General features: G+C 38.0%; 46 protein-coding genes. 38 read left to right on the top strand and 8 right to left on the bottom strand.

Going from position 1 to position 57671, the window contains the following annotated elements; genetic code table 11:
* Positions 1–64 precede the first annotated feature (64 nt).
* The 28 genes from rpmE to JJN12_RS08470 all read left to right on the top strand — a co-directional run bounded on the left by rpmE (position 65) and on the right by JJN12_RS08470 (position 38693).
* Entirely contained in the window at positions 65–271 is a 207-nt protein-coding gene (gene rpmE, locus JJN12_RS08600) for a 50S ribosomal protein L31 (protein ID WP_208429296.1), read from the top strand.
* Between the two features lie 111 nt (positions 272–382).
* Positions 383–1624: a DUF1385 domain-containing protein gene (locus JJN12_RS08595; RefSeq protein ID WP_208429295.1), complete on the top strand. Its 1242-nt coding sequence runs from the start codon at positions 383–385 to the stop codon at positions 1622–1624.
* Entirely contained in the window at positions 1617–2471 is an 855-nt protein-coding gene (gene prmC, locus JJN12_RS08590) for a peptide chain release factor N(5)-glutamine methyltransferase (protein WP_208429294.1), read from the top strand. The genes JJN12_RS08595 and prmC overlap by 8 nt, the downstream gene beginning before the upstream one ends.
* A 9-nt stretch (positions 2472–2480) precedes the next feature.
* Positions 2481–3845: a class II fumarate hydratase gene (gene fumC, locus JJN12_RS08585; RefSeq protein WP_208429293.1), complete on the top strand. Its 1365-nt coding sequence runs from the start codon at positions 2481–2483 to the stop codon at positions 3843–3845.
* A 96-nt stretch (positions 3846–3941) separates the two neighbouring features.
* Positions 3942–5114 carry an NAD(P)-dependent malic enzyme gene (locus tag JJN12_RS08580; RefSeq protein ID WP_208429292.1) on the top strand — a complete coding sequence of 391 codons (1173 nt, stop codon included), beginning with the start codon at positions 3942–3944 and terminating at the stop codon, positions 5112–5114.
* Between the two features lie 65 nt (positions 5115–5179).
* Positions 5180–6253, top strand: a complete 1074-nt coding sequence (gene prfA / locus JJN12_RS08575) for a peptide chain release factor 1 (RefSeq protein ID WP_208429291.1) — start codon at positions 5180–5182, stop codon at positions 6251–6253.
* A 27-nt stretch (positions 6254–6280) separates the two neighbouring features.
* Positions 6281–9013, top strand: a complete 2733-nt coding sequence (locus JJN12_RS08570; protein ID WP_208429290.1) for an EAL domain-containing protein — start codon at positions 6281–6283, stop codon at positions 9011–9013.
* 243 nt (positions 9014–9256) lie between these two features.
* Complete coding sequence (locus JJN12_RS08565) at positions 9257–10615, top strand: ATP-binding protein (RefSeq protein ID WP_208429289.1); 1359 nt, start codon at positions 9257–9259, stop codon at positions 10613–10615.
* Positions 10616–10935: 320 nt separating this feature from the next.
* Entirely contained in the window at positions 10936–12375 is a 1440-nt protein-coding gene (locus tag JJN12_RS08560; RefSeq protein WP_208429288.1) for an ATP-binding protein, read from the top strand.
* Between the two features lie 41 nt (positions 12376–12416).
* Positions 12417–12719 carry a type II toxin-antitoxin system HicB family antitoxin gene (locus JJN12_RS08555; RefSeq protein WP_208429287.1) on the top strand — a complete coding sequence of 101 codons (303 nt, stop codon included), beginning with the start codon at positions 12417–12419 and terminating at the stop codon, positions 12717–12719.
* 686 nt (positions 12720–13405) lie between these two features.
* A complete protein-coding gene (locus JJN12_RS08550; RefSeq protein ID WP_208429286.1) occupies positions 13406–14527 on the top strand; it encodes a GntR family transcriptional regulator in 1122 nt (373 codons plus the stop codon).
* Positions 14528–14539: 12 nt separating this feature from the next.
* Positions 14540–14938, top strand: coding sequence for a hypothetical protein (locus JJN12_RS14770; RefSeq protein ID WP_456298505.1), 399 nt, complete (start codon positions 14540–14542; stop codon positions 14936–14938).
* Positions 14939–14943: 5 nt separating this feature from the next.
* Positions 14944–15981 (top strand): L-arabinose isomerase family protein, encoded by a 1038-nt coding sequence (locus JJN12_RS14765; protein WP_456298504.1) that lies wholly within the window; start codon positions 14944–14946, stop codon positions 15979–15981.
* 10 nt (positions 15982–15991) lie between these two features.
* Positions 15992–16687, top strand: a complete 696-nt coding sequence (locus JJN12_RS08540; RefSeq protein WP_208429285.1) for an L-ribulose-5-phosphate 4-epimerase — start codon at positions 15992–15994, stop codon at positions 16685–16687.
* A 14-nt stretch (positions 16688–16701) separates the two neighbouring features.
* Positions 16702–18303 (top strand): xylulokinase, encoded by a 1602-nt coding sequence (locus tag JJN12_RS08535; RefSeq protein WP_208429284.1) that lies wholly within the window; start codon positions 16702–16704, stop codon positions 18301–18303.
* Positions 18304–18548: 245 nt separating this feature from the next.
* Positions 18549–19202 carry a fructose-6-phosphate aldolase gene (gene fsa / locus JJN12_RS08530; RefSeq protein ID WP_208429283.1) on the top strand — a complete coding sequence of 218 codons (654 nt, stop codon included), beginning with the start codon at positions 18549–18551 and terminating at the stop codon, positions 19200–19202.
* 180 nt (positions 19203–19382) lie between these two features.
* Positions 19383–21347 carry a molecular chaperone HtpG gene (gene htpG / locus JJN12_RS08525; protein WP_208429282.1) on the top strand — a complete coding sequence of 655 codons (1965 nt, stop codon included), beginning with the start codon at positions 19383–19385 and terminating at the stop codon, positions 21345–21347.
* A gap of 445 nt (positions 21348–21792) precedes the next feature.
* Complete coding sequence (locus JJN12_RS08520) at positions 21793–22068, top strand: type II toxin-antitoxin system HicB family antitoxin (RefSeq protein ID WP_208429281.1); 276 nt, start codon at positions 21793–21795, stop codon at positions 22066–22068.
* Positions 22049–22333: a type II toxin-antitoxin system RelE family toxin gene (locus tag JJN12_RS08515; protein WP_208429280.1), complete on the top strand. Its 285-nt coding sequence runs from the start codon at positions 22049–22051 to the stop codon at positions 22331–22333. The genes JJN12_RS08520 and JJN12_RS08515 overlap by 20 nt, the downstream gene beginning before the upstream one ends.
* 449 nt (positions 22334–22782) lie before the next feature.
* Complete coding sequence (locus JJN12_RS08510; protein WP_208429279.1) at positions 22783–25617, top strand: WG repeat-containing protein; 2835 nt, start codon at positions 22783–22785, stop codon at positions 25615–25617.
* A gap of 82 nt (positions 25618–25699) precedes the next feature.
* Complete coding sequence (locus JJN12_RS08505; protein ID WP_208429278.1) at positions 25700–26929, top strand: hypothetical protein; 1230 nt, start codon at positions 25700–25702, stop codon at positions 26927–26929.
* Positions 26930–26982: 53 nt separating this feature from the next.
* Positions 26983–29403 carry a carboxypeptidase-like regulatory domain-containing protein gene (locus tag JJN12_RS08500; protein WP_208429277.1) on the top strand — a complete coding sequence of 807 codons (2421 nt, stop codon included), beginning with the start codon at positions 26983–26985 and terminating at the stop codon, positions 29401–29403.
* Positions 29404–29467: 64 nt separating this feature from the next.
* Positions 29468–30190: a hypothetical protein gene (locus JJN12_RS08495; RefSeq protein ID WP_208429276.1), complete on the top strand. Its 723-nt coding sequence runs from the start codon at positions 29468–29470 to the stop codon at positions 30188–30190.
* Positions 30191–30345: 155 nt separating this feature from the next.
* A complete protein-coding gene (locus JJN12_RS08490) occupies positions 30346–31065 on the top strand; it encodes a hypothetical protein (RefSeq protein WP_208429275.1) in 720 nt (239 codons plus the stop codon).
* Between the two features lie 119 nt (positions 31066–31184).
* Entirely contained in the window at positions 31185–32009 is an 825-nt protein-coding gene (locus JJN12_RS08485) for a hypothetical protein (RefSeq protein WP_208429274.1), read from the top strand.
* Positions 32010–32436: 427 nt separating this feature from the next.
* The gene (locus JJN12_RS08480; protein WP_208429273.1) at positions 32437–35361 is read left to right on the top strand and encodes a S8 family serine peptidase; all 2925 of its coding nucleotides are present in this window, start codon (positions 32437–32439) and stop codon (positions 35359–35361) included.
* A gap of 111 nt (positions 35362–35472) precedes the next feature.
* The gene (locus JJN12_RS08475) at positions 35473–36387 is read left to right on the top strand and encodes an alpha/beta fold hydrolase (protein ID WP_208429272.1); all 915 of its coding nucleotides are present in this window, start codon (positions 35473–35475) and stop codon (positions 36385–36387) included.
* A gap of 14 nt (positions 36388–36401) precedes the next feature.
* Complete coding sequence (locus JJN12_RS08470; protein ID WP_208429271.1) at positions 36402–38693, top strand: Crp/Fnr family transcriptional regulator; 2292 nt, start codon at positions 36402–36404, stop codon at positions 38691–38693.
* Positions 38694–38748: 55 nt separating this feature from the next.
* Here the strand turns inward: JJN12_RS08470 and JJN12_RS08465 are convergent, their stop codons facing one another.
* The 3 genes from JJN12_RS08465 to relB form a co-directional block, all read right to left on the bottom strand.
* Positions 38749–40305, bottom strand: a complete 1557-nt coding sequence (locus JJN12_RS08465) for an ABC-F family ATP-binding cassette domain-containing protein (protein ID WP_208429270.1) — start codon at positions 40303–40305, stop codon at positions 38749–38751.
* A gap of 65 nt (positions 40306–40370) precedes the next feature.
* Positions 40371–40634: a type II toxin-antitoxin system RelE family toxin gene (locus JJN12_RS08460; protein ID WP_208429269.1), complete on the bottom strand. Its 264-nt coding sequence runs from the start codon at positions 40632–40634 to the stop codon at positions 40371–40373.
* Complete coding sequence (gene relB / locus JJN12_RS08455; RefSeq protein ID WP_208429268.1) at positions 40631–40855, bottom strand: type II toxin-antitoxin system RelB family antitoxin; 225 nt, start codon at positions 40853–40855, stop codon at positions 40631–40633. The genes JJN12_RS08460 and relB overlap by 4 nt, the downstream gene beginning before the upstream one ends.
* Positions 40856–41019: 164 nt before the next feature.
* On the opposite strand from relB, the gene JJN12_RS08450 reads away from it, so the two are divergent.
* A complete protein-coding gene (locus JJN12_RS08450; RefSeq protein WP_208429267.1) occupies positions 41020–41520 on the top strand; it encodes a DUF6106 family protein in 501 nt (166 codons plus the stop codon).
* On the opposite strand, the gene JJN12_RS08445 is transcribed toward JJN12_RS08450, so the two are convergent.
* Positions 41507–42436 carry a LysR family transcriptional regulator gene (locus JJN12_RS08445; RefSeq protein WP_236013744.1) on the bottom strand — a complete coding sequence of 310 codons (930 nt, stop codon included), beginning with the start codon at positions 42434–42436 and terminating at the stop codon, positions 41507–41509. The two genes, JJN12_RS08450 and JJN12_RS08445, sit on opposite strands and share 14 nt — an antisense overlap.
* Positions 42437–42567: 131 nt before the next feature.
* On the opposite strand from JJN12_RS08445, the gene leuC reads away from it, so the two are divergent.
* The 7 genes from leuC to JJN12_RS08415 all read left to right on the top strand — a co-directional run bounded on the left by leuC (position 42568) and on the right by JJN12_RS08415 (position 50504).
* A complete protein-coding gene (leuC, locus tag JJN12_RS08440; RefSeq protein ID WP_208429266.1) occupies positions 42568–43833 on the top strand; it encodes a 3-isopropylmalate dehydratase large subunit in 1266 nt (421 codons plus the stop codon).
* A gap of 8 nt (positions 43834–43841) precedes the next feature.
* On the top strand, positions 43842–44330 hold the full coding sequence (gene leuD / locus JJN12_RS08435) for a 3-isopropylmalate dehydratase small subunit (RefSeq protein WP_208429265.1): 489 nt from the start codon (positions 43842–43844) through the stop codon (positions 44328–44330).
* A gap of 324 nt (positions 44331–44654) precedes the next feature.
* Positions 44655–47747, top strand: a complete 3093-nt coding sequence (locus JJN12_RS08430) for an InlB B-repeat-containing protein (RefSeq protein WP_208429264.1) — start codon at positions 44655–44657, stop codon at positions 47745–47747.
* A 171-nt stretch (positions 47748–47918) separates the two neighbouring features.
* Positions 47919–48530 carry an ABC transporter ATP-binding protein gene (locus JJN12_RS08425; RefSeq protein ID WP_236013742.1) on the top strand — a complete coding sequence of 204 codons (612 nt, stop codon included), beginning with the start codon at positions 47919–47921 and terminating at the stop codon, positions 48528–48530.
* A gap of 23 nt (positions 48531–48553) precedes the next feature.
* Positions 48554–48754 (top strand): hypothetical protein, encoded by a 201-nt coding sequence (locus tag JJN12_RS14195; RefSeq protein WP_236013740.1) that lies wholly within the window; start codon positions 48554–48556, stop codon positions 48752–48754.
* On the top strand, positions 48741–49454 hold the full coding sequence (locus tag JJN12_RS08420) for an ABC transporter permease (RefSeq protein ID WP_208429263.1): 714 nt from the start codon (positions 48741–48743) through the stop codon (positions 49452–49454). Before JJN12_RS14195 ends, JJN12_RS08420 begins: the two co-directional genes overlap by 14 nt.
* Before the next feature lie 165 nt (positions 49455–49619).
* Entirely contained in the window at positions 49620–50504 is an 885-nt protein-coding gene (locus tag JJN12_RS08415; protein WP_208429262.1) for a PD-(D/E)XK nuclease family transposase, read from the top strand.
* 250 nt (positions 50505–50754) lie between these two features.
* Here JJN12_RS08415 and JJN12_RS08410 read toward each other — a convergent pair whose 3' ends face one another.
* Complete coding sequence (locus JJN12_RS08410; protein ID WP_208429261.1) at positions 50755–51180, bottom strand: hypothetical protein; 426 nt, start codon at positions 51178–51180, stop codon at positions 50755–50757.
* A gap of 431 nt (positions 51181–51611) precedes the next feature.
* The gene (locus tag JJN12_RS08405) at positions 51612–51851 is read right to left on the bottom strand and encodes a helix-turn-helix domain-containing protein (protein ID WP_208429260.1); all 240 of its coding nucleotides are present in this window, start codon (positions 51849–51851) and stop codon (positions 51612–51614) included.
* Positions 51852–52521: 670 nt separating this feature from the next.
* Between JJN12_RS08405 and JJN12_RS08400 the strand changes: the two genes are divergently transcribed.
* Together JJN12_RS08400 and JJN12_RS08395 are read left to right on the top strand one after the other, a co-directional pair.
* On the top strand, positions 52522–54375 hold the full coding sequence (locus JJN12_RS08400; RefSeq protein ID WP_208429259.1) for a DNA-directed RNA polymerase subunit alpha C-terminal domain-containing protein: 1854 nt from the start codon (positions 52522–52524) through the stop codon (positions 54373–54375).
* Between the two features lie 122 nt (positions 54376–54497).
* A complete protein-coding gene (locus JJN12_RS08395; RefSeq protein ID WP_208429258.1) occupies positions 54498–55808 on the top strand; it encodes a transglutaminase domain-containing protein in 1311 nt (436 codons plus the stop codon).
* A 378-nt stretch (positions 55809–56186) separates the two neighbouring features.
* On the opposite strand, the gene JJN12_RS08390 is transcribed toward JJN12_RS08395, so the two are convergent.
* Both JJN12_RS08390 and JJN12_RS08385 read right to left on the bottom strand, forming a co-directional pair.
* Complete coding sequence (locus JJN12_RS08390; protein WP_328706816.1) at positions 56187–56996, bottom strand: IS30 family transposase; 810 nt, start codon at positions 56994–56996, stop codon at positions 56187–56189.
* Positions 56997–57004: 8 nt separating this feature from the next.
* Positions 57005–57463, bottom strand: a complete 459-nt coding sequence (locus JJN12_RS08385; protein WP_208429257.1) for a helix-turn-helix domain-containing protein — start codon at positions 57461–57463, stop codon at positions 57005–57007.
* Positions 57464–57671: the final 208 nt, after the last annotated feature.

The raw sequence follows: 57671 nt of genomic DNA, 5'->3' as shown, positions 1-57671 counted from the left end.
CATAGAGTTGTTTATATTAATAGATTGGCAAAATCCAATCAACAAAGTGAGGAAGGTGAATAATATGAGAGAAGGTATCCATCCAGAATACCATGAGTGTAAGGTAACATGCAACTGTGGAAATGAGTTCACTACAGGTTCAACAAAGGATTCTATCCACGTTGAAGTTTGTTCAAAGTGTCATCCGTTCTACACAGGACAGCAGAGAGCTGCAGCTGCCCGTGGAGCTATTGATAAGTTCAATCGTAGATACGGAATTAAGCAGGACTAATAAAAACAGAATAAGAACGAGACTGTCGCAGAGACGAAGGCGTCAACATAACATATCGTTATGGAAGGACGGAATCACAAATGCGATGGTCTTATTTTTTTAGGAGGAAGTATGAAGGGTTCGGGGATGAGCGGATTAGCTGTTCTTGAGGGTATATTGGTAAAGAACAGAAGCAAATATGCACTTGCAGTCCGTAAGCCTGATGATGATATTGAGGTTCTGACCGGTAGGGTTGATGATATAACAGAGAAAAATACTGCCTTTTCGCTGCCTTTTATTAGAGGGATAGTAAGCCTTGTGGAGATGATATGGCTGATAGTTAAGAATTTCTCGGTATCAGAGAAATTCTATGACAAAGAAGAAGGTGGAAAGATTGACAGTAGGGAAACTAAGGAGCTTTTAACAGTCATTGCTGTTATTTCGCTTGCTATAGGGCTTTTCTTTGCACTGCCTTACGGCATTTCACTTTCATTTTATAATGTCATAAACTCAGATATTGCCCTTACCTTTATTGAGGGAATAATGAGGCTTGTACTCCTGGTACTATATATATTTGGAATATCGATGCTTCCGGAGATTAAAAGGGTGTATATGTACCTTGGAGCCTTGCATAAAGCAATGAACTGCGTAGATAAGGGGCTGCCTCTTACTCTCAGTAATGTAAAGAAAATGAACAGAAGAAACTATAGGTGTGCAGCTACATTTTTGGCGGTAGTCATAGCGCTTAGCATACTTGTTTTTATGTTTGTAAGAATAGATAATATTGTGCTTAGAATAGTAATCAGGCTTCTTACAGTACCTATTATAGCAGGTCTTACTTATGAAATTATGGAGATTGCGGCAAGGGGGAAAAATAGTCTGGCAGATATACTTAATCTGCCTGCTATGCTCATACAGAGTGTGATTACAGCTGAGCCTGAAGATGAGATGGTGGAAGTAGCCATTGAATCAGTGTCAGTTGTTGCTGAGAGTAAGGAAGAGGTAAAAGAAGAAGCAGACGTCCATGGAGAGCTTTATAAGCCTTTAAGAGTCCAGAAAGCCGGAATCAAGAGAGTAAGCAAGGATAAAGCGCTTAAAACAGGGAAGCCTTCTGTGACAACAAGGGATAAGAAGAGTGCCGGAGCGTCTCAAAAAGCAGGTGGCAAGACTATAGGTGAAGTAAATTCTGAAAAGAAAAACGATACTGATATTAGCCTTGCTGAAAGGGCAAAGCAGTCACTAGATGTTAAAGAAGGAGTTAAGACAGTAAAAATATCTGAGGATGAGGATGATGAGATACTAAATGCTTTAAACCATTTTTTCAATAGCAAGAAGGAAGAGGAAAAAAAGCGTGGAAAGAGGAAAAATGGATAAAGTGGAATATAGCCTAAAAGGGCTGCTTGCAGACGGTTCCAAAATGCTTACACAGGCAGGAATAGATGAGGCAGAGCTTGATGCCAGATATATATTAGAGTATATTACCGGTCTTAACAGTGCACAGTATTTCATACATTCAGAAGATATAATAGAGAAAAATAAGGCAGAGGAATTCTTTAGGCTTATAGAAAGAAGGAGCAAAAGAATCCCTCTTTCTTATGTGATTGGGACAAGAGATTTCTTTGGACTTACCTTTAAGGTAGATGAAAATGTACTGATACCTGAGCAGGAAACCGAGCTTTTGGTGGAAGAGGTAATAAAGTATTCTGAAGGGAAATCCGTTCTTGATATGTGTACAGGGTCAGGCTGTATAGCAATATCTATAGCATTATTTGGTAAGCCATCTAAGGTGGCAGCCTCTGATATTTCTGAAAAAGCCCTTGAAGTGGCAAGAGAAAATGCTAAGAGCCTTAAGTCGGGTGAGATTAGTTTTATACAGGGGGATATGTTTGAAAATGTCACAGATAAGTTTGATATAATAGTATCAAACCCTCCCTACATTGAAACCGGGGAAATAGATGAACTTATGCCGGAAGTAAGGGATTATATACCAAGACTTGCTCTTGATGGAGATATTGATGGGTTAAAATTCTACAGAATTATCAGCAAAGAGGCTGTAAAAAAATTAAATAAAAATGGTAGAATTTTCTACGAAATAGGATATAATCAAAGTAGAGCCGTAGCCTCTATCTTACTTGAAAATGGTTTTACAGATGTAAAGATAATGAAGGATTATTCAGGCTTAGATAGGATAGTTATGGCAAAATTGGACGAAAAACTATAGGAGGCTGCCATGAAATACAGAATAGAGAGAGATTCCATGGGCGAGGTAAATGTTCCGGAGAAGGCTCTGTGGGGAGCGCAGACGGAGCGTTCTCATAATAACTTTAACATAGGTACGGAGACTATGCCCCTTCCTGTAATCAGGGCATTTGCTATACTTAAGAAGGCTGCTGCAGAGGTCAATCTTGAACTTGGAAAACTCCCGCTTGACAAGTGCGAGCTTATAAGAAAGGCCTGCGATGAGATATACAAGGGAAAGCACGATAAAGAATTCCCGCTTAAGGTGTGGCAGACAGGCTCAGGCACACAGAGCAATATGAATGTTAACGAAGTAATAACCGGCAGGGGCAACATGCTTGCAGGCAAGAGGATACTTCATCCTAACGATGATGTAAATATGTCGCAGAGCTCCAATGATACCTTTCCTACAGCTATGCATATAGCAGCGGTAATGGAGATAAAAAGGGTACTCTTACCTGCCATAGAGAAACTCATACTTACATTTGAGAAGCTTGAAAAGGAAAATGATGACATAGTTAAGAGTGGAAGGACTCATCTGCAGGATGCGACTCCAATCAAGTTTTCCCAGGAAATAAGCGGCTGGAGATTTATGCTTATTAACAGCCTTGGACAGATAAAGGCTTCGATGCAGGGAATATACAAGCTTGCTCTTGGCGGGACGGCTGTGGGAACAGGGATAAATGCGCCTAAGAACTTTGACAGACAGGTGGCTAAGAAGATTGCAGAGCTTACAGATGAGCCATTTATAACGGATGAGAATAAGTTCCACGCACTAACCTCAAAGGATGCGCTTGTTACCTGCCACGGTGCAATCAAGGGACTTGCAGCCAACATGATGAAGATAGCCAATGATGTGAGATGGCTCGCATCAGGGCCAAGGCTTGGCCTTTGTGAGATATTCATACCTGAAAATGAACCGGGAAGCTCTATTATGCCGGGCAAGGTAAACCCAACGCAGTGCGAAGCAGTGACCATGGTGGCCGTCCAGGTAATGGGCAATGATGTGGCAGTAGGTATGGCGGCCTCTCAGGGAAATTTTGAGTTAAATGTATTTATGCCTGTGCTCATATACAACTTCTTGCAGTCTGTGAGACTTCTTGGAGATGCAATAGGCTCATTTAACGATAACTGTGCTATGGGGATTAGAGCCAACCGCGAGAAAATGCGTGATAATCTGCACAATTCTCTTATGCTTGTTACCTGCATTTCCCCTTATGTGGGCTATGATAATGCTGCTGCTGTCGCAAAGAAAGCATATAAGGAGGGGATTAGCCTAAAGAAGGCCTGCCTTGACTTAGGCTTTATGGATGAAGAGAGCTTTGATGAGGTATTTAAGCCTGAAGAGCTGGTATGAAATAGATAAGGAATGTAAGAAGCAATCCTGTATTAATGGGTGTCCAATACTTATGACACCCACATCACATGATAAATATGTAAAAAGGAGGAAGTTATGGATTACGGAAAGGTTTCACTTGAAAAGCATGCACAGTGGAAGGGAAAGATAGAGATAAAGGTAAGAGCGGCAGTTGACAATGCAGAGGCACTCAGCCTTGCCTATACGCCGGGAGTAGCCGCTCCTTGTCTTGAGATACAAAAGGATGTAGACAAGTCATATGAGCTTACAAGAAGATGGAATACCGTTGCTGTAGTGACTGATGGAACTGCAGTTTTAGGTCTTGGTGACATTGGCCCTGAGGCAGGTATGCCTGTTATGGAAGGAAAATGTGCACTTTTTAAGGCTTTTGGAGATGTAGATGCCATACCTCTTTGTGTAAGAAGCAAGGATGTGGATGAGATAGTAAGAACCGTTGAACTGCTTGCAGGCTCATTTGGCGGTGTGAACCTTGAGGATATATCTGCACCAAGATGCTTTGAGATAGAGGAGAAGCTTAAGAAGTGTACAGACATTCCTATCTTCCACGATGACCAGCATGGAACAGCGGTTGTTACCCTTGCAGGAGTCTTAAATGCGCTTAAGATTGTTGGAAAGAATATAGAAGATGTTAAGATTGTTACCTCCGGAGCAGGAGCTGCCGGTATTGCTATCATAAAGCTTTTGATGGCAATGGGACTTAAAAATGTAATAATGACAGACAGAAAAGGTGCTATTTATAAGGGAAGAGAAGGTCTGAACCCTATAAAAGAAGAGATGGCAGATATAACAAATTTTAAAATGGAAAAAGGAAGTCTTGAGGAAGTGATAAAAGGTGCCGATATATTTATTGGGGTATCTGCTCCGGGAACTCTTACAGGAGAAATGGTAAGAAGTATGGCAAAAGATGCTGTTATATTCGCCTGTGCCAATCCTGTACCTGAGATATTTCCTGATGAAGCGAAAGAAGCAGGAGCCAGGGTGGTTTCCACCGGACGTTCAGATTTTCCTAACCAGGTAAACAATGTGCTTTGTTTCCCAGGCATCTTTAGGGGAGCTCTTGATGTAAGAGCAAGCGAGATAAATGACGAGATGAAGATTGCGGCGGCAAAAGCTATAGCAGGACTGGTTTCAGATGATGAATTAAATGAAGACTACATTCTACCAAAGGCATTTGATGCCAGGGTAAAGGATGCAGTTGCAAAGGCTGTCTCTGAGGCTGCAAAGAGTACAGGGGTTGCAAGATTGTAGGCATTACGGTTATAATACAAGGATGCAACTGTACTTATATTATTTACATTTAGGAAGGAAAATTGATGTTTGAAAGTATTGAAACCCTCGCAGGAAGGTATAAGGAAGTAACGGATGAATTAGCTTCAGGTGTGGCTGCAGCTGATCCAAATAAGTTTAGAAGTCTTATGAAGGAACAGTCAGACCTACAGCCTATCGTGGAGAAATTCAATGAATATAAGGCAAATAATAAGCAGATAGAGGATTGCCTCAAGATGATATCTGAAGAGAGCGATCCTGAGCTAAAAGAACTTGCAAGAGAAGAGCTTGCCCAGGCGAAGGCTTTGGTGCCTGAATTTGAAAAGGAACTCAAGGTTCTTTTGCTTCCAAAGGATAAGAACGATGATAAGAATGTAATAGTTGAAATCCGTGCGGGTACAGGCGGAGATGAAGCGGCTATATTTGCTTCAGAGCTTTACCGTATGTACTGCAAATACGCAGAGAATAACCACTGGAAGCCTGAGATACTAAGCTTCAATGAAAACGGTCTTGGAGGCTTTAAGGAAGTTACTTTTCTTATCAATGGTAAGGGAGCTTTTTCAAAGCTTAAATACGAAAGCGGAACCCACAGAGTACAGAGAGTTCCGGTGACAGAGTCTAACGGTAAGCTGCAGACATCTGCAGCAACGGTGGCTATATTACCGGAGGCAGAAGAGGTTGACGTAAACATCGACCCTAATGATATCAAGTTTGATGTATTTAGGGCTTCAGGTAACGGTGGACAGTGTGTCAATACCACCGATTCAGCTGTTCGTTTGACACATATTCCTACAGGGATAGTTATATCCTGCCAGGATGAGAAGTCACAGCTTAAGAACAAAGACAAAGCAATGAAGGTACTCCGTTCAAGACTCTATGAGCTTGAATGTGAAAAGGCACATGCCGAAGAGGCTGCCAACAGAAAGAGCCAGGTGGGAAGCGGTGACAGGTCTGAGAAGATTCGTACCTACAATTTCCCACAGGGAAGGGTTACAGACCATAGAATTAAGTTTACGACACATAATATAGATGGGGTTATGGGTGGAGATTTAACAGAAATTATCGAAAATCTTATAGTAGCAGATCAGACTGAAAAACTTGCAGCGATGGGTGAAATGTAAACTATAACTTAGCAAGGGAGTGCGAAGATGATTAGTGAAAGGAAGCAGATTATAGATAATACTTCCTCCATTACTGAATATTTAGGAAATTGGCTTTGGAACGCACTTGATTTGGAAAACACAACACTAAATGCCAGTGAAATGTTAAAGTTTCTAGGTGAATTGTGTAAGTGTGAACGAGCCTATGTATTTGAGATTGATTACAGTAATGAGACGATAAGTAATACTTATGAGTGGTGTGCAAAAGGAATTACGCCACAAATTGAAATGCTCCAGAATGAAAGCATACAAATTGTTGATTTCTGGCTGGACTTATTTAGGCAGAATAAGAATGTAATTATACCTGATGTTGAGGCAATTAAGACTGATGCCCCATCTACTTATGCTGTCCTAAAGCCACAGGATGTAAAGTCACTTGTGGCTGTCCCTATATATTTAGGTAATGATGTGGTAGGCTTCTTAGGTGTGGACAATCCTGAGAAGCTTGATGAGGATGAGACAATTCCTGTACTTAAGAAAATAAGTTCACTTTTTTCATTTATAGTCAAGCACAGAAATGCCGAGAAAAAGATAACTTTTGATAAATACCATGATCCTCTTACATTAGCATATAATAGAGAAGCTTTTGAGGAGGACTTTAAGAAGCTTGACGGATGTAGGCAGTTAGGCATAGTATCGTGTGACCTTTCTGAACTGGAAACAACTAATGATGAGCGTGGATATCAGGAAGGCAATATCTTGTTATGCCGCTTAAACGCTCTTCTTGGTGAGGTATTTGCAGGGTATAAGATATACAGGGTAACAGGTAACCGTTTTCTGGTTGTTTGTCCTAATATAGATAGTGCTTATTTTGACAAGCTGATAAAGAATCTTGAAGGTGAAATAAATAACAAACATATACCGCTAGTCTTTGGTTCTTACTGGTCTAATGAGAATCCTCTCGTGCCGGTAGAGGTAAGGGCTGTTGCGGAAAGTGTACTATACAAGAATAAAGCGATATATTTTAGTAAGCCTGATCCTGTAACGGGAAGAACCCGTGACAGGAGAATGATGAGTTTAGATAACTTCGTAGATCATTTTAATGACAGCAGAAACAGTATGTTGTATAGATTTATTGAAAACAACTACTTTAGTCTGGACGTGTTTTTCAAGGCTCTTGAGCTTGGCGACAGCCACCCCTACTTTGGTGACCTTCAGAAAAATGTCTGGTTTATTTCAGACACTATAAAGGAAAAATGGGGCTTTGAGAACAACATAGTGCATGATCTTCCTGAGGAGTGGAAGCAGTTTATAACACATGAGAAAGATCGTGAATTCTACGAAAAAGATTTTAGTGAATTTATAAAGCAGAAAAGGGACGTATATGACCTTATATACCGTGTTGTAGACAAATATGGCGAGGAGGTCTGGGTACGTTGTGCGGGATACATTAAGTGGGATAAAGAAAGGGAGAAGCCACTGTTTTACAGTGGTAATGTATCGATACTTAGCAATGCCTTTGAAACTTGTCCTATAACTAACTTCCAGAAAGAAAAAGCTGCTGTACGCGACATCAGTAGTATGTTTTTTAAGGGAGACAAGTCTTCCTGCCTGTGCTTCCGCCTAAATGGATTTGGTGAGATTAATGAATTAAGAGGAAGGTCAATCGGTGATAACCTTATAAAGGATATTGCTACAGAGCTTCTTGCAAGCTTTGATGACAGGATCAAGTTTTACAGACTTGATGGATTACGATTTATGGCATTGATTGCAGGCGATGCCGATTATACCCTTGATGAATGCTCAAAGAAAATAAAGAAGATTATATCCAACTCTTATGCTGAGTATAACCTTCCTATCCGTTATCCTTGCGCTGTGGGCATTCTCGGCGAACTAAACACTGATATGTCAGCCATAGAGATTATTACTGATGTAATGAGTGTACTTGACATAGCAAAGCACAAGCCTGAAGAGGATATCATTTATACAGAAAAGACCATGAGTTCGCATCGTGAACAAAAGCAGATGCTGCTTGATATAAGTAAGGACGTAGCAAATGACATGAACAACTTCAGGGTTGTGATGCAGCCGATAGTGTCAGCAGAGACTCACAGACTGATAGGTGGCGAGCTTCTGCTTCGTTGGAGTTACATGGGACAGAATGTATCTCCTATGGTCTTTGTGCCTATACTTGAAGAGAATAACCTTATGTCCACTGTAGGGAAATGGGTGTTTAAGCAGGCGGCAAAGATTAGTAAGAGGATATGTGCCTACATTCCTGAATTTACTTTGGACTTCAATGTCAGCTACTACCAGATAAAGGATGAGACTTTGCTTCCATATATGAAGCAGCTTTTAGAGGACTACGAAATGGATGGCTCACGTCTTGTACTTGAACTTACGGAAACCCATTATCATGATGATCCTATTAAGCTGTTGAAGTTCATTGAAAGCTGTAAGGATATGAATATGATGATGGCAATTGATGACTTTGGAGTGGGATATTCCTCTCTTGAGATGCTCCTTAAATATCCTGCCAATATAGTAAAGCTTGACCGCTCACTTATGAAGAAGATGTCGGATTCGTCTGACAGTAAGGTCTTCATATCTACCATTGTGTCTGCCTGTCATAACTTTGATAAGATGGTATGTGTGGAAGGAGTGGAGACAGAAAAAGAGCTTAATATCGTTACGGAAGCGGGCTGTGATTCCGTGCAGGGCTATTATTTCTACAAACCAATGGAAATCCCTGATGTCTACAAGCTTTTTGCGACAATTTAATAAACAAAAGCTATAATGAACCACTGATTAAGCAGATGTATTCTACATCCTGTGAGGTCGGTGGTTTTTATGTATAAAAAATATCTTTATTTAGGTGATATAAAGGCTTTTAAAATATTGAAAAGTCATAAAAATAAGGTGTAAAAGTTATTGAAAAGTCATAGAATTTATGCAATAATATTATTGAAAAGTCATAAAATTATGGCTTAAAATGCATTGAAAAGTCAGAATGGAGATAAAAATATGTTGATTAGAAAGATTGAAAGCCTGATTAGAGAGCACCTACAAAGCACTTCTAATAAGGTTTTACTTATTGATGGAGCCAGACAGGTAGGAAAAACCTATATTATCCGTTATGTAGGAGAAGAGCTGTATAAAAATTTCATTGAGATCAACATGATTGAAGATTCGCTTAAGGATAGACTTTTTGAAAGAGTAAAAACTGTTGAGGATTTTTATTTTCAAGTCAGTATGCTAGCAGGAAATAAGATGGGACAAAAAGAAGACACTCTTATTTTTATTGATGAGATACAGGCATATCCCGCTCTACTAACCCTGCTTAAGTTCTTATCGCAGGATGGCAGGTTTACATTTATAGCAAGTGGTTCATTGTTAGGAGTTACCTTGTCGCAGACGACTTCCATACCTATGGGTAGCATAAGAAAGGTAAGAATGTTTCCACTTGATTTTGAAGAATTTTTATATGCCAATGGATTTAATGAAATGACCATATCATTTCTGCGTAAAAAATATGAGAATGAAGAGGCACTTGATGAAGCCACTCATAATAAGATTATGGAATTATTTCGTAAATATCTACTGGTAGGAGGACTTCCGGAGGCAGTAAATTCGTATATACAAAACCCCAATATTGTGCTTGTGCGTGAGATTCAAAATGAAATTAGGGAATACTATGCCGCTGATGCTTCAAAGTATGATGGAGAAAATAAGTTAAAAATACGAAGAATATACGATATGCTTCCTTCGAATATGGAAAATAAAAAGAAGCGTATTGTAGCAAAAAACATTGAGAATAAAAAAGGAAAGACATTTAACGATTATAGTGATGAGTTCGAATACTTAATTAGCGCAGGGATTGCACTAAATGTTCAGGCTATATCAAATCCGAGCTTTCCGCTTGTGCAGTCAAGCAGTAAGAATCTGCTAAAGCTATACTTAAATGATGTAGGTATATTAACAAGTGTTCTTTATGGAAATAATATCAGAGCAGTGTTAGATGATGAAAGAAGTATAAATCTTGGCTCGGTTTATGAAACAGTAGTTGCAAGTGAGTTAATAGCACATGGATATAAGCTGTTTTACTATGATAATAGGGACAAGGGAGAAGTAGATTATCTGATTGATGATTATGACAGCCTGTCAGTGGTGCCTGTTGAGGTAAAATCAGGTAAAGACTATACCGTGCATAGTGCTTTAAGTAATTTTACAAAAAATGAAGCTTATAATCTTAAAAAGGCGTATGTATTGTCAAATGAAAGAGAAATTATTAAAAAGGATAAGGTTATATATATGCCGATTTATTATGTAATGTTTTTTGAAAATTTAGCCGGTAGAAGTAATTGGGGTGAATTGAAAAAGTAAGTTCTGCATCTATGCTTCAATATTTAAATTGAAGCTCAGACTGGAACTTACTTTTTCAAATAACAAAAATTAATTTACAGCTACAAAAATGAAGATGCAGAAAGCGGAGATAATTACTTTGTGGATATTTATCATTTTAAGGGCTGCTTTGACAAAAGCAAGATAAAGGTAAACCCTGATGAGGTAACGGATTACAGATTTGTAGATTAGGATCACCATTAGTTTGAAGTGATTTTGAAGTGAGTTTGAAGTGATTTTGAAGTTGACTTTGAAGTGACTTTGAAGTATTATTGAAGTAGTTCAAATAAAGAGGTGACGTTATGTATTTAGATGAGATAATTGGCGATGTGAAGCTTGAAAGTGACAAGTTTGAGAGCAAGGCAATCCTAAATAGAGAGGATGTTATCGGCTGGCTTAAAAGTATTGCAGGATTTGCCAATGCATCCGGAGGAGATTTTTATATTGGAGTGGAGGATAAGACCAATAAGTTGATTGGTTTTGATAGGAAGGGCGCAGATAATGAAAGGAACTACTTCAACAATCAGGTTAATGAACATTTGACACCAAGACCACAAATGAAAATATCCTTCATAGGATATAAAGTAAATGGTAAAGAACGCTTTATAATTAAGATAGCGATTGATGAATCGGCAGCTAAGCCTGTAATATTAAAATATAAAAATATCCCTTCTATTTTTATACGGCGTGACGGATTTACAAACGGTGCAACCTATGAAGAAATAATCGAAATGAGCGTTAAAAGTAAGAAAACCCAGTATGATATATTGGTTTCTGATATAAAATATGAATCAGATAAATTCTTGGATCTTCATAGGTTTTATAAAGAACATAATAAAGGTAAAGTACTAAAAGAAAAGGCGTTACAGTCACTTGGCTTTGTAAATGAGGAAGGGTACCTATTAAATGGTGCAGTCTTATTTATGGATAATTATGATGGTAAGAAAACAGAAGTACAGTGCTCAGTTTTCTCAGGATTTAATAAGGGAAGTGACAGGGTTATTACAATTAACAGGTTTAATGGCAATATTACCTCGACCATTGATTATATCATTGAATTTGTGACCATGAGAATGAATCATAGTATGGTAAAGCTTGATAATACCCATATAAATATAGATGCATTTCCTTTAAGAGCTTTGTTTGAAGGTGTTATAAATGCGGTTGCCCATAGGGACTACTATTTGGATGGCACTCAAATACAGGTTGATATGTTTAAGGATCGTTTGGAATTATCTTCTCCAGGTGGATTTTATAGGGGTGAGAAGCTGGGGAAAACTTATGATTTATCAGGAATTATTTCAAAAAGAAGAAACGAGTTGATTTGTGGAGTATTGGTAGCTTGCAATGTAATGGAGGCAGCAGGCACGGGTTTTGATAAGATTGTGGAGGAGTATGCATCAGCAGATGAAAAACATAAACCATATATTTACTCAAGATCGGATCATTTTACTCTAGTTCTTCCTGATTTGACTTATGATAGAGGTATTGAAAATGATGTTGTGGAAGGTTTGAACTTTGTACCCGTACCTGAAGGAACTGACCTAGATGAAAAGGTACTAAATTTTTGTTATCTTAATGCACATAAGGTATCCGAGATAGCTGAATACTTGGGAGTAAGTGATTCAACCTATTTTAGAAAGAGAGTTCTAGGCAATCTTGAAAAGCACGGCTACCTTATGAAGAGCAAAGTTTCAAGGGCAGCATACTATAAAACGAACCCTGATATGGTTAGCGTTTAGTGAAGGTTTTTCTGCCTCAAAGCCGGCAGAATGGAGGTATTATGAGAGTTAGTTATTATGCAGTTTTTAATTATGACGAATATGACAAAAGCGAAGAAAAATACGGAATATCAATTACATTCCCTGATATTCCGGAGGCAAATACTTGTGCAAGGAACTACGCTGAGGGAGCCAATATGGCACTGGATATACTGCAGCTTTGTCTGATTGATAGTGAAATAGAAGCATATCCCAAGCCGTCTTCTATAGAAAATATTAGGTTAGGCAAAAATGAGAAAGCTGTTCTTATACAATATGATACGGATAAAATTGATATTTCAAAGTTTAAATTTTTTAATGAATAAAGCAACTTAAATAATAAAGAAGTTTACGATAGCATTAGTCATACAGTTATTTTCCATTTCGTTATTTTTTAGCAAATCAATAATAAATAAAATGTACTATTGGAAAGGAGGCAGTCCCTCCTTTTTTGCTATCGCCAATTATAATTATACACTAACCGAAACTACCAATATCAAAAGATGATGTAAACGACTGGATAGCCCTTGACAAGTTGTTATAGGAGTAATAAAAATAAGAAGTAAGCTCTGGATTAAGAGAGACAAGTGGGAACTATCAGCATATTTTATAAAATACAACTTCAAAGTTGTATTTAAAATCTCAACTATTTAAGATGGAATATATGGATTAAACTAAGGCTTATTTTGTAAACTAATGCATATTTTATGAGAATTATGATAGGCGAAGCTGTGGCAATCCTGTACCATAGCGTGCCAAATACTTTTGCCCCTCATGTAAACTTATAATAAGTGAACATAGGCTATAGTGGGCTTTAAACCTGTGGATAAAGTGAGGAAAATGTTGAAAAAATCACTGGAATAGGATATATTCATTTATATAGATAATGCTCATTTGATTATTTTAAAAAGTCTATTTAAATACAACTTTTATACTTTTAAAATTAAATTCCCTTGCTTTACTTAGTAGACAATATTATTATGAAAATAAAGAAATAAAGAGGTGGTTCATTATGTCAAATGTTTTGGATAAGTCCGGAAATGACAGCCTAAAGTATCGTAAACTCTACAACTGGGCGCATACCCTTATTCTTAGCGGAGTGATAAAGGATGGGGAGAAGTTCCCATCGGAGCACGTGCTTGCGAAGAAATTTGGCTATTCAAGACAGACAGTAAGGAATGCGCTAAAGCAGCTTGAACAAGAAGGACTAATTACAAGAGTAAGAGGAAGCGGCACCTTTGTTTCTTACAAAAATGCAGAAAGTGACAAGGAAAAGAAGCATATAGGACTTATTCTTAGCTACTTTTCAGATTATCTCTTCCCGCAAGTGTATGAGGGAATCAGGTCGGTTCTTGAGGAGAAAGGCTATTTCATAGATGTGGCGGTTACCAAAAACAGACTTAATGATGAGGCTATATACTTAGAAGGATTTTTAAAAGCAGGGGTATCGGGGCTTATAATAGAAGGTACCAAGTCAAGCTTTCCAAATCCTAATATAAGACTTTATAAGGAAATAGTGAAAAAGAAAATACCAACAATATTCATACATAACCACTACTCAAATCAGAACTTTAGCAGTATAGAGATGTCGGATGCGGAGGCGGGCTATGAGCTGACCAAACACCTTATAAAGAACGGACATAAGAGGATAGGAGGGATGTTCAAGTATGACGACATCCAGGGTCAGGAGAGGTATAAAGGTTTTATAGGGTGTCTTTCGGACTATGGGGTCAAGTTTGATGATGACTATATCAGATGGTACTCAACTAAGGATATGGCGGAGAAACAAAGAGACAAAATATTTGCAAAAACATTTAGAAAAGCAAAAGATTGTACAGCTATGATAATGTACAATGATGAGATAGCCTACTCTTATCTGGATTTCTTAAAAGATAAGGGGGTATTAGTACCAAGGGACTTATCAATGGTTTCGTTTGATGATGCCAGGCTTGTAGAAAATGAAAGCCTTAAGATTTACTCTGCTGTGCACCCAAAGGCTGAGCTAGGGATGACTGCGGCAAAGAAGTTGATAAAAATGTTGACAGACAGCCATTGGCAGAATAAAAATTACTCCCACAGATTTCCCGTCGTACTTAACGATGGTAATTCTGTAAGGGACATAATAGAAAAATAACAGGAGGGAATAATGATGGAAAAGTTATATTTTGTTGTAGGTTCACAGGATTTATACGGTGATGAGTGCCTTAAGCAGGTGGCAGATGACAGCAAAGAAATGGCTGAATTCTTAAATGAAAAGCTAAAAGGGATAGTAGAGGTAGAACTGCTTCCTACAGTTGAGACTTCAGAGATTTGTATAAATAATCTCCGCAAGGTGTCAAATGATGATGACTGTGTAGGTGTAATCACCTGGATGCATACATTTTCACCTGCGAAAATGTGGATAAAAGGCTTGCAGGAGCTTAGAAAGCCTCTTCTCCACCTTCATACTCAGGCAAATGAAAAGCTTCCTTATGACAGTATAGATATGGACTTTATGAATCTCAATCAGGCTGCACACGGCGATAGAGAGTATGCCTCATTTTAGCAAGAATGGGAATCACACACGAGGTTGCAGCGGGATTTTACAAGCATTCAAATGTAATTGCTAAGATTAAACGTTTTGCAGAGGTATCTAAGGCTATAGCATTTTCAAGGAAACTTAAAGTCGCTTCCTTTGGTAACAATATGAGAGAAGTTGCTGTTACTGACGGCGATAGGGTAGAGAGCCAGATTAAATACGGCTGGGAGTGTAATTATTACGCAATTGGTGATATAGTAGATATAGCAGCTAAGGTGTCAAAAGAAGAAATCGATGCTAAGATGAAGGAATATGCTGACAAATACACTATGGCTACCACAAACACAGAGGCTGTAAGTGAGCAGGCAAAGTATGAGGTAGCTATTGAGAAGTTTTTAGAAAAGAATAAAATTGGAGCCTTTGCAGATACCTTCCAGGATTTACACGGGCTTAAGCAGCTTCCGGGACTTGCTGTACAGAACCTTATGACAAAGGGTGTTGGCTTTGGTCCGGAGGGAGACTACAAGATATCAGCCATGTCAGCTATACTTATGAAGATGGCTGAGGGTAGGGAAGGCGCTACAGGCTTTATTGAGGACTACACCTATGACCTTACAGAGGGAGAGGAGCTTGAGCTTGCTTCTCATATGCTTGAGGTTCCACCAGCATTTGCAGCCACCAAGCCTGAGATACAGGTTCATCCACTTGGAATAGGCGGGAAGGATGATCCTGCAAGACTTGTATTTGATGGTGTTACTGGAGATGGAATTCAGGTAACAATGGTGGATATGGGAGATAGATTTAGAATTATATGTGCAGATATAGAACTTGTAAAACAGCCTAAGCCAATGCCTAAGCTTCCTGTGGCAAGGATTATGTACCGACACAAACCTAATTTTAACATCGGAACTTCAGCCTGGTGCTATGCAGGAGGTGCTCATCACTCGGTGGTATCTACAGCGCTTACAAGGGATGATATAGCTATGTTTGCAAGGCTTACAGGCACAGAACTTATTACAATTGGTGATGACACCACAGAAGCTGATTTACAGAAGTTCTTTATGAAATAAGGAGGCCGTTATGCTAAACGAGCTTAAACAAAGAGTTTACGAAGCCAATATGCTTTTACCAAAATATGGTCTGGTTACCTTTACCTGGGGTAATGTATCTGGCATAGACAGGGAGAAGGGACTTGTGGTTATAAAACCAAGCGGAGTGGAATATGATAAACTAAGACCTGAGGATATGGTTGTAGTTGGCCTCGATGGAGGCAGGGTGGAAGGAGAGCTCAACCCTTCCTCTGACACCAAAACCCACATTGAACTCTACAAGGCTTTTCCAAATATAGGTGGAATAGTGCATACTCATTCTCCTTATGCAGTAGGCTTTGCGCAGGCAGGCGAGGACATACCTTGCATGGGTACCACCCAGTGCGACTATTTCTATGGGAATATACCTTGCATAAGGCATCTTACCAAGGAGGAGATAGATGAGGATTATGAGAAGAATACCGGTCTTGTGATAGTAAAGGCCTTTAATGAAAAGAATATCAATCCTGACTATGTTCCTGCCTGCATCTGTAAGAGCCACGGCCCATTTTCCTGGGGAAAGACACCTTTTGACGCTGTGCATAACGCGGTAGTTATGGAGGAGGTAGCCAAGATGGATATCTTTGCTAAGATAGTAAATCCTAAGGCGGAAAATGCTCCTGCTCATTACCTTGAGAAGCATTTTACAAGAAAACATGGACCAAATGCGTACTATGGGCAGAAGTAAGAAATGGAGAGAATATGGGAAATGAAGCGATTTGCAGTGAGAAGTCTAGGCTTATAAAACAAGGGAGGACATCCCTTGGTATAGAGTTTGGCTCAACCAGGATAAAGGCTGTACTTGTTGATTTTAGCGGAGAGGTTCTGGGTGTTGGTGTCTATGACTGGGAGAACTCTCTTAAGGATGGGATATGGACTTACCCTTTAGAAGAAATCCACGCAGGGCTTAAAAAGTGCTATACTTCTCTAAGAAAAAATGTAGAAGAAAAGTATGGAGTTACCCTGAAAAAAATAGGCTCAATGGGCATAAGTGCCATGATGCATGGACTTATGGCATTTGATAAAGAGGGAATGCTGCTTACACCTTTTAAGACTTGGAGAAATAGCGATACAGAGGATGCTGCGGATGAACTGACCAGGATTTTTAACTTTAATATACCTCTTAGATGGACTATAGCCCACATTTATCAGGCAGTTCTTGATAAGAAGGACTATGTGAAAGAGCTTGAATTTGCTGTAACATTAGCTGGATACATACATTTTAAGCTCACTGGAGAAAGAGTTATAGGTGTAGGAGATGCGGCCGGTATTTTTCCTATTGAAAATGGGAATTATAATGAAAAGATGATTAAAGACTTTGAAAAGCTGGTTCTGGATAAGGGTTACCACGTAAAGCTTATGGAGCTCTTTCCTAAGGTGCTCTCAGCAGGAGATAATGCAGGTAGTTTGACATCTGAGGGAGCAGCATTTCTTGATGAAAGCGGAAACCTGGAGGCAGGAGTACCTCTTTGTCCGCCTGAGGGAGATGCAGGAACGGGAATGGTGGCTACCAACTCGGTAGCTGTAGGTACAGGAAATGTATCTGCAGGCACATCCATTTTTGCCATGCTTGTGCTTGAAAAGGGCTTATCAAAGCTTTACAGAGAGATAGATATGGTGACTACACCAGACGGGTACCCTGTAGCTATGGCACATGCTAATAACTGTACCTCAGACTTAAATGCCTGGGTGAATATATTCAAGGAATTTGCAGAGCTTTTTGGAATAAAGGCAGATATGGGTGAGCTGTATGGCAAATTATATAATGCTTCCTTAAGCGGAGATAAGGACTGTGGGGGACTTCTTTCTTATGGCTATTATTCGGGGGAGGGTATAGTCCACCTGAATGAGGGCAGGCCATTGTTTGCAAGAATGCCTGAGAGTAAGTTTAACCTTGCAAACTTTATGAGATCTCATCTATATGCTTCACTTGGAGCGGTTAAGATTGGGCTTGATATTCTCCTTAAGGATGAAAAGGTTAAGGTGACTAAGATTATGGGGCATGGTGGGCTCTTTAAGACACCTCTGGTTGCACAAAGCTACCTTGCAGCAGCAGTAAATGCTCCTGTTACGGTTATGGATACTGCAGGAGAGGGAGGCCCTTGGGGAATGGCTGTACTTGCGTCTTACCTCATAAATAAGGATAACATGAGCCTTTCTGAGTATCTGGAAAAGATAATATTTAAGGATGCGAAAGGAACTACCATAGAGCCTGATGTTAGAGATGCAGCAGGACTTGAGGCTTATATGGAGAGGTACAAGGCAGGGTTAGAGGTAGAGAAAAGGGCTGTGGAAGTGTTATAAGGATAAATATGAGTCTGTGGCAGGGTGGTTGCATTTGTCACAGGCTCTTGAAATATTGAAAAATCATAAAAATCAGGTGTAAAAGTTATTGAAAAGTCATGAAATTTTGCCTCAAAGGTTATTGAAAAGTCACAAATTCTATGCAATAATGATACTATAAAGTCATGGATAGGCCTTACTCAGTAGCATAAACTCATTTACCCCATGGTAAATGTAAGTTAAAAATATCAAACGGAGGGTATACTATGAAGATTTTTGTGGACACAGCCAATGTAGAGGACATAAGGAAAGCAAATGACATGGGGGTTATTTGCGGAGTTACTACCAATCCTTCTCTTATCGCAAAAGAAGGGAGGGACTTTAGGGAGGTAATTAAAGAGATTGCTTCCATTGTAGACGGACCAATCAGTGGAGAGGTTAAGGCTACAACCACCGATGCGGAAGGCATGATAAAAGAAGGCAGAGAGATAGCTGCTATTCATAAGAACATGGTTGTAAAGATTCCTATGACTGTAGATGGTCTTAAGGCTGTTAAGGTACTTGCTACTGAAGGGATAAAGACCAATGTAACCTTAGTATTTAGCGTAAATCAGGCTATACTTGCAGCCAATGCAGGTGCAACCTATGTGTCACCTTTTGTTGGAAGACTGGATGACATCAATCAGCCGGGTATTGACCTTATCCGCCAGATAGCAGAAGTATTTAGTATATATGGATATGAAACAGAGATAATAGCAGCATCCATCCGCAATCCAATCCATGTTACAGACTGTGCTCTTGCAGGAGCGGACATTGCAACCATACCATATAAGGTAATTGAAGGTATGACAAAGCATCCTCTTACAGACCAGGGGATAGCAAAGTTCCAGGCAGACTATAAGGCTGTATTTGGTGAATAATTGACGAAAAATGAAGGAAATATATTTTGTTAGCACTCAATTAAAAAGAGTGCTAACAAAACCTTGACAAAGCTTTAAATCAGTATTATTATATTAATCGAGCAGTTAATAGCTGTTCGATTTTTAGCTTTTAAACGACTAAATATCAAAAATACAAATAAATATACGAGGTGATATACTATGGGAAATATTGAAAAAGGTTCATTATCAATTACTTCGGAAAATATATTTCCGATTATCAAAAAATGGCTCTACTCCGACCACGATATCTTTTTAAGAGAGTTGGTGTCAAATGCCTGTGATGCTATAACCAAGCTTAAAAAGTTGGATGGAATAGGGGAGTGGAAGGCTCCTGAGGACAATAAATATAGAGTGGATGTAATCACAGACAGCGAAGCAAAGACCATAACTGTCATTGATAACGGTATCGGTATGACTGCTGACGAGGTGAAGAAGTACATCAACCAGATAGCATTTTCAGGTGCTCAGAGCTTCCTTGAGCAGTATAAGGACAAGACAAGTGAGGAGCAGATTATAGGGCACTTTGGACTTGGTTTCTACTCAGCATTTATGGTAGCAAGAAGAGTTACTATAGATACTCTTTCATATAAAGAGGGAGAAAAGCCTGTACACTGGGTATCAGACGAGGGCATAGACTTCACTATGGAAGATGGCGACAGGACGGAGCGTGGTACCAAGATTACACTTTACTTAAATGATGACTGTTACGAATTTGCCAATGAATACAGGGTTAAGGAAATCTTAGAGAAGTACTGTTCTTTTATGCCTGTTGAAATCTACTACACCAATGCAAATGCGCTTAAGGCTGAAAAGACTGAGGTGGTGGATGGCAAGGAGGCAGAGAAGAAGGAAGAGGCTCCAAAGCCAATCAATGATATTCATCCGATTTGGGCTAAGCATCCTAACGAAGTAAGTGAAGAGGACTATAAGGAGTTCTATAGAAAGGTATTTAGAGACTATAAAGAACCGCTTTTCTGGATTCACCTGAATATGGACTATCCTTTCAACCTCAAAGGTATCCTCTACTTCCCTAAGATAAACAACGAGTACGAGGCAGCAGAGGGAACCATTAAGCTCTACAACAACCAGGTATTTATAGCAGATAACATTAAGGAGGTCATCCCTGAGTTTCTGCTTCTCTTAAAGGGTGTAATTGACTGCCCTGACCTGCCTCTGAATGTATCTAGAAGTGCATTGCAGAATGATGGATTTGTTAAGAAGATATCAGACTACATAACCAAGAAGGTGGCTGAGAAGCTTTCAGGGCTTTGCAAGACAGACAGGGAAAATTATGAGAAATACTGGGATGATATCAGTCCTTTCATCAAGTACGGCTGCTTAAAGGATGATAAGTTTGAGGAGAAGATGAAGGAATTCATCCTCTTTAAGGACTTAAACGACAAGTATGTAACCTTTGATGACTATGTAAAGACTATAGAGCCTGAAAAGGTCGAGGAAGAAAAGACTGAAGAGGAACAGAAAGAAGACGGTGCAGAGACTGAGCCGGAGAAGCCTAAGAAGATAATCTACTATGTGACAGATGTGCGTGAGCAGAGCCAGTACATCAACATGTTCAGGGAAAATGGATTAAATGCCGTTATACTTGAACACAGGATAGACCAGCCTTTTATCAATGCTCTTGAGATGAAGAATGATGACCTTAAGTTTGAGCGTATCGACTCCAAGGTAAATGCTTCTGCAAAGAATGAGCTTCCTGAGGAAGAGGTAAAGGCTATGACAGAGAGCCTTTCGGAGCTATTTAAGAAGGCGCTTGATAAGGAGAAGCTTGAGGTTAAGGTTGAAAGCCTTAAGAATGAGAATGTTTCTTCTATGATAACCGTATCAGAAGAAGTACGCAGGATGCAGGATATGATGAAGCAGTATGGTATGGGGGCTATGGGAGATTCTCCTTTTGAGATGGGAGAGGTTCTTGTGCTTAACAGCAACAATGTGCTGGTTAAGTATCTTCTTGACCATAAGGAGGAAGCTGATAATGATAAGGTAAAGCTCTTCTGTGAACAGCTTTACGACCTTGCAGTTATAGCGAACCGCCAGCTTTCCCCTGAGGCTATGACTAAGTTTATAGCAAGGAGTAATGAGGTGCTTAAGCTTTTGGCTGAATAAAATATCTTAAAATAATCATGGCAGTTGATGGGTTATGTTTGTTAATGTGATAGAGGTATATCTCAGTAATGTGGCATAATCTCAGAAGCTGCCATTTTTATTATGAGAAAGTAGAAAAGGAATTATAATAAGGTTAACAGCTTTTATCTATTGATATATGTAGAAGTTGAGTATAAAGATGTGGGTGTCAAAAGTATTTGACACCCATTGATACAGGATTGCTACAGCTGCGCTGTAGCAATCCTTGCAAAAATATTCGTAATCCGCTCATTTTTTTGCAAAAAAAATGGCTACTTACTCATATTTTTTGCGTGTCAAAAGATAATAAATTCTCTTGCAAGCAAGCTTGCATCGAATTTTTATACTTTTGACACTTGTATCACATAAAAAATAAATTGACATAGTGTGTGTAGTGTGTATAATAGGGATATAAGGAGATGATGCTATGAATACAATTAGAAAAAATATCACTTTGCCTGTTACAGCTTATGAAACTATAAATGATTATGCTAAAAAATGCGGCATGTCTTTTTCTGAATTTTTAAGAGATACTGCCTTAAAGGCAATTGCTAAAAGCGAGGATTTGAGCCTATTAGAGTATATCAATGCAAATTGTGCATATGTGGATAAAAACGAACAGGAAGAAATTGAGGCTTTGAATATTGACTTTGATGATTTAAGTGGAAAGGAACTTAACTTAGATGAACTTTTACAAGATTAAGTATTCAAAGTCTGCTGAAAAATTCATCAAGAAAAACAAGGTGATAGGTCTTAGGTTTTTTAAAGCGTTTGAAGAAATGGCGCAGGATAATGGGAATGTTAAATCCTATGATGTGAAGAAGTTCTATTCAAAGACCTACGACGATATCTTCAGACTGCGAATAGGTGGCTACAGGGCTATTTTTCGTATTATAGGGAACGAACTCCTTGTATATGTCTTTGACATAGGTACAAGGGGTGATATCTACAAGAAGCTGGATGTATGATGAATTGAGGAGAAAGCCTATGAATAAAAAGTTAAAATTATAAGCTAGATTCCCGAGATATACACAAAGCTTTTTTAAAATAGTGAAATGTAACACTATTCACATAATGTTGCATTTAAGTTGAAAAACTACAATTTTGGTGTGACAGTACATATATATTGATAAAAACCTTGAAATTTCTTTATATTTGTGATAGAATTTATAGAATAAATTCTTGTGAGGGGATTGACAGGGGAAATGAGAAAGAGTAACATTATTACAGACAGACAGACAGACAGACAGACAGACAGACAGACAGACAGACAGGGGTAATTTAATCATATCTCTGCTTTGTTTTAGTGCGTTAAAAAAATTAAATAAAGATGAACCATGTAAGTTAAGGATTGCTTGAGGAATAATTCTCAGGCAGTCCTTTTGATTTTTAAAAAAATTAAAGGAGAGATTAAACTATGAAACCAAGAATTAAGAAACAAGTCTTTTCACTTGTACTGGCACTAAGCCTCTCGTTTGGAATGACAGAACAGACTGCAAAGCATACACTTGCAGCGACCAAAGGAACAGACAAGCTTTACTCAGCAAAGACAGATAAAATTGACATTTACAAGAAGAACAAGAGTCCAAATGCCAGAAACTACAAGGCGGATTGGAACGAGAAAATCTTCTACACTCTTGAAGATATCAATACTAAGAGCAGTAAAGATGGTCAGATAAAGAAGTACAAGCTTGTAAGAAAAGAGCAGATAAATAAGAAAAATGGCAACCGTATAGAGTATGAAGTATATAAGCACCCAAAGACCGGAAAGATGCACAAAATAACCTCTATAGAGCATAGGAAAAATGACCTTGAGATAACAGATTATTACTATGATGATAAGGGAAAGCCAAACTTTGTATATCAGAGAAAAGACAGCATATATACACCTGTATATGCAAGCTTTGAGTTTACGGGAGACAGATATTTCTTTAATAATGACAGCCTGATTAAGTGGCGTTTTGTAAAGAAGGCAAATGATGTAGAAGAGATCAGCCTTAAGACTGATAAAAATAGAAAAGATGTAAAGCAGTATAGCTATTTGGATATAAATAAGAAAAAGCAGAAGGCTTATGATAAAAAAGAAGTAAGGATGTTGAATGCAGCCTACAACACCTACAATGCCATGCTTAAAAAGTCTAAAAAAAGCATAGTAAAGGGCTATATAGTAGATTCAAAGAGAAATCCTGTGGCAAATGCTACAGTAGAGTTTTTGCACTCAGATAAAGTAATAGGTACAGTAAAGACCAATGCAAACGGCTATTATACTACAGGAGTACTTCCTGTAAAAGACGGCTACACTATAAGGGTATCAGCAGACGGCTATCAGACTACAGAGGGAGCAAAGGCGGTTATAGACAAGAGCGGAGCAGTTATCTGGATAGATGTGATAAGCCTGGTGGCAGTTTCAGAAGCAAGCCATAAGGTAAGCATAAATGTATATGACGGAGAAACTATAAAATATGTTAAGAAAAAGGCAGTAAAGACAGCTCTTTCAGGCGCAGAGGTTATAGCAAGAAAGGGACTTAACAATAAGACAGGAGAGCAGGTAACTACAGGTACTACAGATGCAGATGGAAACCTTGTAATAGAGCTTGTAAGCGGAGTATACACTCTTGAAATAAGGCTTAACGGCTATGCAGTGGGGTATAAGACTGTAGTAGTGGATGAGGATAAGAATGTGTCGGCAGCTTTAACAAAGCCTGTAAAAGACAAGGAGATGAAGGTAGTGCTTTCCTGGGACGGAGAGCAGGATCTTGACTCTTATCTCTTTACACCATACAAGGCAAAGAAGGGTAACATGGCTTATATAGGCGGAAATGCTAAGAAGGATAAGCATGGCAACAGCCTCTACCTTGATGGTAAGAATGGAAATAATGTAGAGATAATAAACATAGCTAATATAAAGAAAGGTAATTATAAGTATTATGTATCGGACTATACCAATAGTATTACAAAGAATTATTCAGCTAAGGATATGGCAGGACTGAATATAAGAGTGGAAGTCTATGATAAGAACGGTCTTGTAGCTGTGTATATTATTCCTTACAATCCAAATGGAGTAATCTGGGAAGTATTTGAGATTAAGAACGGCAAGGTTGTACCTCTTCAGAATACCTATAAGAATGTTAAAGGAAAGAAGTGGTGGATAGAGAAGAAGGAAGTAGGGAAAAAGAAGAAAGAAATAGGGGAAAAGAAGGATGAGATAGAGAAAAAGGAGGAAGAGACAGAGAAAAAGGAGACACAGCTAGGGGAAAATAAGTTGTATAAGACAGGGGATGTGGTTATACCGTTAAAGTATGATTGGGCTGGATCTTTCAGCGAAGGACTTGCTGTAGTGGGAATAGAAGGAAAGTGGGGCTTTATAGATAAGTCAGGAAATGAGGTAGTGCCTTTAAAGTATGGCTATGCAGATGAGTTTAGTGAGGGACTTGCATGTGTGAGTTTAACTAATAAGTATAAAAAAGATAAGTATGGCTTTATAGATAAGTCAGGAAATGAGGTAGTACCATTAAAGTATGATTGGGCTGGATCTTTCAGCGAAGGACTTGCAATGGTGAAGTTAGATGGAAGATGGAGCTTTATAGATAAGTTGGGAAATGAGATATTGCAATTATCGAATGGTGATGGAGAGAACTTCAGTGAGGGACTTGCAATGGTAGGAAGCAGAGGCATAGTTTCCTTTGGGTATTATTTTGATCAGTATGGCTTTGTAGATAGATTAGGAAATGAGGTAGTGCCGTTAGAGTATAGTTCTGCAAGCTCTTTCAGGGAAGGACTTGCGCGTGTGAGCAATTTCGGTAGTCATGGATTCATAGATAAGTCAGGAAATAAGGTGGTGCCACTAAAGTATGATTCTGCTGGGTCTTTCAGCGAAGGACTTGCACCAGTGAAATTAGATGGCAGATGGGGGTTTATAGATATGTCAGGCAATGAAGTGGTGCCATTAAAGTATGATGATGTATGGTCTTTCAGCGAAGGATTTGCACCAGTTAAGTTAAACGACAGATGGGGATTTATAGATAGGTCAGGAAATGAGGTATTGCAGCAATTAGAGTACGATGAGGTATTGCCTTTCAGTGAAGGATTTGCAAGAGTGAGATTAACTGATAAGTATAACGAGGATAAGTATGGCTTTATAGATAAATCGGGAAAGTTGGCAGTACCATTAAAGTATGATTGGGCTGGATCTTTCAGCGAAGGACTTGCAGCAGTTAGCTTAAATGACAAGTGGGGATTTATAAGCAGGTAGTTTAGTATATGGCTTCTAGCTCTACAAGGGGGTTGGAAGCCAAAAAATAATCTTTTAAATTTTGAGATTGGAGAGGAAAGGCATGGGAAATTATCAAGATAAGAATAAAATAGGTGGTAAAATAAATTCTAAAATAGATAATCAGGACTCATTTGCAAGTGTAATTTCTGTTGAGCAGCTAAATGAGTCGGATATTTTTGGATTTGGATGTAAAATCGATGATTTCTGCATAAAGTGCGAGGGTGATGAAGATGTAGAAATTTTCAATAATGAAGATCATATATACATCCAAGTCAAGAGTAGTCAAATTCGAAAAGGAGATTTTGTTAAAATATTAGATAGATTTATAGAAATAGATAGTGATGAGAAAGCAACAAAAAACTATTTTGTTATTGCTACTTTTGAGAAAATAGTTATAGATAATAAAGATATAATAGAACAATTTGATGATTACTATAAAGTATTTATTAATGAGTATGAAACAAATGATAAAAAAAAGCGTGTTCGTAATGAGCTTATTGAACGATTTGGTTTGCAGAAATATAGCGTTATGATAGATAGAATTAGGTTTAAATATAGACCGTTATTTAGGGATGCAAAGGATACTGTAGCAATTTTTTCAAAAACATTGAGATTATATTATAAGTGTCGTGGAATTAGTGAAGACACTATCAATGAATTATTCGCATCACTAAATGCTCTGCTCGGTGTTGCAAGAAGGGAGAGGGGAAGCGTATCAAGAGGAGAATTAGAGAAAATAATAAATAAAGAATTAAGTCATTTTACACCATTTTCTAAGCTGAGTTTACAAATGGGCTATAAAAAAATAGAAAATGGATATATAAAAGATGAAGAAGCTAATTCTAAAATCACAAGTATAAGCCGCGGATTTAGAAAAGCAAAACAAAAATTGTTTGCAGGCTGGAGAAAAGCATATTTTAAGGAATTCCTGTTAAGCTTTTTTATAGGAGCTAAAAGCTGTCCACAATGTGGACACCCTATGATGGCCAATATTAATGGACTTAAAGGAATTGCTTGCCCTGATTGTGGCTTTACCCCATATGTTACTATGCTTGCTTTTTGTGAATGTGGTTATTTTGAAACGATAAAAAATCAACCTGAAATTGATGATGAAGCTCATATTCGATATATTAGAGATTATTTTAATGGCAAAGAAGATAACTTATGCCCAAAATGTGGAAGGTACTTATATGATGATAATTTTGAAGATAGAGTATTTTATGCACCAATACCATATCCATATAGTAAACTTATGTCTGATGATGAGATGTATAAAGACAGTTTATACTAAAATAGAAAATCCACTTTTTTATTACAAATTCTAAAAAAGGAGAAACTAAACCTATGAAAATTATCCCAAAACCTCTAACCTGCCTAGCCCTCTTCCTTACCACAGCCGCCTTCCTGCAAGGCTGTGGAGGCAAATCAGAGCAGGTGGAAAATAGCACAGGCAGCAATTCTAAAATTGAGAGCGTTGCCCAAACCTCAACACAAACCCTAGCTGTTACTTCCACTTCATCCATAACTCCTGCAGAACCTGAAGTAAAAGAGCCGGCTTACAAGCTCTACCCTGTTCTCATAGGTGAGATAGACATCTACGAAGAAAAGGTAAAGCCTGCCAAAAGAAATTTCAAGGCAAAATGGGATGAAAAGATATTCTACGGTCTTGAAAATATAAAAGGCAGGAAAAAGAGCGGTAAGATTAAGAATTATGAAGTCTTTAGAAAAACTTTGATAAACAAGAAAAATAAAAACCACATTGAGTACGAGATTTACAAGAATCCTAAGACAGGAAAGGTAAATAAAATCGTATCCATAGAATATAGGAAAAAGGACCTTGAAATTACTGATTATTACTATACTGACGAAGGTAAGGTGAATTTCATCTATCAGCGGAAAGACAGTATCTATACTCCAACCTACGCTTCACTTGATAAGACAGGCAGCAGATATTATTTTGATAAAGACTGCCTGCTTAAATGGAGATGGGTGGATAAGCCGCTCGATGTAAGGGAAAGAGTCTTAAAGAAGGATAAGAATGATGGGGCAAATATACAGTATCTTTACAAAAAATCCAAGAAAAAAGACAGGAAGAACTACGATAAAAGAGAAATAAAGATGCTGAATGCCGCCTACAATACTTATGAAGCCATGCTTAAAGAAAATGAGTATGGCGGAATTACAGGAAATGTAGTAAATACAAAGGGCAAGGCTCTTAAAGAGGTAAAGATAGAAATATATTTTGGAGCAGACCTTATAGGAGAGATAAAGACCGATAAGAAAGGAAGGTTTGAAACAGGCATTACTCCCAATAGTGAGGGCTACAAGCTTAAAATAACTAAAGAAGGCTTTGCAGATACAGAAGTCGAAAATGTAACAGTAAAAGATACCGACAGCATAGTCCTTATAGACAAGATTATGTTAGTTAAGGCAGGAGAAGGAAAGAAAAAGCTTAAATTCAATGTATTTAACGCAGAAGCCACTAAGTATAATAATCAAAAAGCAGTTAAGAAATACATAGATAAAGTAAAAATCAAAGTAAGAAAAGGTACAGACAACAAAGACGGTGAAATAATTGCAGAGAGTAAGAGTGACAGTAAAGGCAATATAAATCTGAGTCTTGAAAATGGCATTTACACCATAGAATTTGCTAAAAAAGGCTTTGTAAAATCTTATCAGACTATAGCTGTAGAAAAGAAATCTGCTATGAATATCCCTCTTGTAAAGAATATGAAGGAAAACCAGCTGAAGATAGTGCTTACCTGGGAGGGCGATAAGGACATGGACTCCAGTCTTTTTACACCATATCAGGGTAAAGGCGGTGACATGGCTTATGTAGGAGCAGGAACAAAGAAGGATAAGCACGGCAACCGTCTTGTAAATGACGGAAAGAAAGGAAATACAGTAGAAGTAATAACTATAGACAACGCAAAAGCAGGAAATTATAAGTATTATGTATCTGACTACACAAATAGCAGGAAGAAGAAATTTTCATCAAAGGACATGAAAAACATGAAACTGAAAGTTGTAGTATATGATGAAAACGGAGTCGCAGCCTACTATACCTTGCCTTATGATGTAAATGGTGTAATCTGGGAAGTCTTTGAGATTAAAAACGGCAAGCTGATTCCACTCCAGAAGACCTATTCAAATGTAACAGGTAAGAAATGGTGGACTAAGGACAAGACACCGGTGCCTAAGAATCTGAAAGCACATTTGGAGTACGAGAAGATACTTAGGGGGATAATGGCAGATCCTGATATAGCATTCGGTAAATTTGTAGATGGTATGGTTGAATATGATAGTAATGGTAATCCTTATGACTATTTTGATGAACGTAGATTTGCATATCATGATTTTGATGGCGATGGAGTGGATGAACTTATCTGTTTCGCAGCACGCGGTGATGCTGAATTTGGTGGGGTACAGAAGCATTTGATTTACAGCTATAGAAATGGTAAGGTTAGTAAAATATTTGTTAGTCCGGTAATGTACCCACGAGGTGGGGAAGGTGTGGGGTATGACTTTTATTTGCCATACTTGTGGCATGATGATTTTACTGGAGTAAAATATTTCAAAATAACCAATGGAAGAGCAGTTGAAGTGGAGAGCTTTGCTAATTCATCATCTTACCCTATAACACCTGAGCAAAAAAAATATCGCTCCAGCTATGTAACTGATGCTATATTTATAACTGAAGCCAATATAAGTAAATATAGAAATACTTATAATAGTACAGCTTTTAGAAAAGAAGATCATTACTAAACATAATCAAATCTTTAAATAGGTGACAGGCACAGTCAATTGAAAAAATAAAGGAGAAAAAATAATGTTAAACACAATAAAAACAAAAATCTTTGCAGCAATCTTATCCGCAGCCTTACTTATATCAGGAATATCCACTATCCCGGTATATGCAAAAGGACTGAGTAAAGCAGTGAAGAAAGAGTATACGAAGATATTAAAGAAACATATTCTAACGGGAAAAGCACGGGAAGACGATCCGTCTATATATTATTTTCTGATTACAGATGTCAATAATGACGGTAAAAAAGATTTGCTATTATTGAGAAGATGGAGTCTTCTGGTACCTGGTCAGACAGAGGTTTATATTAATAAAAATAACAGGATATCAAAAGCAAAGATTTATTATGTTGATCGATACACAAATAAATATAAAACTAGAACTGAAGATTATATGGATCTGGTTGGATTCGGTATTAAAGTCTTTAAAAACTATATTATGGGAACATTTGCGAGAACATATGAGCAGGCATATGATGATAAATCAGATGTAGAGGAAGCATATGATATTTATAAATCTGATGGAAAAGGGAATATTAAAAGGGTATATTACGGAAATAAATCAGGGATAGCTGATAATGATTTTAAATTTGTAAAAATACATTACGAGGGATATGAAAAGGTTCAAAATGGTAAAATTAAAAAGATCTCAAAAAAAGAGTTTAATAACTTTGCCTCCAAATTTAAAGAGGTAAAGGAGAAATGGCAGTTTCTATCAGAAGAAACTATAAAGAAATATGTAAAGTAACTAAGGATTTTTAATAAAATGATGTGGGTGTCAAAAGTTAATAAATTCTCCCCAAAGCAAGCTGCCTCGAATTTTCATACTTTTGACAGCTGTATCATAAAATCTTTAAATAGGTAACAGGAACAATCAATTGAAAAAAATAAAGGAGCAAATTTATGTTAAACACAATAAAAACAAAAATCTTTGCAGCAATCTTATCCACAGCCATACTTATATCCGGAATATCTACTATCCCGGTATATGCAAAAGGACTGAGTAATGCAGTGAAGAAAGAGTATACGAAGGTATTAAAGAAGTATATTCTAAAAGAGAAGGAAGGTGCACCGATTGTAACCTATCAATTTATGATTACAGATGTCAATAATGACAGCAAAAAAGATTTGTTTTTATGGAAAAGATGGAGTGCTGAGGTACCTGGTGAGATAGAGGTTTATGTTAATAAAAATAACAGGATATCAAAAGCAAAGATTTATTATTTTGATTCAGATACAAATAAATATAAAACTATGGATAATAATGCTATGGATATGTTTGGATCTGGTATTAAAGTCTTTAAAAACTATATTATGGGAACATTTGGGAGAACATATCAGCAGGCATATGATGATAAATCATATGCAGAGGAAGCATATGATATTTATAAATCTGATGGAAAAGGGAATATTAAAAGGGTATATTCCGGAGATAAATTAGGGATAGCTGATAATAATCTTAAATTTGTAAGAATAGATCAAGAGGAATATGAAAAGGTTCAGAATGGTAGAATTAAAAAGATTTCAAAAAAAGAGTTTAATAACTTTGCCTCCAAATTTAAAGAGGTAAAGGAGAAATGGCAGGAACTATCAGAAGAAACTATAAAGAAATATGTAAAGTAACTAAGAATTTTTAATAAAATGATGTGGGTGTCAAAAGTTAATAAATTCTCCCCAAAGCAAGCTGCCCCGAATTTTCATACTTTTGACACCTGTATCATAAAATATCAGGAGAAAAGAAAATGAACAAAGAATTTAAAGGAATAGCTGTTATATTTATGTGTATTGCATTTATCTTATCTTTGAGCCTGGTTTCAGAAAAAGTAAGTGCAAATACGCAGAAAATGAAAATAGGACATAAAGTAGAGATAGGAAACTATGTATACAAATTTACTGATGTAAAAGATGATAATCAGGATAATGTAGATGATTATACATATGAAGCAACTATAGCACAGTATTCTAAGGTTACAAAGAAAACAATCAATTTAGTAAAAAAAGCTACATCAGTTAACATTGTAACCAATGGAAGAGCATTATATTATTCAAAAAATAAAGCAGATAAAAGTGTTATATACAAGATGGATCTTAGAACTAAGAAAATATCTAAGATAATATCAGTTAGTGGAAATAATTATTCGATATTTGGTGGAACAGATAACTACCTGTATTTCGGGCGTTATGCGGGTGGAGGTATTGTTATGGCTTATGAAAATGTATTTATATACAATATGAAAACAAAAAAGCTGGAGAGAAGATTTGATTATCTGGTAGGATATTTTCAGCTTAAAGACAAAAGGATATTGATAAATGAGGCACATTCTGATGCAGATAACTATATTTTAGAACTTACAACAGAATCAGGAAAAAGGATATTTCAAACGGATGCAATTTATGGATTTTTAGCAAACGGAAAGTTATACTACATGCAGACATTTTATAAGAATGGAAACGAGACCTTAAAGTGTTATCAATGTGATTTAAACGGAAAAAATAGAAAAAGGATAAAAGAGAAGACTTTTAATGAATATCAGGAAAAGTATTGGAATATATCTAATATCTTATAATTAAGATAGGAGAAAATAGTAATATGATACAGTGATTGGATTACGTTGGCTTTTGCGCAATTATAATATCCCGATGTTTATTGTTACCTTAAAAACGGTTATAATCGGTATAAGAGCAAAATAATAAATCCAATATCCAAGACTTATGAAAAAAGCCTTAATTTATCAACATCACTATCATACTGAAGAAGAGCTTTATGTTACCGTTGAGGAATTTGGTTGGATTATTTACAAACAATGGAGGCTTATAGATATTAGCTTATCTATAAGTCTTTTGTTGACTTATCAGAGAAGGATTTATGCTGGATAATCCTGTTAATCTTGCATAAACATCACTTTTTTTTACTGAGAAATTAAATTATAGACAAAAAATGCCGATAATGTTATTATGGTTGCGTAATATATACAAAAATAAAGGAGAAAACCTATGAGGAAATTTAAGACAGCATTGGCGATTACTTTATGTGCAGGACTTTGTGTTAGCTCTGTGACTGGAGTTTCTGCTAAGACAATGGCTGATCCATTACTTGACAAGAAGAATCCTGACTACCAGTATCAGTTTGATGAAGTCAACGTAATGAAAGCATGGAAGCTATTAAAAGAAAAAGGTTATTCAAAGGTTAAGGTCGGCGTTATAGACACAGGCGTAGATACTCACCACGAAGACCTCAAGAAGAACTTAAAAGAATATGTTCGTGTTACTAAAGGCGTAGAAAAGAAGGCTGTAGATGATGCAGATATGCACGGAACCCACGTGTCAGGAATAATTGCAGCCACCTATGGCAATGGCAAGGGTGGAGCAGGTGTAGCTACAGGCTATGACAATGACATGGTTGAGCTCTATGTTGCAAGTGTACAGGATGACGATGGTCAGATAAATGATGTAGACCTTATAAGGGCTATAGAGTATATGAAGGAAAAGGGCGTTAAGGTAGTAAACATGAGCCTTGGCGGCTACAGCTATGATGACAACGTTCACAAGGCATTGAGGGCAGCCTATGATGCGGGTATGGTATTTATAGCTGCATCAGGAAATGAAGATACCAATAAGGACAGCTCACCTGCTGTATTTACCGAGGTTTTATCTGTCAATTCATCTGACTACTACAATGAGCCTTCATATTTTTCAAACTATGGTATGTATTCAGATATATCTGCACCAGGCTCGGCAGTGCCTAGTACAATCCCTGGCAACAGATATGTACCATTTTCAGGGACATCAATGGCTTCACCTGTGGTAGCTGGAGTGGCTTCACTTGTGCTCTCTGCTAACAAGGACCTTACTCCAAGACAGGTATACAACATACTTTGTGGTACTGCCAACAGGTCTAAGATGGGAAGCAAATTCTTTGATGACAAAGAGTACGGCTATGGTATTGTAGACGCTTATGCAGCAGTAAAGGCAGCATACGAGATGAAGGAGCATCCTTCAGATAAGGTAGATGGTATCTTTGTAAAGAGCAAGACTCTTACAGTGCCAAAGGGCTATGAGGTAGCTGTGGAAACACTGATATTACCTTATACAAGTACAGCTGATATCACCTGGTCAAGCAGTGATGAAAAAGTGGCTACAGTTGACAAGGATGGCTATGTCAAGGGCTTAGCTGCTGGCCACACGACAGTGACTGCAAAAGCAGGAGACAAGGAAGTAAATGTATCGGTTAATGTTGCAGAAGATACAGCTCCTACCAGCATAGAAATCTTAAAGGCAAAGAAGGTTATCTCTGTAGGTGAAATGGCAGTTACTACTGTTAAGATAACCCCAGAGGATGCATTCGTTACCGAGTACTACGCAACAAGCAGTGACAAGAATGTAGCAGTAGCTTATTCAAACTTAGGCGTAAGAGGAATTAAGCCTGGTAAGGCAACTATTACATTAAGCACAGTGAATGGACTTGAAGAAAAGTACGAGGTTACTGTTAAGCCTGCCGTTTCTGATATCAAGATAACCAAGAAGACAGCTAAGCTTCAGGTAGGCAAGAAGTTCAAGTTTGCTGCCGAAGCGATAAATTCATCAGGCAAGACGGATGTGGCTGAAAAAGGCGTAGAATGGACAGTTACAGATTCAAGATATGCAAAGATTGACAAGAAGACAGGTGAGCTTACAGCCAAGAAGGCAGGTAAAGTCTTTGTTAAGGTCACATCTAAGGGACTTATAGAAGACGGAACTCACAATATGGTCAAGATACTTAAGGTAGACCTTACCGGTAAGGCAAAAGAGATGCCTAAAAAGCCTGCTGATAAAGCATTGAAGAAGTCTAAAAACACAGTTAAGGCAAGCCATATAGTAAGTTCTGAAGCTATGCTCAAGTCAAAGGCAAGTGATTTGATTGATACAGTTTATGCTGACTTTGCTTCAAACCGCACAAAGTATACCCCTGAGGTTTTAGATGCTGTGGTAAAGGTTAAGAAAGAGGCACTTAAGTACATCTTAGATGCAAAATATGATACAGAGCTATTTACTGGCGGTGCTGATGAGGAAACAGAGGAAGATTCACAAGTACCTACAGGCAAGCTCGCAGACTACGCTAACCAGCTTAAGGCACTTTCCGGCTACGACATACTTAAGACAGGACCTAAGTACAACTTTGCTAAGCTTAAAGATGATGTTTACAATACTGTCAAAGAGGCTTATAAGTCTGTAGACAAGAAGGGACTTAATGAATATTATGCTCAGATTGTAGATGCAGCATACTCTAAGGCTTTGGCGGATATTAAGAAGGCTAAGAATGTTATTGAGCTCTCTATTGCGGAAGGCAAAGCCGCTGATGCTCCTGCGCCAAATGACCTTGAGATAAAGGGCATAAGAAATATCAAAGACTATGATGCAGTGTACACAAACAACGACATCAAGGCCATGAAAAAGATACTTAAGAGACAGCTTGATTCTTATGTAAATGGTGCGCTTAAGAAGGCGGGCTATAAGAAAGACCTAAAAGGACTTAAAAAGGATCTTAAGGCCTACAAGAAAGACATTGACAATACCCTCTATGTAGGAGAGATGTTCACAAAGACAGAAAATTATATCAAAAAGATGGTTAAGAAAACAGGTGTTCTGTACGAAAAAGTATCTATAGGAGATATGAATAAGGCTAACGCAGAGATTGATAAAGTTATGTCAGGATTTGATATAAAGAATTACTCCACAAAGGGCTGGGACAAGGTAAAAGCTGCTTATGACGATGCAAGCGATACCTTAAACAGTGCCTGGTACAAGGGTGAGCTTTATAAATTAGGTGACAGGCTTAAGGCAAAGATTAGCAAAGTAAAGACTCTTAAAGAAGAGAAGGCTGCTAAGGCAGCCAAGGCTTCTAAAAAGAGTAATGCACCTGCTAAAAAGACAGGTAAATAAACTTAGCTAATCGGGAATAAAGAGTTTTAACATATGTGGCATATTGTAAAGGCCGGTGGCTGACCTTTGCAATATGCTTATGGTGGTTTATGGGATGGATTGGAGAAGGTGATGAATAAAGAGACATTTAACTTTGATTCGGCTGATGGGAAGCACAAGATTGCAGCCTATATTTATACTGATGAATTAGTTAAGCCTAAGGCTGTGATAGAGCTTTCACATGGCATGTGTGAATATATCGAGCGCTATGAGTGGGTCGCAGACTTCTTTACAGCCAGAGGCTATATATTTGCAGGCAATGACCATTTGGGACATGGTGGTTCATCAAAGCCTTGTGAATACGGTGACTTTGATGAGGAGCATATCGAGCTTGACCTTAAAAAAATGAATGATATCTTAAGGGAAAGATATCCTCTGCTTCCAATCATACTATATGGACATAGTATGGGGAGCTTTTTTGCGAGGTGGTATGCATCAAGGTATCCGGATACTATAGACGGACTGATTTTAAGCGGTACTGCAGGGCCATCGCTTAAGAACAACGCAGGAAGGCTGCTTGCTGCATTTTTAGCCAGAACCCATAAGGAAGGCTATGTTTCTGATTTGCTCATTAAGCTTAGTTTTGGTAAGTTTATAGATGGAATTCCTGATGCCAAGACACCTTGTGACTGGATTACACACGATAGGGAGCTTATAGATAAATACACTAAGGACCCTAAATGTAATTTTAATTTTACTGCAAAAGGATATCATTCCCTTCTTACTGCCCTTACGGTGGTAAGTAGAAAGGAATGGGCAAGGAGCCTGCCAAAGGATATGCCTATCCTTCTTATATCGGGGAAGGAAGACCCTGTAGGCAACTATGGTAAAGGTGTAAGAAAGGTTACTGAAATGTTAAGAAATGCCGATATTAAGGATGTGACCGAATATATCGACCCTACAGGAAGGCATGAATTGCACAATGAAGTAAACAGGGCAGATATTATGAAAGTAGTTGCTAAATGGCTTGATGAAAGATTTAGTTGATTTTGGGAGAAGATATGTCAGAACTTATTGTTAAAGCTGGGGAGACTCTGTTAAGTGCCGGGCAGTCATTTGATAAGCTTTGTATTATGAAGTCCGGTAAGATAAGGGTTTGCTGTGAGGGTGGAAGCTATGAGCTTGGCACGGGGGATGTGGTTGGTATATGCGAAGTGCTCTCGGAAGTGCATATACTATCATACATTGTCGTGGAGGATACAAGCTTTTTTACTTATCCGGTCACGGGTATAGAATCTATAGATTTATTGATTAATTCCAATCCTGATATTGCAAGGATATGTATTCGTTCCTGCTTCAGGCAGATAACAAGAATCATACATTCCTACAGGACTGAGCAGGTAAGGTGCAATACTATCTATGACAACTTAACTGCCTGCTATAATCTCTACCTGCACCTTGCTGAAAAGGCAGGTGTAAAGCTTGAGCCTAACAAGGGAATAGAGCAGCTTGAGGCGTATTATAATATTGAGGATATTGATTATTGGCTGATGGGGTATTATGAAGGCCTTAATAAGATATATGCAGGGAGAAACTTCAAGGCTCTTATAGCTGAGCCGGATGTATCTATAGGAATGATTAAAAAAGGCTGCATTGATGTTAGGAAAGCAGTTCATCTGATAAGCGAAAGGCATCAGTTTATAAGAAAATGCTTAAGGAGCTTTTTTATTGAAAAAGAAGGAGGGCTCTTCTATAAGCTTTTGGAAGTGTATAAGAAGATTTCTTCAGATGTATTTATTAAAAACAGCTTATTAAACAAGATGACTATTATGATAAGTGAGTCAGGCAAGGTCACGCTTAATGCCAATGATGAGCTTGCTATAAAGATAAAAGAGTGCACTGATTCATTCAAAGCCATAAAGCTTGATAATTCTCTTACGGTAGCAATGGAAAAGGAAAATGAAGAAGGTGATTTGATAGAAAAGTTCTATGAGTCACTCGACACCATACTGGACTTTGCTGAGATAGTAGGACCTGAGAGAAGATTTTTTAGGATTAATATAAATAAACTAAAAAAACTAAAGGACAAAAACGCTATAGATGATGAGACTACTGCGCTTAAAAGAGAGATAACAGCTGAGTTTTATCAGATATATTCAGAGGTTTTCTTTAAGAGCCTTAAGAAAGAATTAACTCCCGTAATAAGGATGTTTCTTTACTTTGGATACATTGACGAGATACTTGCGGGAGAAGAGTATACTAAGGCTTTGTACAAGTTCTCTGAAGAGCTTAAGGAAAACGACCCTGCTGTAACCGGAGTATATACCTTCTATGACTGGCTCTTAGCTGTATATAGGGGGGAGAAGAAGCCTTGCCGTAACGAGCTTGAGGTGGATTTCTCTGACTATGTAAGGACACTTAAGTCAACCAAGAAGGTCACCAATTCCGAGGCAGAAAAGCTGATGGAGGACGGAGAAGCTAAGGTATGCTACGAGCTTGACAATATATTTAGGACTGCAAACAAGATAACCTGTGGACGCGTATCCACCTTCTGTCCGGTATTTTATGAAGACAATATCTTAAAAGAGCTGGAAAGCTGCTTGGTAAAGCCGGGTATTATAAGAAAAAATATAAATGCCATTAAGAGCGTGGACTTTTCAGCATTTTATAGGGAAACTCTGCCTATCGGTGACGGTGACCTTATGGCAAAGGAGCATATCCACGTAGAAAAGCTTCCTGACTTCATCCTTATGCCTAATGCAGGAGTAAGAGGTATAATGTGGCAGGAGATAGAAGGAAAGGTAAGAACTACACCTAGCAGGATGTTTATATCTATACTGCATATGGATGACCTTCTAAGTACCATGATCAAGATGACCGGTGAGTTCCGATGGGAGATCTGTAAGAGAGTGCAGGGAGGACGCTGGAACGATGTAACCGATCCTTCGCTTACCAGCTTGTACTGTGATTATATACAGTTTTACCGTAAAAACAGCAACCTGACTCCTGGTGCCAAGGAGAAGATAAAGATTTCACTTCAGCGTTGCCGCAACAGCTTCAAGGATATGTTTGTTCAGGATTACCTCACCTACATCCTATATGAAGGCAAAGGCTCTCCAAGGCTTAACAAGGTTGCAAGACGGATACTCTTTGAATTCTGTCCTCCTGATGAGGAAGGAATAAGGATGCTTGCCAATAATCCAACATATATGGAGCTTGTCAAACAGTGGGAAATTAAGAGAGAGCAAAAGCTGCAAAAATATGAACATCTTGAAAGAAGGCTGCTTAAGGAAACAGGAAGTATACCTTTAAGCCTAAAGATGGAGATTGACTTTGTAAAAGGAAAACAATAAGTAACAGCCGCCTTGTAAATATATATACAAGGCGGCTGTTTTTTATAAGATTATATTACAGCAATTTGGTTGTCCACTGGGACAAATCCCATACATCACTTGCAAGCCCTTCATAGAATTCAGGCTCGTGGCAAACCATTATTATACTTCCCTTATAGGCTATGAGAGCTCTTTTTAGTTCATCCTTGGCATCTACATCCAGGTGGTTGGTAGGCTCGTCAAGTACGAGGATATTGCTTTTTCTGTTAATCAGCTTGCAAAGCCTTACCTTAGCCTGTTCTCCACCGCTTAATACCTTAACCATACTTTCTATGTGTTTGGTGGTAAGGCCGCATTTACTTAAGGCACTTCTAACTTCGTACTGGCTAAAGCCCGGGAACTCTTCCCAGATTTCATTGATACAGGTGTTATTGCCGTTTCCACTCATTTCCTGCTCAAAATACCCAAGCTCCTGTGAATCACCAAGCCTTACCTCTCCCGAAAGAGGCGGAATTAGTCCCATAATGCTCTTAAGCAGGGTGGTCTTTCCTATTCCGTTAGCACCTTCAATAACGACCTTCTGACCTCTCTCCATATAGAGGTTCATAGGCTTACTTAGAGGGCTGTCATAGCCTATCACAAGGTCTTTTGCTTCAAGAATAACCTTGCCGCTGATACCTGCTTCAAGGAAGTTAAATACAGGCTTTGGTTTCTCCCCGGCAAGCTCTATTATATCCATCTTATCAAGCTTTTTCTGCCTTGACATAGCCATGTTTCTGGTGGATACCCTCGCCTTATTTCTTGCCACAAAGTCTTTAAGGTCGGCGATTTCCTTCTGCTGTTTATTGTAGGCAGCTTCCTGTTGAGCTTTCTGCATCTCATAGACTTCAAGGAAGTTGTTGTAGTCACCAACATAACGCTTTAATTCCTGGTTGTTCATGTGGTAGATGATGTTGATTACGCTGTTTAAGAAAGGAATATCATGGCTTATCAGGATGAAAGCATTTTCATATTCCTGTAAATATCTGGTAAGCCAGGCTATATGCTCCCTGTCGAGGTAGTTGGTAGGCTCATCAAGAAGAAGAATATCAGGCTTTTCAAGTAGGAGCTTAGCAAGAAGAACCTTGGTACGCTGGCCTCCTGAAAGCTCTGTCACATCATTGTCAAGTCCTATATCGCTAAGTCCAAGAGCTGCAGCCACTTCCTCCACTTTTGAGTCTATCATATAGAAGTCGTGCATGGTAAGTAAGTCCTGAATGGTGCCGGTTTCTTCCATTAGTTTATTAAGGCTGTCTTCATCGGCTTCACCCATTTCAAGATAGGCAGCGTTTAGCCTTTTTTCAAGGTCAAAAAGATAGTCAAAGGCAGACTTTAAGACGCTTCTTATCGTCATTCCCTTGGTGAGAACAGCGTGCTGGTCCATATAGCCTACATGGCAGTTTTTAGCCCATTCAATCTTACCCTCGTCAGGCATCTGCTTGCCTGTAATTATATTCATAAAGGTAGACTTACCTTCGCCGTTGGCACCAACAAGTCCTATGTGTTCTCCTGCCAAAAGGCGGAAGGATACATCGTTAAATATCGCTCTGTCGCCAAATCCATGTGTCAAATGTTCTACATTTAATATACTCATAATCTAACCTTTCAAATATTAGTCTAATACTATACTTTATGCCCCCATTGATTGTGTTTCCATTCTTAATAAATACGACTTCTATGACCGACTTCAACAAGTACTAGAATCAATTCATTATCTCGAATATCTGCCAAAATGCGATAATCTCCTACTCGGTATCTCCATTGTCCGCTTTTATTCGCTGTAAGTCCTTTTCCGTGCAGGCGAGGATTCTCGCATCCCATAAGGTTTTTCTCAATCCAAGCCTTAATTATCTTTTGTGTTTGTTTATCCAGTTTTTTGAATGATTTATCGAATTTATCGGTTGTAACAATCTGATAAATCATAAGTCAAGCTCTTTCCAAAGCTCGTTTATTGGTCTTGTTTTTAATCTTCCTGCTTGCTTTTTAGCTTCATACTCTTCAAACACTTTCAAATCGTACTCGTCCTCAATTTTTTCAAGCATTGTAATTCTAATAATTTCGGACAATGTGGTATTGTTATGTTTTGCATAGGATTTAAAGATGTTCAATTCTTTTTCTGGAACTCTCAAACTAATTGTAGACATATTTATTCTCCTTTTTTTATATGTAATACAATTGTATTATGATAGTCGTAAAAAGTCAAGAACCAGCAAAACAAAACTAATAACAGCCTATTTGCAAGCCATAAACAATGTGGTATAATATGAGCACTTGGTAAACTTAATTATATTGAATAGGAGAAGGAAGTATGAACGATCAGTATTTGGAAGAGGGCATTAAGTGCCTCGACACAGGCAAAAATAAAGCTATAAGGGCGGGCTTGATAGCCGGAGTGGTATGTAGCTTTATTTTAGTTTTAATCAATCCTGCACTTATAATAACCCCTATTGTGGCTATAGCAATCACGGTGTTTATATTTTCAAGGCTTAAGATTGAATATGAATACATATATGCGGATGGACAGATTGATTTTGACAGAATCAGCGGTAATGCAAGGAGAAAGACCTTGATGAGGGTGGATATTGAAAATGCTGAGGTTATAGCTCCCACCAATTCGGATTCTATAAAGGCATATAACCACAATGACAGAATAAAGGTCAAGGATTTTAGCTCGTATGATAGCAATGTAAGTACATATTCAATGATAGTAAGTAAAAATGGAGAGCTCTATAAGATAATCTTTGAGCCCTCCGAAAGAATGATTAAAAGTATGAAGTACAAGCAGCCAAGAAAGGTTAAGGAGTACTAATCTTTCTGCAAAAACTAATAAAGGCTTCAAGGGCGTCATTAGCCGTATATTCTCTGAGATAGGTAAATCCTATCTCTCTTTTTTGTATTGGGAGAGAAAGAGGTATGGTGGTTAAACTGCCTTCTTTAAGCTCCTTCTTTACAAAGTCTGTTATTACGCAGGCTATTCCAAGACCTATTTTGGCAAATTCTATGAGAAGGTCCATACTGCTGACTTCTAGGATATGCCCTGTAAGCATCTGTCCGGTAGATAGCTCATTGCCCCTTATATACTCATCTATGTAACGCCTGGATACATTGTGCTGGTCAAGTAGCATAAGATTAGCGTATTCAAATGGATTGGAGGCAGCCTCAGGATGCCTTTTTTTGAGATTCTTTAGATAATCGTGAGTGGCTACAAAGCCATCTTCAACCATCCCTATAGGTGCAAATACAAGGTTTTCAAGCCTCCCGCTTTCGCCGACAAGCCCTATATCCACCTTGTGATTCTGTATGAGGTTAAGTGTCTGATAGGTAGATTGGCAGCTTATTGATATTTTGACATGAGGGTGTAACTTGATAAACTTCTCAAGATAAGGCATGAGTACATACTTACAAAGGGTAGTGGAAACACCTATTTTAAGGCTTCCCGTACCCAGCTTTTTGTTTTTCTTAATCGTATCCTCTGCCTGTTTTAGGTGCTTAAAGGCAGCATTTGTCTGCTCGTACAGCATTTTGCCTGAGTCAGTAAGGGTAACTCCCCTTGAGCTTCTTACAAAGAGCTTTGTCTCTAAGTTTTGCTCAAGCCTTGTAACAGCCTTGCTTATAGCAGGCTGGCTTATGTAGAGCTCTTTCGCTGCGTGGGAGATATTCCCCGCCTCTGCAACTGTATTAAATATATGATAAAGTGATAGATTCTGCTCCATGTTATTTTCCATAGCTGTCTCCTTTTTGATGCTTATATCATTGCATAACCACATTTCATAGCAATTATGTTTATTATGTATTTTTATTATACTATATGTCTTGCTATAATACAAGAATACTTATAACCAGAAAGGGGTATATTATGGGAATGACAATGACTCAGAAGATTCTCGCTGACCATGCAGGACTTCCTAAGGTGCAGGCAGGAGAACTCATAGAAGTAGGGCTTGACATGGTGCTTGGCAATGATGTAACTGCACCTGTTGCCATCAAAGAATTGTCAAAATTTAAGGATAATAAGGTATTTGACAAGGATAAGATAGCCCTCGTTCCGGATCATTTTACTCCTAATAAGGATATAAAATCGGCAGAAAACTGCAAATGTATGCGTGATTATGCCATAAGCCATGATATAACCAACTACTTTGAAGTAGGCTGTATGGGCATAGAGCATGCCCTTCTTCCTGAACAGGGAGTGGTTACAGCGGGAGACTGCATTATAGGTGCAGACTCACATACCTGTACTTACGGGGCTTTGGGAGCCTTCTCCACAGGTGTCGGAAGTACTGATATGGCGGCAGGCATGGTTACAGGCAAAGCCTGGTTTAAGGTGCCTTCAGCCATAAAGTTCGTGCTTACAGGTAAGATGAAGAAGTGGGTTAGCGGGAAGGATGTCATACTTCACATTATAGGAAAGATAGGAGTGGACGGTGCTCTTTACAAATCTATGGAATTTAGCGGAGACGGAGTGAAGAACCTGACCATGGACGATAGATTTACCATAGCTAATATGGCGATAGAAGCGGGTGCAAAGAATGGCATCTTCCCTGTGGATGAGATTACCCTAGAGTATATAAAGGAGCATTCCACAAAGCCATACAAGGTATATGAGGCTGATGTGGATGCGCTCTATGATGAGGTCATTGAAATAAATCTCGCTGAACTTGAGCCTACTATTGCATTTCCACACCTCCCTGAGAATACAAGGACTATAGGTGAAACTGGGGAAGTTAAGATAGACCAGGTAGTCATCGGTTCTTGTACCAACGGCAGGATATCAGATATAAGGGTGGCTGCTGAGGTAATGAAGGATAAAAAGGTGGCACCGGGGGTAAGAGCAATTGTCATCCCTGCTACCCAAGAGGTCTACCTTACGGCACTTAAAGAGGGACTGATTACTACCTTTGTACAGGCAGGCTGTATCGTAAGTACCCCTACCTGCGGACCATGTCTTGGAGGACATATGGGAGTGCTTGCAGCAGGTGAGCGCGCAGTATCTACAACCAATAGAAACTTTGTAGGCCGTATGGGACATACTGAAAGTGAGGTCTACCTTGCAAGCCCTGCAGTGGCTGCTGCAAGTGCCATTACAGGTAAAATAAGTTCGCCTGAAGAACTGGGATTATAGGAGGGATTATGGAAGCAAGAGGATATGTTCATAAATATGGTAATGACGTAGATACAGATGTAATCATTCCGGCAAGATACCTAAATACCTCAGACCCAGCCGAGCTTGCGGCAAAATGTATGATAGACATAGATGCAGACTTTGTAAACAAGGTGAAGCCGGGAGATATAATGGTAGCAGGAGATAACTTTGGCTGCGGCTCTTCCAGGGAACATGCACCTATAGCCATCAAGGCATCAGGTATAGCCTGTGTGGTAGCAAAGACATTTGCAAGGATATTCTACAGGAATGCGATAAATATAGGTCTTCCAATCATTGAATGTGCGGAGGCCGCAGAGGCTATCAATAACGGTGATGAGGTGGAGATAGACTTTGACACAGGTATAATCAAAGACCTTACCACAGGAGAGAGCTTTATAGGTCAGGCTTTTCCGGACTTTATAAAGAAGATAATAAAGCAGGGTGGTTTGATAAACTATATAAATGCTGAAAAGTAATAAGCTTTTGGTACAAGTATAAGTGAGATGTTATGAATGAAGTGTTTTATGAATACTTGGTCTAGCCTTGTTAAGTGATTAAGAGAATAAGTGTGCTTAAGGTAAAAAAAATATATTATACGTATTATAATTTAATGGACTTATGCCGATATAAGGTGTAAGTCCTGTTTTTGTTTGTAAAGAATTCTTATAAACTTCACAATAAACAAAATACAGTACAGAATTATGAAAGAGCTAATTAAAATGCTAAAACAATATAAGAAGCATTTTAATATAATATAACTCCGTAACCTGTTAATTTTACTAAAAGAGTGGAGAAAAACTATGAAATCTGTAAAGCTTACCTTTGGAAGTCTTGTCCTTGTTGCAATGTTAGTTGTTAGCCTAGTTAGCAGTGGTTTTTCGCAGACTGTACTGGCTGGTAATATAACAATTAAAGCCACATCCAATATGGACCATGCGGAAGTATACAGTGTAATAACAAGGCTGAAGTCTGATGGTGGACTTGAGGTATTATCCCAAGGGCCTGTCACAAACGGTGCAGAACTTAGTGCTACTATAGATTCTTCCGAAAAAGTATGCTTTATATTTTTTGGTAAACCCGAAAAGGGATACCTTATCACCGGTGCTGGTACAGGTGGAAAAGGCAACATGTCACATATATCAGAGTTAAGGGATCCTGCAAAGCTAGGCAGAACAGAAGCGAAGGTTCCTGAAGAGATACTACAGAAAATGGAGCAGGAAGGTTATCTCATAGCTTGGGGATATACAAGAGGTAACGGGCAAGGTAATGGAAAGATTAATGATAGTGTAGATGGATTTAAGCCTTCAGTTATCTCAAGCATACGTAATACCTCGGGAGAAATTGAACCAGGAAAGCCTATTACTATGGAAATAGTGATAAGGCCTGATAAGGCATTCCGTCGTGCAGATGACCAGCGTAAATACTGGACATCTATTCCTGAAGGTGAGGCCACTGTAACGATTGATGGTAAAAAGGTTTTACCTGTTACGGGGATAACAAAGGAAAATGAAAACTTATATAAGGGAACTATATCATTTGTTCTTGGAGATGAGGATGCCAGTGTAAATACTCACACAGCAGTTGTCAATGCAAATGTTCATTATACAGCTGAACTTGCCTTGTCAAAAGCAGGCAGTGCATACTCAGGCGAACCTGTTAAGACTACAACAGTAGTAGAAGCACCTCCTGCTACAGTTAGCTTCAGCCTTATAAGCGGCCCTTCACGAAAACTTATGTATGACCTTAATTATGAAGGTGCTGAGACTATAGAGCCTAAGTATTACGACAGTGGGACAAGTGTGACTGTAAGACCTAACATCTATGTGCGCCCTGGCTATGAGTTTGGTGGTTGGGATACCTTAGACTCACAGGGTAATGCAGTAAACCGTAAGCCTTCTGATACCTTCATTATGCCTGACAGGGTAACAGGCACCAAGCTTATCGCTAGATGGAGACCTTATCTTACAGTAGACTGTGCTAACGGAAGTGCAGTGTATAGCGTTCCTTATGAGGTAGGAAGTCTGGCTACCCCTATCAGACCTTTGAAGAAAGACTATTATTTCTCAGGTTGGAAAGTAGACAATGGGAAACAATACGGTGTAAGCGAAGACATCATTATGCCTGATAAACCGCTTAAAATAACTGCTACTTGGTACAACACCATATCAAGTATAATTAAGCCTGTAGCGAATACTCCGGTTGTACCTGATGAGAAAGCAGAAGATAAGCCTGCAAAAAAGACTGTGGCTGATAACAACACAGAGAAAAAGCCTTCACAGGGCAAGAAGAGCGAGTCAGAGAGTAAGGAAGAGAAAAAATCAGAGAAAAAGTCAGAGAAGAAGCCGGAAAGCAAGGCAGGAAATAAGAAATCTTCAAGCAGCAAGCCTGAAACTAAGAAGACCTCTGAAAGTAAGACTGAGAAAAAGAAGGCTTCAGAAAGTAAAGTCGAGAATAAAAAGTCCTCAGAGAGTAAGTCAGAGAAGAAGTCTACGGAGAGCAAGGCTGAAAATAAGAAGACTTCAGAGAGCAAGTCAGAGAAGAAGTCTACAGAGAGCAAGCCTGAAAATAAGAAGACTTCAGAGAGTAAGTCAGAAAAGAAGCCTACGGAGAGCAAGCCTGAAACTAAGAAGACTTCAGAGAAGAAGTCTACGGAGAGTAAGACTGAAAATAAGAAGTCTTCAGAGAGCAAGTCAGAGAAGAAGTCTACGGAGAGAAAGCCTGAAAATAAGAAGTCTACAGAGAGTAAGTCGGAAAAGAAGCCTACAGAGAGTAAGACTCCAGAAAACAAGAACGAGAATAAGAAGTCTCAAGAAGGGAAGGCAGATACCGGTAAGAAAGATATTGGCAAGACGAATGAGACAGGTAATGGTGCTGATGGTACAAAGGAAGGCACAATAGATTCCGGTTCAGATGGCAAAAAGGACGTATCTCCTGATGAAACAGCTGAAAGTCCTGAGAACAAAGAAAATACAGATGAGATAACTGAGGAAATAAAAGAAGAAGTGACTGATAAGGACGAGGCAGAGAAAGAAGAGACAGAAAAGAAAGAGACAGAAAAAAAAGACACTCAGAAAGATACAAAGAAGAATGAAGCTTCTGACAAAGAGGAGGATACGAAGAACTCAGATTCCAAATCAGCTAAGAAAGAAAGCTCTAAAAAGGAATCTGGTAAAGAAGCTAACAAGGATTTCGATAAGAAAGAAAGCTCTGGCAAGGATTCCGGTAAGGAATCTAGTAAAGAATCCGGTAAGAAAGAAAGCACTGAAAAGGCATCTGATAAGAAAGACGGAGATTCTACAGAGTCCGGTAAAAAGGACAATTCTTCTGCTGAATCTGGTAACAAAGCTTCTTCCTCAAATGACTCAGGCAAAAAAGGAAGCTCTACCCCTGAGTCAGGTAAAAGAGGCGGTTCATATACAGAATCTGGCAATAATGGCGGATTAGCTTCACAGTCTGTAAAGGAAAATGTATCTGTAAGTGCATCAGGAAAGGGTGGAGCAGGAATAATTGATCCAAATACAGGACTACCAAGAGACTTTGTAAATGGAGCTGCTTCAAGAAGTGAAATAAACAAAACACGTGCATTTGGCGTGGGTCAAGACCAGGGCTTTGAGATTCTGTTATATGATGAACAGGGTGTTCCGCTTTACGGTAATAAAGCAGGTGTCTTGATTTACCGCGGTAAAGTACTTAAGAACAGTAACATACTTAAGAACGGTAAAATACTTAAGAATGGTAAGTTGCTTGTGGATGGGAAAGTATTCACAATTGCTGCAAAGACTCTCCCAGTAACCGGAGGTAGAGTAAATGTAGAATTCTGGTTAGGCTTATCCATACTCTCTGCACTTGGCGCATATATGCTGTCAGAAGCCAAAAGAAAGAAAGTTAAATAAGGTATCAAAACTTCATAAAATAGACCATTAGGGTTTACATTTTTCTAACTTTTTTTGTAAACCTTAGTGGTCTATTATTATTTTGGAGAACATGTTACAATATGAAACAGTTTTAATGTTATAAACAGCTGTTTTACGATAATGAAATCCCAATAATAAAGGAGTTAATAAATGCTAAAAATAACTAATTTACGAAAATCATTCAGGGACAAGTCTGTTCTAAAAGATGTATCCTTTGAAGTGAATTCAGGAGAAATAGTTTGCCTTTTAGGAAATAATGGTGCGGGGAAGACGACTATTATAAATTGTATATTAAAAATGATACGACCGGATTCAGGAGAGATAATGCTTGATGATAAGAAAATATATAAATGTAAAAATAGTGAATATTTCAATCATGTAAGCGCCCTGCTTGAATCCAGCTCCAATGTGTATGATTACTTAACAGGAGTGCAGAACATAGAGTATTTTGCAGGATTGTCTAGAATAGATAGTAAAAGCCCTGAGATAGAAAAATACATAGATGATTTTGAATTAAGAGAAGCCATTAATAAGCCTGTTGGAGAATATTCAAGGGGAATGCAGCAGAAGCTAGCTCTTATTATTGCTCTTATGCAGTCACCAAAGCTATTACTCTTAGACGAACCAACATTGGGGCTTGATATAAAGAGTAAGAATGCCGTTATAGATAAGTTAAACCAATTGGTAAATGAAAAGAAAATGGCAGTAATACTTACCACACATCAGATGGAAGTAGTACAGAAGCTAATGGCAGAGTTTTGATACTAAAAGATGGAAGCGTCAAAGTGTTTTCAGACATAATAGAAGAGGAAGTTTCAGGATATATAGTATCTTATGTTAAAGATGGTAAGATAGTAGAAGAATTCGTTGAAGGAAATTTCTCGGAAGTTTATGATAGCTTTCAAGATGAAGATATAGTAGAGATAGTTAAGAAAAAGAAAAATATGGAAGAAAAAGTTATGGAGGCATTAGATGAATCTAATTAAAGCAGAATTTAGAAAGACCCTTACTGAGGCGATAAGCTATTATCCGGATTATATAGTAGGGCTCATTACGGATTTTTTTGTACTGATTATTGTAATAAATACAGAAGGAAATACTACAGAAAAGGTATTTGGTTACATTCTCTGGATACTTGCAAGCGGTGTTATATCAGAGGCTTCTATGTGCATATCTACCGAAAAGCAGCTTGGAACTTTGCAGAATATTATGATAAAGCCTTATTCCATAGCACAAATAGTTACAGTCAAAACTATAGTGTGGTTTAGTATAAATGTGATAAAGGCCATCATAACAATGGTTGTAGCAATGATATTTTTTGGTATTGATAATTTATTCAGGCTGGAGTATCTATACATAGTAATTCTTGTTTGCATAGGAATCATGGGATTATCGTATGTACTTGCTTCTGTAACGCTTATGTTCACCAAGGTTGCTTCATTTGTAAATATCATAAGTTATGGATTTTTGTTTTTATCAGGAAGTATAGTTAAAATACCTGATTTCCTTGTGTATACTAATCCAATATCATATGGGGTAAAATATGCATCAGTGATATTGAAAAATGGTATATGGGTTATGGATACAGTTATATTCCTTATAATATGCGGAAGTTGGCTGCTTGTGGGATATTTGATTTTTAGATTTATGTTTAATAGATGTAAACAGTTTAAGTGGACGTATTAAATGCTCTGGAAATAGATAAGCTTAATATTGCTTAATCAGTTGTGCAGACCTACAATTTTACCTATCTTCCAAATTCCCATCAAATAGTGTATAATAATTATAGTTTGTTTAATATTGATTCTGCATTTATTGGGACAAATCATTATCTGAAATTGGAGGTGTGGTTTGAAGCCCAAACACAAGAATGTAATTAATGTAGAGAGGCTAAAAGAAATTTTAGCTGACCTGACACTGTTTGATGATATTTTTATGTCACAGGTATTTGATAATAATATACCTGCTGCCAATCTGTTACTTAGAGTTATTCTTGGTAAAAAAGATATAAAAGTAATATCAGTAACAGGACAGAAAGAGTTTAGCAATCCCTTGATAGGCGGAAGAAATCTAAAGCTTGATATTCTTGCAGAAGATAGTGAAGGGAAACACTATAATGTGGAGGTACAAAGAAGTACAGCCGGTGCAGATGAACGCAGAGCAAGGTTTCACAGCAGTATGTTAGATGTAAGGATGTTAAAATCAGGACAGAAGTTTAAGAAATTGGCAGATTCTTATGTGATTTTTATTACAGAAAAAGATTATTTTGGAGAAAATTTGCCAATCTACACCATTGATAGAATGGTAAAGGAGACAAAGAAAGACTTTTATGATGGCTCACATATATATTATGTGAACGGGGCTTATCAGGGAGAAGATGAAGTTGGAAAACTTATGCATGACTTTAGAGAAAAGAAAGTAGAGAATATGTACAATAAGGAACTTGCAGACAGTGTGCGACATTTTAAAAAGAAGGGAGATGGAAAAGTTATGAGTTCAAAATGGGATGAATTTGTTAAGGATATGCAGAAAGAAGCGGTCAAAGAAGCAATGGAGAAGGCAGAGAGGAAACTGGAGAAAGAGAAAAAAGAAGCTTCATTACTTGCTACAGTAACTTCCGGTATTGCTTATGGAGTGGAAAAGGAGCAGATTATTGAAAGGCTTTGCAAGGAATTTAAACTTACAAATAGTGCAGCGGAGAAAAAGTATGAAAAATACGCAGTAAAGATGGCATAGATTCTTTTGGAGGCTAGATTTCCAAGGTAAGTGCAACACTTTGTAAAAATAGCAAAAGCAACACTTTTCCTAGATAAAATGATAAAATTATATCAATAAAATCAGACTGAATTTAATCGGATTTGGTCTGGTTTTATTGTTTTGACAGAAAAAAGGGTATAGCAAACAAGCCTGAGAGTGTATCTTTCAGGTTAAATGCAACGGTTTTTAGTGTTGCGTTTACTTCGAAGGGTATTTACTTTATCTCTGGTTAGTGTTTTAATAGTTTCGGAGTTAAATTCATATCACTTTCGTTTATCCTTTTAAGCTTTAGTTTTGTAAAGAACTCCGCCGGCAGTGCGTTCATAGCTATTTCAAATGGACTTTTACCAAACAAAGACTTTCGTACATAGCTGTTTATATGGTTCGTGACCAATAGCGTGTCCTTGTTGGTAAGTCTGCTAAAAGACGTCCCTTTCGGAAGGATAGTCCTTATAAGCTTATGGTTATTTTCGCACTGTCCTTTTTGATCAGAGCGGTTCGGTTCGCAAAAGAAGATGTTTGTGCGCTTTCCGCCGTATATGGATTTCTCAATGCCATCTATATTTGAGAATTCATTCCCATTATCGGTTAGTATCAGAGGGAAGCACATAGCAAACAGCTCTTTTCCCAGTTTTTTCTCTAAACTGTCAAACAAGTCTGTAACACATTTTGAGGTATGCTCCTTGAGCCTGAATATTAGCTGCATGTGGAATTGAGTAAAGTGCAGTCTATTATTCCGGCATACATTTCGCCTGCCATAACCAGCCTTCTTAAGGTAGATTCGCTTATGTTTAGCTCATCCCCATTGTTCTTAGCTATATGGTAAAGAGACTGCCCTTTTTTTATACGTGGGGAGATTATGCTGTTTATCCTTGTCATATCCTCGAGGGTAAGGTCAAAGCCGTTGCGGGATTGTATAAGGGTATCACAGTATTCTGCCTTGGCTTTTTTAGCATCATAGAAATGTTTTTCAAGTCGGCAGTATCCTCTTTTTGTACAGCCGTTACATAGTTTTACCTTGGAACCATTCCAGTGTTCACAGCTTCTTTTGCTGTAATGCTCACAGTATTTTTTAGCAAGATGGCATTAGCGGCATTTCTTATTACAGTCTTTAGAACCGCAGATGTGTTTGACATTACATCCGGTATAATCGTTGCAGTCGCAGGTGTCAGGGATTTTGATGAGTGAATGCATGCCTATCTCCCTTGAAATGGTAGAAGGGGATTTCTCAAGGAAATCAGCAATACTTCTGATTGAGAAGCCCTGTGAGAGCAGGGTTTCGATTTTGATGCGTTCAGCATTAGTAAGATGTTTCTTCTTGTTCATAGGAACTCCTTTTGTTAGTATGATTTTAGTTACCTATGAATAAAAGCACACACCAAGAATAAAAACAAGGGTCTAAATGAAGAATACAAAGGTATTTCAGGCTAAATGCAACATCACCTTCAAAGTAAAAGCAACGGCACCTTTCAATGTAAGTGCAACATTATTTTCAAAGTAAAAGCAACGATATTTTTCAATGTAAATGCAACAGGGGTATCTGTCAAAGTAGGTGCAACACCATGTTGCATTTAAGTTGAAAAACTACAAAAATAACAAGACACAAACAAAATAATTTTTTGCTATTGACATTTTTCGGAATCGATGGTATCATTGGTTCATAACAACTGAATATTGATTTTATGAACTGATATTTTATTAAAAAAGAAGATTAATCCCCAGGGGTTAGTCTGTTATTTTTTTAGTGAAGTATCGTTTTTTTTTGTTTGCGGGAAATTCATTCAAAAGCCCCGTGAACAAAACTCTCCGAAGGACGTGGACTTTTGTGACAGGGAAGCTTTGCTTACTGTACCTTGACAACTGAATACGCAAATGTACCCAAACTGATGCCGGGGAAGCCAGGCGATGATATGAGCGGGCCAAGGTAGTGATAGGGTATAGATTGTGGGAGCAATCTGTGAAACAGTTAATCAAAACACGAAAGCGAGAGTGGATTATGGATAATAATATAAAATCAATATTTACAAGATTTAACAATATATTTTCTTTATCTATCAAATTACTTGAACAGGATGATATCTCATCCTACGTTAATGAGACCTGTGTAAAATTCAATGGTTTAGCCAATATCCTTGCACTTGGAGAATATATTGGTTGGGAATTTAACCTCGGTTCATTTGAAGGTAGCACATTTTCTAGTGGTGATATCGGAACCACTGCTGAAGATTTTTACTGGGTTTTTAATCAGTGTGCAGATATAGGAAATACAAGCTTGAATATGGACTCTAATTTGTTTCAGAGCGGAAGAAAGATATATGCACTTTATATTGTAAGTGATGAAAAGGAGAAGATACTCCCTACATATGATGATGAGATGTTTCAATTCAGTATGCACGAAGGTATGCCTCATGATACAAGAATTGCATTGATAAGGAATTTGACTGATATTATGAGGGAAACAGAGACTGTTGTTCGTATTGTTGGAGTTGGTAGTAAAACTGTGGAAAGACAGGGGATGATTTTTCTAAGCCTGCCTAAGAATATTTCTTTGAGAATGTGCGCCATGATAAAACTTATTTTCCCATATGTAGAAGTAAGAGAAGTAAATGAAAATCTTGAAGAAATGCCTTATCTGCCTAAGGACAATTTCAATGAGCTTATGAAAGAGTTTTTATCTGCGCTTATTTATCACCTGATAAGAGAAGAGCAACAAAAAGCAAATAATGAGCAAGATGAAGGTGAAGGGGAAAATGGAACTGTGTGTGCTGAAGAAGAAGTTAAAACTACGAAAGAAAGGGACTCAATTGGATTATCCACCCCTTTAGAAAAGCTGGAATTGAGTGTTCGTGCATACAATGTTCTTAGGCGTGAAGGAGTAGAGACCTATGGAGAGCTCAAAGATTTAAATGATGACGACTTTGTCAAAATGCGTAATTTAGGGGTAAAATGTATAGCAGAAATAAAACATAAGTTGAGAGAGTTAAAAAAAGATTACAAGGTAAATATTTTAAGTGAAACAAACTATATGGGAAAGCTTGATGAACTGATAGGCTTGACTGAGGTTAAGGCTCAGGTAAAGAAGATAGCAGCGTTTGCAAAGATGAAGAAGGAGCTATCAGAGAATGGGAATATTTCTGCAGTATTTAATATGACATTTACAGGGAATCCGGGCACAGCCAAGACAACAGTTGCAAGGATAATAGCAGGTATATTTTATGAATTAGGTTTGATCAGGAATAATGGTTTGATAGAAGTAGGACGTGCAGACCTTGTGGCTTCATATGAGGGACAAACAGCGGGTAAGGTTAAGGATGTATTTAACAGGGCAGCAGGAAGCGTTTTGTTTATAGATGAGGCATATTCCCTTGTTTCATGCTTTAATGGGGGTTTTGGCGATGAGGCAATCAACACCATTGTACAGGAGATGGAGAATAACAGGGAGGATACTATTGTTATTTTTGCAGGCTATCCGGATGAAATGAAGAAATTTTTTGACAGGAATCCAGGCCTTAGCTCCAGAGTGCCTTTCAGCATTGCTTTTAATGATTACTCAGAAAGTGAATTGATGGAAATAGTTAAAATGGAAGCAGGGAAGAGGGGATTTGAAGTAGATGAGGCAGCAGAAGAAAAATTATACTCTCTCTGCACTTTGGCAGCAGGAAATCTTGAGATGGGAAATGGACGATTCTGTAGAAATCTGGTTGAAGATGCAGTATTAAATTATGCAATGAGAGTCTATGCGGATGAGGAAAGTGGGGAAGAGAAGAACTGTAAGTTAATAGCTGATGATTTTGAGTTTAAGGCTGTTGAAGTGAAGAAGAAGGGGGTGATAGGCTTTGTGACGGACTAGAATCAGTCCCCCTTGGTTACCGTGAGCGTAGAGTTCGGTAACAGCGACCGAAGACTGCTTAAGATGTTCGGGGTACCGCCAACGGCTGAAATTATAGTTAAACTGAAAGGAAGGTAATAGGTATGAGTATGAAGAATAATCTAAAAAAAGTTATCTTTAGTCTGCTTTTCTCATTTGCTTTAGTAGCAGTAATAAGTGGCAATGTTGAGTGTGTCAATGCAGGAACCAAGGCATATGCTAAGCGTACTTATAAGAAGAAGACGGTGGTACTGAAGAGCAAAAAGGCTGTTAGTAAGAAGATAACTAAAGGTTTAGCTAAGTTTGATAAGAAAATTACATTTTGCTTTTCTAAGAAGTTATTTAAGAATAACATGGATTTTTGGAATACTCTCCATAGTAATACTGAGTACAAAGACCTATATGGAAGGATTGAGTGTTCAATGAGCTGGTATAATTTATATGGTTATGACAGAATAGATTTGTTTGTTAAGTACAAGACAACCAAGTCTAAGTTCAAGAAGTTTAAGTCGGGGATAATACGCACTGAGAAAGAATTTATAGACAGGATGGTAAAGAATGCGAAGGATTTAAAACGGTCGTTCTCTATAAGTGTAAGTAAAAAGGTGGCAGATATAATGAATGTAGAAGCTTCAAGGAGGTTGTTTAATAAGCTGTATGATGAAGTCGAATTTATGGATATGGTTTCAAAAGGATATACTACTACCTCTATGAACTATGGAACTTACTGGACTTTGACAGTAAAAAATAATTATGATATTACTAAATCAGATGTAAAGAACTTGGATAAATTCGTAAAGGCCTGGGTAGCAGAAAACTTAAGTACTGGCATGACTGATGCAGAGAAGGTTAAGAAGATATTTGAGTATATGACAATGGAGTACGCCTACAGCTATGGAGACAAAGGAGAAGACTGGTACTATACAGGAGATAATAATAGAAATGCTAAATTGGGTAAGTACGATGTTCATACCTCTTTTGCACTTGTGTTTAAGCAGGCAGGAGTTTGTTCAGGTTATTCAAGACTATTCTATAGATTTGCAAAAGAAGCAAGATTGGAGGTTATATATATTGTTGGAAAGACAGCTATAGAAAACTCAGCTGGACACGCTTGGAATATGGTGAAGGTAGATGGTAACTGGTACCATATAGATGTGACTTGGGGAAGAGGCAAGTACAACAATTCGAATGATGTCTTTATAGACTGGAACTACTTTCTTAAGGGTGATAGTACCATGGGAGATGAAGAACATATACATGTTTGGGATAGAGATAAGTACCCTGCCGCAGCAGCTGACTATGTAGAACCTGATGAAATGGAGGATTATGATGGAACTGATGATGAGTCGGATGAAGAAACAACTGATGAAATTCCTATACCTGACTATATAGGCACTGATGTAATAAATTTCTAGTAAACTAAATCAACATAACAAATATTAAACTTGCGCTCTCTTATTTTGATAGACAACTTCTGTCAGATAGGAGGGAGTAGGTTTTTGTGTTTTCAAGCTCTTTCGAGTTTATAAGGTTATATAACCCTAGGCTTCTGGAAGTCTTGTAAATAGGGACTTTCAGAGGGCGTTTTTCAATACCTCCTCGAAAAAAGCTGTTTTAAATGTGAATAAATTATGAACAAACTTTTTTGGGAATTGAAAGACCTCTCTGAAATGGCTTTAATAAGCCAAAATTAAGGGGTAGGTAGTTTTGCAATACCTAAGGGGTTTTTAAGAGTTAAAATAGGTTTCCCGACTACCCCTACTCACTTTGAAGGGTATTTACTTTATCTCTGGTTAGTGTTTTAATAGTTTTGGAGTTAAATTCACATCACTTTCGTTTATCCTTTTAAGCTTTAGTTTTGTAAAGAACTCCGCAGGCAGTGCGTTCATAGCTGTTTCAAATGGACTTTTACCAAACAAAGACTTTCGTACATAGCTGTTTATATGGTTCGTGACCAATAGCGTGTCCTTGTTGGTAAGTCTGCTAAAAGACGTCCCTTTCGGAAGGATAGTCCTTATAAGCTTATGGTTATTTTCGCACTGTCCTTTTTGATCAGAGCGGTTCGGTTCGCAAAAGAAGATGTTTGTGCGCTTTCCGCCGTATATTGATTTTTCCATTCCATCTATATTTGAGAATTCATTCCCATTATCGGTTAGTATCAGAGGGAAGCACATAGCAAACAGCTCTTTTCCCAGTTTTTTCTCTAAACTGTCAAACAAGTCTGTAACACATTTTGAGGTATGCTCCTTGAGCCTGAATATTAGCTGCATGTGGAATTGAGTAAAGTGCAGTGTCAGCAGTACCCTTGAATCTTCTTTTTTGCCTACAACACAATCCATCTGTACTACAGGCACGTCGTTTTCTGAAAAATATTTTTTAAAGTCGGAATACAGGTGCCCTGTTTTTTTGGGATTTTTTAGCTTTGGTACAATTCTAACCTTTCGTTTTCTCCGTTTTACAGCCTGTGGCAGGTCTATTATTCCGGCATCCATTTCGCCTGCCATAACCAGCCTTCTTAAGGTAGATTCGCTTATGTTTAGCTCATCCTCATTGTTTTTAGCTATATGGTAAAGAGACTGTCCTTTTTTTATACGTGGGGAGATTATGCTGTTTATCCTTGTAATATCCTTGAGGGTAAGGCAAAGCCGTTGCGGGATTGTATAAGGGTATCACAGTATTCTGCCCGGGCTTTTTTAGCATCATAGAAATGTTTTTCAAGGCGGCAGTACCCTCTTTTTGTACAGCCGTTACATAGTTTTATCTTGGAAACATTCCAGTGTTCACAGCTTCTTTTGCTGTAATGCTCACAGTATTTTTTAGCAAGATGGCATGAGCGGCATTTCTTATTACAGTCTTTAGACTGGCAGATGTGTTTGACATTACATCCGGTATAATCGTTGCAGTCACAGGTGTTAGGGAGTTTGATGAGTGAATGCCTGCCTATCTCCCTTGAAATGGTAGAAGGGGATTTCTCAAGGAAATCAGCAATACTTCTGATTGAAAAGCCCTGTGAGAGCAGGGTTTCGATTTTGATGCGTTCAGCATTAGTAAGATGTTTCTTCTTGTTCATAGGAACTCCTTTTGTTAGTATGATTTTAGTTACCTATGAATAAAAGCACACAGCAAGAATAAAAACCAGGGTCTAAATGAAGAATATAAAGGTATTTCAGGCTAAATGCAACATCACTTTCAAAGTAAAAGCAATGGAACCTTTCAATGTAAGTGCAACATTATTTTCAAAGTAAAAGCAACAGGGGTATCTGTCAAAGTAGGTGCAA

Source organism: Catonella massiliensis, from assembly GCF_016651435.1.
Taxonomy (GTDB): Bacteria; Bacillota; Clostridia; order Lachnospirales; family Lachnospiraceae; genus Catonella; species Catonella massiliensis.
This window is presented reverse-complemented; position numbering and strand designations above follow the sequence as displayed.

Excerpts from the sequence above, each read along its gene's own strand:
- rpmE (WP_208429296.1), top strand. The coding sequence starts at position 65 with ATGAGAGAAGGTATCCATCCAGAATACCATGAGTGTAAGGTAACATGC.
- JJN12_RS08595 (WP_208429295.1), top strand. The coding sequence starts at position 383 with ATGAAGGGTTCGGGGATGAGCGGATTAGCTGTTCTTGAGGGTATATTG.
- prmC (WP_208429294.1), top strand. The coding sequence starts at position 1,617 with ATGGATAAAGTGGAATATAGCCTAAAAGGGCTGCTTGCAGACGGTTCC.
- fumC (WP_208429293.1), top strand. The coding sequence starts at position 2,481 with ATGAAATACAGAATAGAGAGAGATTCCATGGGCGAGGTAAATGTTCCG.
- JJN12_RS08580 (WP_208429292.1), top strand. The coding sequence starts at position 3,942 with ATGGATTACGGAAAGGTTTCACTTGAAAAGCATGCACAGTGGAAGGGA.
- prfA (WP_208429291.1), top strand. The coding sequence starts at position 5,180 with ATGTTTGAAAGTATTGAAACCCTCGCAGGAAGGTATAAGGAAGTAACG.
- JJN12_RS08570 (WP_208429290.1), top strand. The coding sequence starts at position 6,281 with ATGATTAGTGAAAGGAAGCAGATTATAGATAATACTTCCTCCATTACT.
- JJN12_RS08565 (WP_208429289.1), top strand. The coding sequence starts at position 9,257 with ATGTTGATTAGAAAGATTGAAAGCCTGATTAGAGAGCACCTACAAAGC.
- JJN12_RS08560 (WP_208429288.1), top strand. The coding sequence starts at position 10,936 with ATGTATTTAGATGAGATAATTGGCGATGTGAAGCTTGAAAGTGACAAG.
- JJN12_RS08555 (WP_208429287.1), top strand. The coding sequence starts at position 12,417 with ATGAGAGTTAGTTATTATGCAGTTTTTAATTATGACGAATATGACAAA.
- JJN12_RS08550 (WP_208429286.1), top strand. The coding sequence starts at position 13,406 with ATGTCAAATGTTTTGGATAAGTCCGGAAATGACAGCCTAAAGTATCGT.
- JJN12_RS14770 (WP_456298505.1), top strand. The coding sequence starts at position 14,540 with ATGATGGAAAAGTTATATTTTGTTGTAGGTTCACAGGATTTATACGGT.
- JJN12_RS14765 (WP_456298504.1), top strand. The coding sequence starts at position 14,944 with ATGGGAATCACACACGAGGTTGCAGCGGGATTTTACAAGCATTCAAAT.
- JJN12_RS08540 (WP_208429285.1), top strand. The coding sequence starts at position 15,992 with ATGCTAAACGAGCTTAAACAAAGAGTTTACGAAGCCAATATGCTTTTA.
- JJN12_RS08535 (WP_208429284.1), top strand. The coding sequence starts at position 16,702 with ATGGGAAATGAAGCGATTTGCAGTGAGAAGTCTAGGCTTATAAAACAA.
- fsa (WP_208429283.1), top strand. The coding sequence starts at position 18,549 with ATGAAGATTTTTGTGGACACAGCCAATGTAGAGGACATAAGGAAAGCA.
- htpG (WP_208429282.1), top strand. The coding sequence starts at position 19,383 with ATGGGAAATATTGAAAAAGGTTCATTATCAATTACTTCGGAAAATATA.
- JJN12_RS08520 (WP_208429281.1), top strand. The coding sequence starts at position 21,793 with ATGAATACAATTAGAAAAAATATCACTTTGCCTGTTACAGCTTATGAA.
- JJN12_RS08515 (WP_208429280.1), top strand. The coding sequence starts at position 22,049 with ATGAACTTTTACAAGATTAAGTATTCAAAGTCTGCTGAAAAATTCATC.
- JJN12_RS08510 (WP_208429279.1), top strand. The coding sequence starts at position 22,783 with ATGAAACCAAGAATTAAGAAACAAGTCTTTTCACTTGTACTGGCACTA.
- JJN12_RS08505 (WP_208429278.1), top strand. The coding sequence starts at position 25,700 with ATGGGAAATTATCAAGATAAGAATAAAATAGGTGGTAAAATAAATTCT.
- JJN12_RS08500 (WP_208429277.1), top strand. The coding sequence starts at position 26,983 with ATGAAAATTATCCCAAAACCTCTAACCTGCCTAGCCCTCTTCCTTACC.
- JJN12_RS08495 (WP_208429276.1), top strand. The coding sequence starts at position 29,468 with ATGTTAAACACAATAAAAACAAAAATCTTTGCAGCAATCTTATCCGCA.
- JJN12_RS08490 (WP_208429275.1), top strand. The coding sequence starts at position 30,346 with ATGTTAAACACAATAAAAACAAAAATCTTTGCAGCAATCTTATCCACA.
- JJN12_RS08485 (WP_208429274.1), top strand. The coding sequence starts at position 31,185 with ATGAACAAAGAATTTAAAGGAATAGCTGTTATATTTATGTGTATTGCA.
- JJN12_RS08480 (WP_208429273.1), top strand. The coding sequence starts at position 32,437 with ATGAGGAAATTTAAGACAGCATTGGCGATTACTTTATGTGCAGGACTT.
- JJN12_RS08475 (WP_208429272.1), top strand. The coding sequence starts at position 35,473 with ATGAATAAAGAGACATTTAACTTTGATTCGGCTGATGGGAAGCACAAG.
- JJN12_RS08470 (WP_208429271.1), top strand. The coding sequence starts at position 36,402 with ATGTCAGAACTTATTGTTAAAGCTGGGGAGACTCTGTTAAGTGCCGGG.
- JJN12_RS08465 (WP_208429270.1), bottom strand. The coding sequence starts at position 40,305 with ATGAGTATATTAAATGTAGAACATTTGACACATGGATTTGGCGACAGA.
- JJN12_RS08460 (WP_208429269.1), bottom strand. The coding sequence starts at position 40,634 with ATGATTTATCAGATTGTTACAACCGATAAATTCGATAAATCATTCAAA.
- relB (WP_208429268.1), bottom strand. The coding sequence starts at position 40,855 with ATGTCTACAATTAGTTTGAGAGTTCCAGAAAAAGAATTGAACATCTTT.
- JJN12_RS08450 (WP_208429267.1), top strand. The coding sequence starts at position 41,020 with ATGAACGATCAGTATTTGGAAGAGGGCATTAAGTGCCTCGACACAGGC.
- JJN12_RS08445 (WP_236013744.1), bottom strand. The coding sequence starts at position 42,436 with ATGGAAAATAACATGGAGCAGAATCTATCACTTTATCATATATTTAAT.
- leuC (WP_208429266.1), top strand. The coding sequence starts at position 42,568 with ATGGGAATGACAATGACTCAGAAGATTCTCGCTGACCATGCAGGACTT.
- leuD (WP_208429265.1), top strand. The coding sequence starts at position 43,842 with ATGGAAGCAAGAGGATATGTTCATAAATATGGTAATGACGTAGATACA.
- JJN12_RS08430 (WP_208429264.1), top strand. The coding sequence starts at position 44,655 with ATGAAATCTGTAAAGCTTACCTTTGGAAGTCTTGTCCTTGTTGCAATG.
- JJN12_RS08425 (WP_236013742.1), top strand. The coding sequence starts at position 47,919 with ATGCTAAAAATAACTAATTTACGAAAATCATTCAGGGACAAGTCTGTT.
- JJN12_RS08420 (WP_208429263.1), top strand. The coding sequence starts at position 48,741 with ATGAATCTAATTAAAGCAGAATTTAGAAAGACCCTTACTGAGGCGATA.
- JJN12_RS08405 (WP_208429260.1), bottom strand. The coding sequence starts at position 51,851 with ATGAACAAGAAGAAACATCTTACTAATGCTGAACGCATCAAAATCGAA.
- JJN12_RS08400 (WP_208429259.1), top strand. The coding sequence starts at position 52,522 with ATGGATAATAATATAAAATCAATATTTACAAGATTTAACAATATATTT.
- JJN12_RS08395 (WP_208429258.1), top strand. The coding sequence starts at position 54,498 with ATGAGTATGAAGAATAATCTAAAAAAAGTTATCTTTAGTCTGCTTTTC.
- JJN12_RS08385 (WP_208429257.1), bottom strand. The coding sequence starts at position 57,463 with ATGAACAAGAAGAAACATCTTACTAATGCTGAACGCATCAAAATCGAA.